Origin of the sequence: Corynebacterium sp. HMSC074C03, from assembly GCF_001838285.1 — a bacterium.
GTDB classification, from domain to species: Bacteria; Actinomycetota; Actinomycetes; order Mycobacteriales; family Mycobacteriaceae; genus Corynebacterium; species Corynebacterium amycolatum.
Window position 1 is genome coordinate 57,672 of sequence record NZ_KV836260.1, and the last position, 56,124, is coordinate 113,795.

Genomic DNA, 56,124 nt, shown 5'->3' on the forward strand with positions numbered 1-56,124 from the left:
TTTTCGCCGGTACCGAGTGGTTCCGCGGCCCCGACACACTCGATGAGGCGCTGTTTAAGCTCAACACGCAACTTGGGCTCGCTCAGGACACCTCGCTTTCCGACGAGTCCAAGGAGGCCCTACTTCGCCTGCGAGACCCGGTGACCATCGCGCGTCCAACCGCGGAACTGGCCCGCACGATCGTGTACAGCCCCGACATGGATGGCCAAGCCGACCCCGGCGAAGTGGTGTGGATTCCATTGCAACTCGAAGGCGAAGACGCCGCCTTGCGGGAGCGCGCAGTTGTCGTGGTTGGCCGCCATGACCAGTACCTCCTGGGCATGCTGATTTCCACTCGCACCGAGCACAGCGAGCAACCGGAGTGGCTCTTTATCGGCAGTGGGTTCTGGAATGAAGACCCCAAGCCGTCGTGGGTGCGGATGGACCGTATCTTGCTCATTCCGGAATCCGGGATTCGCCGCGCAGGTGCGATGATGCCCCGCAGGCGCTTTGAGCTCATCGCCGCCCGACTGCGCGGGGACTACGGCTGGAATTAGGCAGTGGCTGGAACTGGGACGTGGCTGGAATTACTCAGTAGCTGAAATTAGGCAGTGGCTGGTATTAGGCAGCGCTGTTTGCTAGAATTCTGCAAGTTGTTTACCGTTGCGTTCCTTTGCGGCGAGCGCGGGCAGGACCTTGGGTTCGCGTTTTCATCGTCGTACAAGCGCAGTGCGCGGTGTGATTTCGCTGGTTGATTAGTTTGACCGGCGATGATTGTACAGCACGATATGCACTGTGATCAGGACTTTTCTTGGTGGCGGGCGGTAACAATTCCAACTACTACGGATACAAGAGGTATTCACGATGGCAAATATCAAGTCCCAGATCAAGCGCAACAAGACCAACGAGAAGGCTCGCCTGCGTAACCAGGCAATCCGCTCTGCAGTCCGCACTGAGATCCGCAAGTTCAAGGCTGCTGTTGAGGCTGGCGACAAGGCTGCTGCTGAGGCTCAGCTGCGCGTTGCATCCCGCAAGCTGGACAAGGCTGTCACCAAGGGCGTCTTCCACCGCAACACTGCGGCTAACAAGAAGTCCGGTATGGCTAAGGCTTTCAACAAGCTGGAGGGCTAATCCCCTTTTGGCGCTGTGAGCTGTGCTGTTTCAGCGCTGCGCTTGCGTCGTGCGAGCACTGCTTTTACGCCGCGCTTGCACCGTGAAAGTTAACCGCTTCCTGCTATTTTCCGATTTGCAATTCGGAATGTGGCGGGAGGCGGTTTTTCTTATTTAATCCCAATGCGAGTTAGTGACCCCGTTTATGTTTGGTGACGGCGGGCCGATCCGAGTTACTGACTGCGTTTATGACAAAAATGGCCTGAAAAATGGCTTGAAAGTGCTATAAACTTACACAGTTTCACATTTGCAGCCCGTTGGGCTGGCCGTGGACCCCGCCTCCCACACTGTTGGTTGTTGATTTCCATCGCTTCGGTTCCAGCACACCAACCTGCGGCCCGCACATGCGGACAGCACAATTTCTACAGGAAGGAAACTCATGCCGAAGACAACTTTCACGACCGTTGCGCACGCCCCTACCAACCTCGAAACCACGGTGACCTCTCGCGACATGAGCTTCACCCTGGACGAGCCGACTGACCTCGGGGGAACCAACAAGGGCATGAACCCGGTCGAGGCGCTGCTCGGAGCCCTCGGCGCCTGCAAGTGCATCGTCGTCCGCTCATTCGCTGCTGCCCAGGGCATCAAGCTCAATGATGTCAAGGTTGAGTGCTCCGGTGTGCTCGATCCAGACGGATTCATGGGGAAGAACCCGGAGGCAAAGATCGGTTTCTCCGAGATCCACACCCGCTTCCACATTGATGCAGATAACACGAGGGAAGAACTGGTCGCCTTCCTCGACTTTGTCGAATCCCACTGCCCAGTCCAGGACACGCTGTCTAACCCGGCTACATCGTCCTTCGAGCTTGCATAGCTGAAAATCATCGGCGCTAGCGAAGCAGCCTGCTGAGCAGGACGGCCACACAATCATCGTGTTCTTCGCGGTGTTTCGCCTGTCACCACAGAACTGAAGCTCCCACGGGGACCCGAACTATTTAACGCCGATGGGACAAATGCGCCAGCTCCGCGATACGAAGCACCGACTGTTCCAGCGATAGTTCCGGCGTCGATGAGGCTCCCTTGGTGTCCGCATCCAGCTGTGCCGCAACAACCACAGCGCGAGCTACTGCGGGGGTTGACCAGGCCGAAGCCAACCGCTGTGTTTTCTCTAGTTTCCACGGCGGCATGCCATAGCGGTGGGCATCCCTGCGAGCATTAACGCCACGTGCGCCGTGGAGCCGAGCTACATCACCGACCATTCCCGTGATAGCAGCCGACAGCAGTGCCGGTGCCATGCCCAGCTGCAAGGCACGGCGCATCTTGGCCAACGCTTCCCCACCGCGACCGCGCAGTGCTAGCTCGGCAATCTCAAAGCCCGAGACCTCCGCCGAAGCACCGTAGTAGGTGCGCACTGCCTCCGAAGTGACCTTGCCCGCGGTGTCCGCACAGAGCTGGGAAATGGCAGTGGCCAACTCGCGGAGGTCCGAACCGACCGCATCCAGGACGGTATCAATGACGTCGCGACGCACCTTAACCCCGTGTGAGGCGAACTCTTCGCCAACGAAACCCGGCAAATCGTTCCTCTTGAGCGGTTGTGCTTCGAAAAAGCGGACGCCTAGCTTACGCAGGTCAGCCACCATCTTCTTCTGACGGCCCTCGCCACTGTGCAGGAGAATCAACGTGATGCCCGGCGCGGGATCTTTAACAGAATCCATCAACAGCTTGGCGGGTTCTTTACCCGCATCCTGGCAGTCGGTGACAACCACAATGCGGTCATCCCCAAACAACGAGGGGCTGAAAAGCTCCACTGCGTCAACAGTGGTCATGTCCCCTGCGCGGATGGTGGTCACAGGCACCGAGCGTCCGCCCGGATCGGACTCCGTTGCTGCCTGCGCGCGGACGGCAGCGACAATGGCGAGGCGGGCGCGGTCTTTCAGCAGCTCCTCTTTGCCCACAATCAAATTCACGGGTGCGACGGCGCTCAATCCCGACCTCTTTTCCGCGTTGATTCCTGCGACTGTTATTTCTAGCCTACGGGACAGCCCGGATTTCACCTCCCTCGCCAGACGTCACCATTCGAATAGAGAGCTTGTGGCCCATCTCGCTGTGGACACACCACAGGAATGTGCTCGGGGGTCATTACGATTTCTCGCACGCGCGGACCACACTCGCGGGCGACAAACCACTGCGGTGAGCTGCGTGTTTGGGGAACTCTGCCGCTCACGGATTCAGCGATATACGAAGGGGACTCCACCACCACCGTTTCTATCGTGGGATTATCAACGGCTGGATCGAGCCGCTGGGCATGCCATGTCATTTCCTCGGTGATTCTGAGGGCAATTCGGCACTGCCGGCTGAGCGGGGTTGGTGCAGAGCTGCTGTCCGAATCTCGCGCCGAGCGGCCAACAGAAGCGCCATGGCTGACGAGCCCTTCGACAGCGCCCGTGCGAATGAGAACAATCTGGTTTTTCTCAGCACAGGCGGCAAGCTTCCACCCCAGTGGGGCACGCGCAATGTCGAGACCGAACACCCAGATAAACGCGTAGCTACAGGCGGCCAGGACAACCGCAAAGCCACCAGCGCGAAGCGCAAGACGGGGCCACGCCCAGAGCGTCGTCAAGCATGTAAGTGTAAGCGTGCAGGAGACGACCAACGTGACCGTCCCAGTGGCGGGCGCGACGATGCCTGCAGTAAGGCGTGCGACCTGATAGATCCACCACGCGCATGGCGCAGCACACCAGAGCAGAGCGCTGACCAGCCAATTGAGATGCAATGCGGCGGCAACGGCAGCGAGCGAACCGGCGATAGTAACGGGTGCGACGGCGGGCGCGGCGAGCAGATTAGCAAGCAGTGAGATATGGCTGATTTCGCCGATGAGTAGCGCCAATACGGGCATGGTGACCACGTGTGCGGCAATCGATACGGCGATGGCGCGGACTACTGGGGCGGGCCAGGTCCCCATAACGGTGGTGGCGGACAGACGTCTGGCAAGGGGCTCGGCAAGAAGGACTAGCCCGGCGGTGGCTGCGACCGAGAGGGCGAAGCCCACTGATACCGATAGGTCTGGTGCCAGGAGAATCAACCCAATAATGCCAGCCGATAGCGCCGCGATGGCTTGGCCAGCTCGTCCTACGAGAATAGCCAACAGCCCAATGCAGCCGGTGACCACTGCGCGTAGCACTGAGGGTTCTGTGCCCACGATTGCTACAAACCCATACAGGGCAACCGCGGCGACTGCGACTCGCACTCGCGGTCCAGCCCAGGAGAAAACCGCTACGACAGCCCCGACAACAAGTGCAACGTTGGCTCCAGAGACGGCTGACAAATGTGAAAGCCCGGAAGCAGTCATCATGTCGCCGTCAGCGAGGGTGAAACCACGCTCATCGCCGATGGCCATGGCGGGTATGAGGCGGTCGGGGCCAAAGGGGAGATTCTGCGCCGAGTAAAAGAGCTGCTGCCTCACATCAGCGGCAAGCCCCTGTGGTGGCGCAATGACCTCAACATCTCCGCGTAGATTCAGCTGGATTCCGCTGATGCAGGGTTTGCTGGCCGCACGTATACCGGCTGTGGATTCAACTACGGTGTCTCTCGTGACCGACAACAGTGACTCGTCGCCAAAAACCGTCACTTGACCAGGAAGGCCCTCGATGCGTGCCTTCGCACTGGCCCCGAATTCGGTTGCTTTCGGCTCCGTGACCAGGCGCAACTGCACTTTCGTCATCCTGCCAATGTCGTGATGGAGCTCGTGGGCTCGGGCTCGCGCTATGCGGATTCGCGTGGCTACCGCAACGCTGGCCACCGACACAACTGGCACCAGGATAGTGGCGATCGCTCGCCAGCCGGATGTCACCGCGCCTCTTCCCCATCGCCACGACCAACGCTGCCACGCCCACGGCAACACCACCGAAGTCACGATTGTGCACGGTGCCACAACTATCGCCCATTCTGGGCGCATGATCACTGCCACCGCAGTCGCCCACGCCAACACCGCTGCTGGCACTAGCCGCACATCGAGCCCAGCACGAGCGCGCAGGTCAGACGGTGGCGACATCGCGCAGAGCCTCTACCTTCGCCGGGCCGATTCCCGGAACCTCCTCAAGTGCGTCGATACTCGCAAAAGGCCCGTTCTTTTCCCGAAAGTCGATGATTTTGGTCGCCGTTGCGGGTCCGATTCCGGGCAATTCCTCCAACTGAGTGGCGGTGGCGGTGTTGAGGTTGATCTTTCCACCCGCACCGGAAGTACCGCCAGAACCAGGCACACCGGATTTACCGCCAGAACCTCCAGAACCGCCAGAAGCATCGGCCCCACCCTCCGCCGTCCCTGCTGGCAACGCCTCTGTCCCGACCACAATCTGTTGACCATCAACCAACGGCGCCGCCAGGTTCACACTGGCAGGATTAGCCTCCGGCAAAAGCCCACCCGCACGCTCAATTGCCTCCACCACCCGCGCGCCCGCTGGCACCTCCACCACGCCTGGATTCACGACCAACCCCACCACCGACACAATCAACGGCCCCGCCTGTGCCTGAGCGTTAGTCTCCTTCCCCGGACCGCCCGGCGTCTCCGCTGAGGTTTCGGTCGTCTCCGGTGTCGTCCCCGCTTCAGCCGCGTCCTGCACCGCAGGCATCTCTACCTGCGGCGACGACGGCCATACCACCGCCGCAATTGCTCCCAGGGCCAACACCGCAATCACAATGCACGCGGCCATCGCCACCCGCGGCGTCACCACCGCCCGGCGCACGGAAAAGTCCACCGCCATGCGCTTGTCTTGATCAATCGGTTCCAGGTAGTCCGCCAGCCGATTCCGCAAATTCGTCACGATGCGCACACTAGCGCCCCGCCCCACACCGCACTCCCGCGAAAGCACCTGTCGAAGCGTCATCTGTGGATAAAAAATGACCTGTGGAGGTTATCCACAGGTCACATCATCTGCTCAGTTCAGCCGCTATTTCTTCTTCTCATCGCCGTCATCATCACGCTTGTCGCTTGACGACGACTCCTGCGATTTCTCCCCTTCGGTGCCAAATACAGCTCCCTCGGGATCAGACTTATCGCGCAGCGCCAAATCAGAGATAGCCTTCGCCAGACGCTCAGCTTTATCCAGGGCTGCTTGGCGGTTCTCACTCCACGTTGGCAATTTAGAAACCGCCGTGGTGAAAAGCGGAATTCCCTGTTCATTAGTCACGACTGTGCGACGGATACGCTTATTGCGGTTGCGACTAGCAGCCGGATTTTCAACTGCCTTCACCGCAGCCTGATCGGTGATCGGCTCACCTGAGTCCGTGGTGCCAGCGCTTTCAGCCAAACCATCCGTGTCAGCAGAGTCACCGGAATTGCCTATGCTCCCGGAATCATCTTCCACTGCGTCGGTGACCTCAGCTCCAACAGCAGCCGCGTCACTCTCCTCCACACTGTGGAGCAGCGCTGTCACACCCATCTCTGCTTCAAAATCCATGGCACCCGAATCAATCGAGCCACCGGAAACCATGCCAACTGCATAGGCTCCCTGCCCGACATGAGCAGCAAGCGACTCCGGCAAATCCAGGATTCTAAACCGGGTATCGTCGGGTAGCTCTTCGGCAAGCATGGCCTGGAGCTCGTGGACGTCGTCAAGCGCGTCGGAATGATGCAGCAATACTGCAGGCGGACGGTTCGCCGATGACGCAGACCGCACCATCTTCGTGGCAAAATCCACCATCCGCTGCTTGACCTTCGCTTCTGTACGGCACTTGGCGACCAGTGCCAGTGAGCCATCTTTGATGCCAACGATGGGTTTGATAGCGAGAGCCGTAGAGAGCATCGCTTGGCCCGCGGAGATGCGACCGCCACGGCGCAGTGAATCAAGCTTTGGTACGAACAACCAGAGTCGATAGCGCTGCAGCACATCACGGGCGACATCAGCAACCTCATCACGACTAGCCCCGGCTCTTGCGGCCTTGGCTGCAGCGATGGCAGCGGCACCGACTCCAGCTCCTACGGTGTCGGTGTCGATAACGGTCACGCGGTCCAGCGCACCGGCAGCCGTGACAGCGTTCGACCAGGTCGCGGACATTCCCTTGCCAAGATGCAGGGCAACAACGCCAGCGTCAGAGCCATCCTTGTTGGAGCGTTCCAGCGCACGCGCATATGCGGCGCACAGCTTCAGCGGGCTAACTGCCGACGTGGTGACGGCGTCTTCATTGATGTCATGGTCGATGGGAACCACGGTGATATCGAGCTTGCGGGCAACCTCGGGCATCAGACACGCGGTGTCATCGACAACAATGCGAACGCGACCGTCACCGGGCATGGCGGCCTCCTGAAGAGGCAGAAACCTGCGACTCCCGCACGCGAACCTTCGCATTAAAAGCATTCAGGTACCAAGAGGTCTCACCATTGACGCGCGTGCGTTGCTCCATTTCAACCCACGCAGTGTTGCCCAGGCCGTTAAACGTGCTGAAATAGTCGCGCGGCAGCTGCAGCAGGGCTGCGGTAGCGGCAGCAATGGCACCACCGTGGGACACGAGCACAAAGGTGTCCGACTCCCAATCGGGGTTAGCTGCTAGCTCAGCAATGACTGCCAGCACTCGGTTGGAGACCTCAAAGCGGGTCTCGCCGCCCTTGGGTGCCCAGTTGAGGTTATGACGCCAGTGGTCACGCATACCGGGAAACGCGGAGTCAATCTCGTCGTAGGTGCGCTCTTGCCATTCACCGAGGTTGGTCTCACGCAGGCGCTTATCAAAACTCAACTCTGCGCCGGTGGCCTCAGCTAGCGCGCGGGCGGTGTCAGCTGCCCGGGTCAGGTCGGAGGACACGATTTTTGTGATTCGCGGTTCAGCCTCCGCCAGGTACTGCGCCGCAGTACGGGCTTGCTCGCGGCCGACGTCGGAAAGCTGCGTGTCCAGCTGTCCCTGAATGCGGCCGGTAGCGTTATACGACGTCTGCCCGTGCCGCAGCATAATCAGGCGACGTCGAGCGGCAACATGTGCCTCGCGTGAGCCCGCCACAGTTAGAACTCGTCCGTGCCCGGGTTTTCGGCAGCCAGCGGAATCTCGTCGATGGAACGAGCATTGCGGGCGGAATCTTCGCCGTCCTCGTTGCTCGGCTGCTCGACGCCTTCGACCTCGATGCGCGGGCAATCGCGCCACAGTCGATCCAGGCCGTAGAAGTCGCGTTCTTCACTGCGGAAGACATGCACGACGATGTCACCGTAATCCAGCAGCGCCCAACGTCCCTCACGGACACCTTCGCGGCGAACCGGCTTTGCGCCGAGGTCACGCAGATCGTCCTCAATTTCGTCGACGATTGCGGCAACCAGACGCTCATTGTCAGCACTGACCAGGACGAATGCGTCCGTAATCACCACTGGGCCAGAGACATCGAGAACAACGACGTCCTCACCCTTTTTGCTATTGGCGGCCTTCGCCGCGGCGGTCGCCAGCTCAATGGCGCGTGGTTGTGCAGTCACGAAAGACTTCAGCTCCTTGTGATTAAAAAAGTCGTGAAAAACAGCGTTTGTACTTGTAACTTACCGCCTCAGCGGGATTTTGCTAACTTTCAGTCGTCGGTATCGGACTTCGCATCCACCGACGCCGCATCCTCGGAGGTCGAGTTCACCGACGCGGGCCCCACAGAACCAACTGTGCCCTCAGCAGACTGGTACAGACCACGCTTAGCGATGTACTGGACCACGCCATCCGGCACCAAGTACCAGACAGGGCGTCCTGCCTCCGCCCGCTTTCGACAGTCGGTGGAAGAAATGGCCATCGCGGGAATCTCGATGAGGTGTAACCGCGAGGCGTCTATTCCCTCCAGGTCCTCTGCACGCAGGTGAACTCCTGGGCGAGTGACACCGACGAACGTTGCTGCGTCGAACATCTCCTCCCAGTCCCGCCACGTCATAATCTTCTGCAGCGCATCGGCACCGGTAATGAAGAACAGATCCGCGTTAGGATAGATGACCTTCAAATCCCGCAGCGTATCGACGGTATAGGTCGCACCCGGCCGGTCAATATCAACCCGCGAGACCGAAAACTGCGGGTTCGACGCAGTGGCAATGACCGTCATCAGGTAGCGATCTTCGCTGTGAGAGACCTTCCGGCCGCGCTTTTGCCACGGTTCACCCGTGGGCACGAAAAGCACAAAGTCGAGGTCAAAACGGTCTGCCACCTCGCTGGCGGCAACCAGGTGACCATTGTGGATGGGGTCAAAAGTGCCACCCATTACGCCAATGCGCTGCCGGGGCGCTTCCGCCGACTTTGCTGTCAACGCGGCGTGTACCCGCGACCGCACACTTTTCCTGCGCTTAATCATGACTGGCACTTTACCTGGGCACTACGGACGGGTCTGTCCACGACCAGCCAGAACCCACTTGCTGCTGGTCAACTCCGGTAGCCCCATCGGGCCACGGGCGTGCAGCTTCTGAGTGGAAATACCAATCTCTGCGCCGAAACCATACTGCTCACCATCGGTGAACGCAGTGGAGGCATTGACGCTGACGGCGGCAGCATCAACACGGTCGACGAACTCCTGGCACACTCCCCAGTCACGTGCAGAGATAGCTTCCGTGTGTCCCGAGGAGTACTCAGTGATGTGATCAGTTGCGGCCACAACACCGTCGACGATGCGCGCGGCAATGTCTAGCGAGAGGTACTCATCCGACCAGTCGTCCGCCGTCGCAGGAATGACCTCACCAGTCCACCCAGAGGCCGCCAGATTATCGACATCGCCGTGGACCGCAACCCCCGCGTCGGCAAGCGCGTCCAAAATGCGGACCTGGTCCTGCGCGGACAGCGCCGAGTCGATGAGAACCGTTTCGGTGGCGTTACAGACGCTCGGACGGCGGGTCTTGCCGTTAATCATCAGCGCAATCGCCTCGTCGATATCGGCGGAGGCATCGATGTAGATGTGGCAGTTGCCAGTACCGGTCTCAATGGTCGGCACCGTTGCCTTCGTCACGACGGCCTCAATCAGACCGGCACCGCCGCGCGGAATCACCACGTCAACCAGGCCACGGGCAGTGATGAGGTCCTGCACTGAATCGTGGGTCTCACACGGCAGCAGCTGGACAAGGTCCTCCGGCGCATCGTGGTTGGCCAGCACCTCACGCAAAACCGCGACCAGCTGCGTGTTGGAGTGGACGGCGGACTTGGAGCCGCGCAGCAAGGCCACGTTGCCTGACTTCAGCGCCAGACCAAAGGCATCAACCGTAACGTTCGGGCGAGCCTCGTAGACCATGCCCATCACACCCAGCGGAACGCTGACCTGGGAAAGCTTAATGCCGTTGGGAAGAGTGCTTCCACGCAGCACCTCGCCTACCGGATCCGGCAGTGCCGCAACCTGACGAAGCCCACCGGCAATGCCCTCAACACGATCGGCGTCAAGACGCAGGCGATCCAGCAGGGAGTCACTAAAACCACGAGCCTTACCGGCCTCGATATCCTTGGCGTTGGCCGCCAGAATGTCTTCAGTACGGGCAACCAGCGCGTCTGCTGCGGCCAGCAGGAGCTCGTTCTTGCGTGCCGACGTAAAGCGCGACAGCTCTCCCGCGACAGCCTTGGCACGCTGTGCCTTTTCTAAAACCTCGGCGCGCTCAGCAGCACGCTCCGGGCTAAGAGCCGAATCCTCGGCAATACCCTGTTGATTGGTGTTAGCAGTTTCGTTCGTTTGAGCAGTCATGCCTACCAGCATAACTAGAGTGAGACATCATTTGAGGGAATTAGCTCAGCAACCCAAGGAAAGATGTAATTCATCAACAGCAGGAACACGATGACGGCAATCACGATGGTGATGATCGCTTTCACCCACCACGGCCCCGGTAGGGATCGCCAAAAAGCTGCGTACATCTAGTTGACCTCCTTGGTCTCAACACCGGCGAGAACCGCGTGAATAATGAGACGATGAGTGTTGTCCCACTGCGGATGGCAGGTAGTCAGCGTAAGTAGAGTGGCGTCACCGACCGGATTGAGGACATCGGACCGGTCCGGAGTAACGATGTGCTGGCCAGGAATCTCGGGGACGTTAATTCCTTCTGGCACACAGTCGAAGCTTTCCCCTGCGCCAGCCATACCATCGACCGGCAATACCTTGTAGCGATAAATAGCATCACGCGTCTCTACAGTGATGTCATCGCACGTCTGCAGACGGTCAATGTTGTCAAAGGGAGCTCCGTGACCGTCACGGTGAGCGGCGTAAGAGCTGTTGCCCACCTGCCCCGGAAGGGCTGTGCCCGGATAATGGCCGGGGCCACCGCGCAAAACTTCCTGGGAGACACCTTCAAATACGACAAAATCGCTAAAACCGGCCTTAGGAGCCGAAATCAGCGCCACCGCCGAGCCAGGCACCCAGGAGCCCTCAACAACTGGCTCCGTGCCTTCTGGCGCCGGAGCTGGGGCCGACGCCGGCGCGGACCATGCCTGCTGCAGCTCATCACGAGCCTGGTCCTGAGCTTTCCCGGTCTCAAGACCAGACCAGTACAGCAGATAAAAGGCGAAGAGCGCGACCAGCACTCCAGCTGTCAAGAGCAACTCGCCGATGACGCCAATAATCTTCGATAACACACTTAGGATTATGCCCGAAAGTTCCTCACCCAGGCAGTCTGCACTCAGCCAGTCCTCCCCCAGCCAGTCCGCACTCGGCCAGTCTTTGCCGAGGCACCTCTATCCGGGCGCGCCCAGGTGTGCGTCTTTAAGCGCTGCAGCTCTCAGCGCAACACCCTCCTAAGCGCGGGAAGCGAAATCCGACAGGTAGTCGGCATGAACGACAGGCTTCTGCATGTCATTCGGCAATTCCTCGGTGTGGTAGCCGATCATGCCCAGCAGTTCCTCGGAGTCATAATTGACCTCGCCGCGACCGATGACCTCACCACCAGGACCGATTAGATCGACGATGTCGCCGGCGGAGAACTCACCGTCAACCGAGGTAATACCGACCGGGAGCAGCGACTTACGCATGCGGGTTACGGCGTCGACCGCACCGGCGTCCAGGCGAAGCAGCCCCGAGCTGTCCGCTGCGTAGAGCATCCAGAACTTCCAGGCGCTCAGGCGGTTGTCCTTCGCGGCGAAAGCGGTTCCCACATCTGCTTGGTCCAGTGCTCGCTCAATGTTGGACGCCGAAGTCAGCAACACCGGCACCCCAGCACGCGAAGCCAGGCGTGCGGCAGAGACCTTCGACGCCATACCACCGGTGCCCAGCGCACCGCCGTCACCAGCGATAACACCACGCAAGTCGTTACCGCTGCGCACCTCCGGCACAAAGGTTGCACCTGGATCGGCCGGGTTGCGATCATAGAGGCCGTCGACGTCGGAAAGCAGAATCAATGCATCGCAGTACGCCAGGTGACTGACCAGCGCGGCGAGGCGGTCGTTGTCGCCGAAGCGGAACTCCGAGGTCGCGACCGTGTCATTTTCGTTGACAATTGGCACCGCGCCCAGCTGGCGCAGGCGGTCGATAGTGCGCTGGGCGTTGCGGGCACGCGAACGCACACCCGCATCGTCCGAGGTCAAAAGCACCTGTGCAGAAGTGCGACCATAGCGCAGGAAGGAGCGTCCCCACTCCTGTGCCAGGCGCACCTGCCCCACAGCCGCAGCCGCCTGCTTGGTTGCCAAATCAGTGGGACGCGAAGTCAGCCCCAGCGGCCCCATTCCGGATGCCACCGCGCCGGAGGACACAACGATGACATCGCTAATGCCCATACGCTTCTCCAAAGCATCGGCGATGAAGTCGATGCGCTCCGGATCGGTACGACCGTCAGATCCGGTCAACGAGGAAGAACCAATCTTCACCACGACACGCTTCGCGGTCCGAATTGCCTCACGAGTCTCGGAATCGAAACCGCCCTTGGTTCCCGGAGATAAATTCTCAGTCGCCTTTTCAATCTCAGCGACGGTGGACTCGGGATTGTCGTGAAGCAGCTCGTCGACCTCCTCACGGGAAATCGGCGCGTCCGATTCAGACTTCGGCGCGGTAGCTACCGGGGCATCTAATGCATCTGCTCCAGTGACGTCAACATCGTTGGCAACGGTGTCGGAAGGGATAACTGACTCACTCATTTCACTGATGGAAAACATGACGGTCTCATTTAATTCTGACCATATAATTGTTTAAACAATCAATGGCAAAATGCAAGTTTGAAGTCTTCGCTTGCCGACGACGCTGGCGCCCGCGCCTATGAATACCGGTCGCGAATAGCCTCTTCGCCATCCCCGAAGTCGTACTCGTCAATCAGACCACGGCGGGCCTGCGATGCACGCTTACGCTGCTCGGCGCTGGTGCGCTCGTTGACGTAGAGACGATCATCGGTACCACGGCCACTCGGCACGAAGTCATCGGTGCCCGCGACCTGCTGCGGGTACCACTCGAAGGTGAGATAGGAAATCGTCACCGGGCAGCCAACTGCTGCCCCAGCCTTTGCCAGGGCATCTTCTACACCAAGCTTGGCCAGGCGGTCAGCCAAGTAGCCGACTGCCTCGTCGTTTTCGAAGTCCGTCTGGTTAATCCAGCGCTCCGGCTTACGGCCACGCACAATGAATCCGTCTGGGGTATTTGGATCGCGCTCGATGGTGAAGTCGGCGCCTTCGCGCTTCTTGCCACGCACCCCTTCCGGACGGATGACCGCACGGGGCTCCTGCTCTGTTGGCAACGGATGCGCCTTGCGGTAGGCAGCGATCTGATCCTTCAGGCCGTAGGTCAGCTCCTTGAGCCCCTCGTGCGTCACCGTGGAGATCTCAAAAATTGGCCAGCCGAACTTCTCCAGTTCCTCGCGCTGCATGTCAATCATTTCGCGAGCATCGGGCAGGTCAATCTTGTTCAGCACGATGACGCGCGGACGCTCTGCGAGATCCCCAAGCCCCACGTCGGCCTTCAGCACCGACTGGTAGTTGGCGAGTTCCGTCTCCAACGCCTTGATGTCAGAGACCGGATCGCGGTCGCCCTCCAGAGCAGCAGCGTCAACCACATGCACGAGCACAGCGCAGCGCTCAATGTGACGCAGGAAGTCCAACCCAAGTCCACGGCCTTCAGAAGCCCCCGGGATAAGACCCGGCACATCTGCGATGGTGAAGGACTCGTAGCCAACGTTGACTACACCCAGGTTCGGCTGCAGCGTGGTAAACGGGTAGTCACCAATCTTCGGCTTAGCAGCGCTCAAGGTGCTGACCAGCGATGACTTTCCGGCCGACGGGAAGCCCACCAGTCCAACGTCGGCCATGGACTTGAGCTCCAAGACAAGATCCTTGGCCTCGCCCGGCTCACCGAGGAGAGCAAATCCCGGCGCACGGCGGTTCTTGTTTGCCAGCGCTGCGTTGCCCAGGCCACCGTAACCGCCCTCAGCGGCAATGAAGCGGGCGCCCTTACCGGTCATGTCCGCCAGCACTTCCCCATCCTCGGTCATCACAACCGTGCCCTCCGGCACTCCGAGAACCAGATCCTCACCACGAGCGCCGTTGCGGTGATCGCCCGCGCCCGGCTTACCGTTGGCAGCCTTGATATGGGGGTGGAAGTGAAAGTCCATCAGAGTATGGATCTGGGGGTCTACCACAAGCACAATGTCGCCACCGTGGCCACCGTTACCGCCGTCGGGGCCACCCAGTGGCTTGAACTTTTCACGCAGCACCGAGTTACAGCCGTGACCGCCGTCGCCGGCCTGCAAATGCAGCACGACACGATCTACAAAACGAGACATAAAATCACACACTTCCGAGCGGAGAGCCATCATCTAGTGCCTGGAGTAATGCCCTAATTTAAGCGAGCCGACGGGCAGAAGTCTAGGCGGTGACAAAACGGTGCCTCGCAACCAAACGTTGCGAAACAGTACATAAACAACAAAAGAGCCGATTGCCTTTCGCACTGGGAAAGGAATCGGCTCCTTTGTAAGGCAGCTAGTTCTGCCTCAAATTCAACGTTGCAGTAATCCTATGCGGACAACCAAGCGGTTGTTCTTAGGAGTTGTTCTCAACGATGTTGACAACGCGACGGTTGCGGCGGGTGCCGAACTCGACTGCGCCTGCCTTCAGAGCGAAGAGAGTGTCGTCGCCGCCACGGCCAACGTTCTCACCCGGGTGGAACGAGGTACCGCGCTGACGAACGAGAATCTCGCCTGCCTTAACCTGCTGGCCGCCGAAGCGCTTCACGCCGAGGCGCTTAGCTTCGGAGTCGCGGCCGTTGCTGGTGCTGGATGCACCCTTCTTAGTAGCCATGATTTTCTCCTAGGGAAAAGCTAATTGGAATTTCGGCGGTTTACTTGGAGACGCCGGTGATCTTCAGAACAGTGAGCGGCTGACGGTGGCCGTAGCGGCGCTTGTAGCCAGTCTTGTTCTTGTAGTGCATGCCGCGGATCTTCGGGCCCTTGACAGCCTCGACGATCTCAGCGTTAACGGTAACGTTGGCAAGCTTGTCGGCATCCGCAATGACATCTGCGCCATCGACGAGCAGAACCGGGGTGAGAGCCACGGACGAACCCGGCTCACCCTCGATCTTCTCGACCTTGACGAGGTCACCTTCGGCAACCTTGTACTGCTTGCCGCCGGTCTTGACGATCGCGTACATAGGAGGGCTACCCCTTTATCTGAGAAACTCGACTCAAGGAATCTTTGTAATTCCTTGACTGGACAATGGAATTGCGATTAGTTGCGCGTGCATCACACTTCAGGGACATACCCGAAAGACCCGAAAGCGAAATCCGAGTAGATTTCCCCGCTCCGGCCGTTTCCTTACCGCCAGCGCCTCAAGCACCAGCGGGCATGACCAGATACGCCTACTAATCAGCGACTGGTCAAGAGTAGCGAAGAATCCCCCTAAATTACAAACTGCCCGAGTAAGACCCTGTCCCCCATTGGTTTTCACGGTCTTCTCGGGCAGTTTCCGAAGCCACTTTCCACTCCCTGCTTTAGGGAACGAAAAACAGCCTCCTATCTGGCCTTATTCCAGATTTTTAATACCTAGTTCCGGCCGCTTCGGCGCACCGCACGACGCACTCGGCGGCGACGATTGGCCGGTTTCGTCTGCGGCGCCGCAGCACCGCGATTAGCCTGCTTCTGCTCTGGCTTAGTAGCGCGGTTTGAAGCGCCCTGTCGCTGCTTCGACGCAGTCGCTCCAGCATCGCTTTGCGACGAGACCCTGCGCACCGCCCGACGGCGATTACGGCGAGCTCCCGTGCCCTGGACCGCTACCACTTCAACCCGTGACTTGCCCGAGCGACGGCCACCGCCACTGCGGTTGGCGCTGCGGTTGCTGTCATCGTGGTTGTCTTTGGCACGATCTCCGCCCTTGCTGCCTTCTGCGTCCGCCTTTGACTTAGTGGACTCGAAGTCCTCGCGACGCGGTGCGCGATCCGAGCGGGAGTTACCGCGAGTCGGGCGACGACGGCGTGGGGAACGCTCGAACGCCTCCTTAGCCTCCTCATAGGTCTGGGACTCCGTGGCCACAGCCTTGGCGGTCTTGTTAGCGTTGCCACCCTTGTCATCCTCGGCTGGCTCCCGCACATCTGTGGTGGAAGCTGCCTGGGACTCGGTCTGAGGCGCAGTGGTCTCATCCACAGCCGTACGACGAACAGCGCGACGACGGCGACGTCGAGCACTGGCGCTGCTGGAGCGTTCAGCGTCGCCACGGCCTCCACGGCCGCCACCGTTATCGGTGCGCTCGGCACGCTTAGCACGGGTCGGGCGCTCCGAACGCTTGCTGCGATTGCCATGCTCTTCGTCGCGGTCATCAGCGTCGTGTGCAGCCGAATCAACGGCGACATGCTCCGCTACCCGGCGACGCGTAGCCCGACGGCGGCGGCGCTGTCCCTCCTGCGGCATGTAACGGTCATCCGATGGTTCTTCCGGATCCTTCTCACGGGCTTCCGCAACAGCTGCGGCAGCCAGAGCAGCCAGGTCATCGGAGCCCTCCAAACGCTCGTTGCGCTCATCACGCTCGCGGCGCTCCTGACGACCATTGCCGTCCTGTCGCTGCTCATCGTTTCGGCCCTGGCTCTTACGAACCCGGCGACGACGCGGTGGCTTCGGCTCATCGTTCCCAGAAGAGACAATGACCGCTTCGACAGCAGCTGCGACACGCTTGTCGGCTGCGTCTTTATCGCGCTGGTTGGTTTCCGTGTCGTCGTCAAGCGTTGCCTTGGAAGCTCCTGCCTGGTCGCCCTGATCGCGGTGCATGGCCAGCGCGGCCGGGTGGTTGGCCGGATTGTGCTCCGAGCGAGACTTGTTGCGGCGCTTGGACTTACCCTGCTCTTCGTTGCGACGACCGTTCTTGTGACCACGGCCCTGATTGTCCTGCTCGACCGGGTCGATGTGGATAATCAGACCACGGCCATTACAGCAGCTACACGGCGTGGAGAAGGTCTCCAGCAGGCCTGTGCCCAGACGCTTGCGCGTCATCTGGACGAGGCCGAGCGAGGTGACCTCGGAGACCTCGTGACGCGAGCGGTCGCGGCCGAGCGCCTCCTTCAGACGGCGCAGCACCAAGTCCTGGTTTTCCGGCAGCACCATGTCGATAAAGTCGACGACGATCATGCCGCCCAGATCGCGCAGACGCATCTGGCGGACGATTTCCTCAGCGGCCTCCAGGTTGTTGCGAGTGACCGTCTCTTCCAGGTTTCCGCCAGCACCTGTGAACTTCCCGGTGTTGACGTCGATGACCGTCATGGCCTCGGTGCGGTCGATGACCAGCGTGCCGCCCGAGGGCAGCCAGACCTTGCGGTCGAGTGCCTTGGCCAGCTGCTCATCGATGCGGAAGTGCTCGAAGACATCAGCGCCGCCGTGCTCCTTGGCGAAGTAGCGCTGCAGACGCGGCTCCAGCTCCGGTGCCAGGTCGCCGATGTAGTCCGTCACTGTGTTCCACGGACGGTCGCCCTCCACCACAAGACGCGAGAAATCCTCGTTGAAGACGTCGCGGACGACCTTGACCAGCATGTCCGGCTCTTCGTACAGCGCAATCGGCTTTGCCCCGCGCTTCGCCTTCGCCGCCTCGGAGGCTTCCCAGATTTCCTGCCACTGCGATTCCAGGCGCTTAATGTCGGCCTCGATGGCCTCCTTGGACACGCCCTCGGCCGCGGTGCGAATAATCGTGCCTGAGCCCTCCGGCGTAACCTCACTCAGAATCGACTTCAGGCGCTTGCGCTCCGGCTCCGGCAGCTTGCGGGAAATACCCGCGCTCCGGCCGCCCGGCACGTAGACCAGGAACCGACCAGCCATCGAAATGTGAGTGGTCAGACGCGCGCCCTTGTGACCAATCGGATCCTTGGACACCTGCACCAGAATCTGGTCGCCGGCCTTCAGCGCATGCTCAATCTTGCGCGAACGCGATTTCGTGCCCAGCAGCTTCCAGTTCAGGTCACCTACGTAAATGACACCGTTGCGGTCGGTTCCGATATCAATGAACGCCGCTTCCATGCTGGGTAGGACGTTCTGCACGCGGCCGAGGTAGATATTGCCGATCTGCGTGGTCTGCGTGTCAGAGGTAACGAAGTGCTCGACCAACAGGTCATCTTCCAGCACACCCACCTCAGTGACAATGCCCGCGTGGTCATGGCGCTTGCGCTCACGCACCACCATCGTGCGCTCCACCGACTCACGGCGAGCCAGGAACTCAGCCTCCGAGATCACGTGGCGCTTGCGCGACTCCTCACGACGCTCAATACGGCGACGGCGCTGCGCCTCCAGGCGAGTCGAGCCCTTGATCGCCTGCGGCTCTTCGACCGCCTCGCGGGTTTCCGCCTCCTCGCGCTCTGCCTTTTCGGTGGTCTTCTCCGCCTGCTGAGCATCATCATTACGACGCCCACGTCCACGACGGCGACGGCGCGGCCGCGGCTGACGCTCCGTTTCGCTTGACGACGAGCCGTCCTGCCCCTCCCCCGCGTTGTCATCGGAATCCTGGTTGGAGGCACCGCTGTCAGCCGAAGCTGCATCCTCGGTGGCCGAATTCTTGGCCGTGGCCGGCACAGCCTGCGGAGCCAGGAAGATAGGCGCAAACGCAGTCTGCTCTTCCGCAACCGGCGGCTCCGGGACTACCGGAGGCTCGATGTCCTGCAGGGCTTCGCCCTGAGTTGCCTTTGTATCCTGCGGTCCTTGCGCTTCCTGAGTTTCCCGAGTCTCCTCTGCCACTGGAGCGCTGGTCGTGCGGACCGCACGGCGAACTCGGCGACCACGACGTGTGGTCACTGCAGCGCTCTTTGCAGCAGGTGCTTCGGCGGACGCTTTCTCAGCGGAAGTTTTCTCAGCGGTCTCGGCTACGGTGTCGGCAGCCTTCTTATCTGCAGCCTTCTTATCTGCAGTCTTCTTCGATGACGACTGAACTACAGCCTCAACCGCTTCCTCGACGACCGAGTTCGAGTCCTTCTGCTCGTCCTTCGCTGCGGTTTCTTCCGGAGCTCCAGCGGTCTTCTTCACAGCCCGCTTACGCGTTGCCCGCTTCTTAGTCGAGCTCTTCTTTTCGTCGCTCTGCTTCTCTTCAGCCTGCTTCTCTGCGCTCTGCTTTGCCGAGGATTTTTTAGCCGAGGCCTTCTTGGTGTCCTTCTTCTCGGTCACTTCCTCAGCAGGCGCTGCGTCCGACTCCACTTCGCTCTGAGCTGCCTTCTGGTCGACCTTCTTTTCTGCCTTCGGCGCAGCCTTCTTTGTGGCCTTCTTTGTGGCCTTCTTCGCAGCCGACTTCTTGCTGCTCTTCTTAGCAGCTGATTTCTTCTCGGACTTAGCTGCGGTTTGCTCGTCCGACTTCTCATCCGCCGCGTTCGGCTTATCTGCCGACTGCTTTCCCTTCGCAGCCTTGGTATCAGCTGTTGGCTTTGCGGCGTCCTTCTTCGGAGCTGACTCTTCGCCGGTTGGCTTGGTCGCAGCGGATCCGTCGTTAAGCGAGGCATCCTCTGGATGCTCGCCGATGAAATTCAGCACCGCGTCGAGCTGATTTTGATTAATGGTGGACGCAGCGGACTTTACGACAATCCCCGCGTGCCCCAGTGCTTCGATGGTTTCCTTCGAGGTCAGCCCCAGGCTCTTGGCCAGGTGGTGGACTCGGGTTTTCAGAGCCGCCGACTCGCGATCAAATTCGCGTGCCTTAGCGACAACATCCTGGCTGAAATTTGCCACTGTATTTGTTTCTCCTTGACACCCCACCACGCAAAACTCGACAACAGGAAGCGCACTCTTTGTCATTCCATGTGCGCCTACATCCGTTGTGGCCTTGAAACCCAGGCGGAGCAACGATGTTGCGACAGCCACTTCATTTGCGCCATATGCGCAGATAGAGGGCCGAAAACGATGAACAATTATGAAAGTCTTATTGGCAGGCCTTCCGGCTGACTCGGGGATTCAGCGATCACATGCGGAATATTTCATCCACCGGAGCGAACTCCCGGGCACAACTGCTGCTGTCCATTGTCGCACATATCGAGCAGGTGGCGCGCACCGACATTGGCGGAGGCGGGCCAATGCGAGTTACTGACTGCGTTTATGACAAAAATGGCTCGAAAAATGGCCGGTAGAGTCATAAACTTGCACAGTTTCACATTTGCAGTCCGCGCCTGCATTCACATTTGCAACCCGCTGAAGAGCCGCCCCACGGTCGTCGACAAGCAAAAAGCGCCGAACCGGCAAACAATTTGCTTGCTCAGTTCGGCGCCAGTTCAACGCTTACGGGTCAATGCTGAACCGTCAACGTTTAGAGGTTCGGGAACCAAATACCAATCTCGCGCTCAGCGGACTCCGGGGAATCGGAACCGTGAACAACGTTGTTAGCAACCTCAAGTGCGAAGTCACCGCGGATGGAGCCCGGGGTTGCGGCCTCAACCGGGTTGGTGCCGCCAGCGAGCTGACGCCAAGCAGCGATTGCGTTCGGGCCCTCGATAACACCAGCGACCAGCGGTGCAGAGGTGATGAAATCAACCAGCTCACCAAAGAACGGCTTATCGACGTGCTCTGCGTAGTGCTCCTTCGCAGTTGCCTCGTCAGCAACACGGAGGTCAAGCGCGACCAGCTTCAGGCCCTTGCGCTCGATGCGGGAGATAACTTCGCCGACCAGACCGCGGGAAACGCCGTCCGGCTTGATCAGAATAAGAGTACGTTCAGTCATGGTGAGCATCATACTATGACAAACCCCGCTGCACCGGAGTGGTGGTGCAGCGGGGTGAAATGTGCAGCGTAACCCAGCGCGACTACGAGCGCGGGAGATCTACGAGTGCTGGGTGGTCAACAGACCGCGCTCCATACGCTGGATGAGGTTCTTCCGCAGGTGCAGAATGTAGGCCCACACTAGTGCGAAGAAGATACCCACCACGCCCATCGACACGTGTGTGAAAATAGCCAGCACACCAAAGACCTGCAGCACAATGTTGGCCTTCAGCGCCCAGGGCTGCTTCTGCAGGAAAGCCATCGCAATCAGAGCCAGGCCCAGGATGGTGATGTACGTAACCGAGAAGGTCTGGTTAATCTGACCGTCGGGAATGCGCGTGACCACAGTCAGACCAAGCAGCACCGAGATAGCCTGCATAATCAGCGTGCCGGACATAACACCGCGCAGACCCTTCAGCGGGTCCTTAGCCGGATCGTGTCCCGCACCGAGCGGGCCATACTTGCCGCCTTCACTCAGGTCACGCCCCTCGCGGTAGGCGCGCAGGGCCTCGCGGTCGGCAGCGGTGTAATCCTCCGCGCCATTGTCCTGTGGCTGGCTCGCCTGAGATTCACTCATTGCGGGTCCTTTCCAAATAGTGTCCGGGCCTCGCCCGCGGTAACAACCGATCCAGTGACGATCACACCGGAACCAGAGACAATACCGTCACCGGTGTCGGTTTCTTCAGCCAGCGCGACAGCTAGCTCAACGGCGGACGGCAGAGTTGGCACGCGATGCACGCGCTCCTCGCCGAAAATCTCCTCCGCAAGGTCAGCCAGGTCGTCGTAGTGCAGCGCACGCGGCGAGGTGTTCTGGGTGATTACCACTTCTTCGAAGTACGGCTCCAGCTCCACCAGCAGCCCACGAGCATCCTTCTCCCCCAACACCGACAGCACACCAATGACACGGCGGAAGTCGAACTCAGCGGAGAGCGCCGTGCGTAGCGCACGGGCACCGTGAGGATTGTGGGCGGCATCGATAAACACCGTCGGGGTCGAACGCACGCGCTCCAGGCGGCCGGGCGATGCGACCGTCGCAAAGCCTTCGCGAACCGCATCAATGTTGAGCGGACGTCCCGGACCTGCGCCGAAGAACGCCTCCACCGCGGCCAGCGCTGTGGCGGCGTTGCGCGCCTGATGCGGACCGTGCAGTGGCAGATGGAGGTCGTCATACTCGCCGGCCAGGCCCTTGAGCGTTAGGTTCTGCCCGCCGACCGCCAGCTGATGGCTGACGACGCCATACTCAACCCCAGCACGGGCGACCGAGGCATCCATTTCCACGGCACGGCGCAAAACGACGTCCATTGCTTCCGGTTCCTGCTCGCCAACAATGGCGACATTGTCCGGTGGTGTGAGCAGGTCGTCCTTGTTCCACCGCGACTTGATGATGCCGGCCTTCTCAGCAGCGATTTCAGCCAGGGTATCGCCGAGGTACTCCGTGTGATCGAGACCAATCGGGCAGATGACTGCCACGTCGGCCTCCACCACATTGGTCGCATCCCATGTGCCGCCCATGCCGACTTCCACCACGGCGACATCGACAGGAGCGTCGGCGAAGGCAGCGTAGGCCATGGCCGTGAGGACCTCGAACTTGCTCATCTGCGGGCCGCCCTTTTCGGCGGACTTGGCGTCAACCATTTCCACGTAGGGCTGAATCTCGCGCCAGATGCGCACGTAGTCGCGTGGATGGATGGGCTGGCCATCGATGGCGATGCGCTCAGTGACGAGCTGCAAATGCGGACTGGTGGTGCGTCCGGTGCGACGGCCGAGAGCGCGCACCAGCGACTCAATCATGCGCACCGTGGAGGTTTTGCCGTTCGTCCCGGCAACGTGAATAACCGGGGTTGCGCGCTCCGGATGGCCGAGGATGTCCATCAGCATCTCGATGCGCTCGAGCGATGGGTCGATCTTGGTCTCCGGCCAACGCTGATCCAGCTCGGCTTCGATCTCTGCGAGCTCACGCAGCTCCTCGGCGGTGGCCTCCAGCGGGGCCGGCTCATTGACCGGGCGGTCCACATCGACCGGCAGGCTCAGGCCTTCCTCGGACACGGAGACCTCACCGAGGCGCATGTCATCGGGCATGCGATCATCGGCCATCACACCGGCGATTTCGCGAGGCTCAAGGTCCTCGACGATCTGGGAGTCAGCCGGATCGAATTCGAACTCAGGCGCTGCGGTGGACTCTTCTCGCACCGCAGACTCTTCCTGCGCCACCGAATCGTCCTCGCCGCCAAGATTCAAACGAATCTCCCCTGCAATCTCATCGTGTGATTCAGCACCCCGAGGTTCGATATCCCGTGGTTCGGTCATGCCTGCGGAAGTCCCTCCAAACGAGCCTTAATGCGGTCAATCTCCTCCAGTGCGAACTGGTGGCGAGTCTTAATCTTCTCCACGACTTGCTCCGGAGCCTTGGACAGGAAGGCCTCGTTGCCGAGCTTCTTTTCGGTGCCGGCCAGTTCCTTCTCGGCCTTGGCCAGGTCTTTTTCCAGGCGCTTGCGTTCAGCGGCCACGTCGACGGTGCCGGAGGTATCCAGCTCGATCAGAACCGTGGCCTGAGACAGGCGCACCTCAATGGAAGCGGTAGCGGTGAATCCATCCTCCGGTGCCTCAGCACGAGCCAGCGAACGAATCATCTCTTCCTGAGCAGCCAGATCAGCATCCGCCAGGTTCATGCGTGCCGGCACGCGCTGCGACGGCTTCACACCCTGGTCATTGCGGAAACGACGCAGCTCGGTGACCAACTTCTGGGCATCGGCAATACGACGTGCGGCAACCTCGTCGACAGCAGCGCCGTCGGTGGTCATGGTGGCATCCGGCCAGGCGGAAATAACCAGAGAATCCTCGAAGCCCTCCGCGCCGTCGGTAAGCGCCTTCCACAGCGTCTCCGTGACGAACGGCATGGACGGGTGCAGCAGACGCAGCAGCGTATCCAGCACGCGGCCGAGAACCAGACGAGTGGAGGCAGCGCGGGCGGCCTGCTCCTCGGTCATGGTCTCGCCGTCGTTCAGGCGCGGGAAGTCAACCTTGGTCATCTCCAGGTACCAGTCACAGACCTCGTCCCATGCGAAGTGGTAGAGGGCCTCGTTAGCCTTGGAGAACTCGTACTTATCCAGCGCAGCGTCAACCTCGGCGCGGACCTGTTCCAGGCGGTCCAGGATCCAGCGGTCGGTGTCGGTGAGCTGGTCGCGGTCCGGCAGCTCGCCCACGTGGGCCCCGTTCATCAGCGCAAAGCGGGTGGCGTTGAACAGCTTGGTAGCGAAGTTACGGGAGCTCTGAGCGGCGTCATTACCGACCGGCAGGTCAGAGCCCGGGTTAGCGCCACGCGCCAGCGTGAAGCGAAGTGCGTCCGCACCGTAGTCGCGGACCCAGTCCAGCGGGTCAATGCCATTGCCGAGGGACTTCGACATCTTGCGACCCTGCTCATCGCGGACCAGACCGTGCAGGAAGACATCCTTAAACGGCACCTGCGGACGACCGTCGCGCCCCTTACCCAGCGGTGAATCAGCCAGGGTGGCAGCAAAGGTCGAGAACATCATCATGCGCGCGACCCAGAAGAACAGAATGTCATAGCCGGTGACCAGTACGGATGTCGGGTAGAACTTCTCCAGCTCTGGGGTGGCTTCCGGCCAACCCATCGTGGAAAACGGCCACAGCGCAGACGAGAACCAGGTATCCAGCACGTCCGGATCCTGCGTCCAGCCCTCGCCCGTCGGAACCTCATCATCCGGGCCGACACAGACGACCTCGCCATTCGGGCCGTACCAAATTGGGATGCGGTGGCCCCACCACAGCTGGCGGGAAATACACCAGTCGTGCATGTCATCGACCCAGTCGAACCAGCGCGGCTCCTGCGAAGCTGGGTGAATAACCGTGTCGCCCTCGCGAACAGCATCGCCGGACATCTTGGCCAGCTCATCGACCTTAACGAACCACTGCAGGCTCAGCAGCGGCTCAATCGGCTCACCCGAGCGCTCCGAGTGGCCGACCGAGTGAACGTACGGGCGGACCTCCTTGACAATGCGCCCCTGCTCACGCAGCGCCTCCGTCAGCGCAGTACGGGCTTCCGCACGATCCATGCCGTCGAAACGCGTGCCAGTGTTGAAGATACGGCCAGTGGTGTCAATGACCTCCGGCATATCCAGGTCGTGGCGCTGGCCCATGGCGAAGTCATTCGGATCGTGTGCCGGCGTGATCTTCACCGCACCGGTACCGAACTCGCGGTCCACATAGTCATCGGCGATGACCTGAATCTTCAGGTCCTCGCGGAACGGGTGGTCCAAAACCTTGCCCACCAGGTGCGTGTAGCGCTCATCCTCCGGGTGCACGGCAATTGCCACGTCGCCCAGCATCGTCTCCACACGAGTCGTCGCCACAACAATGGAGTCTTCCCCATCGCCGTAGCGGAAAGAGACGAGCTCGCCTTCAGCGTCCTCGTACTTGACCTCAATATCCGAGATCGCAGTCTGCAGCACCGGCGACCAGTTGACCATGCGCTTGGCGCGGTAGATTAGGCCGCGGTCAAACAGTTCCTTAAAAATCGTCTGAACCGCACGGGACAGGCCCTCGTCCAGAGTGAAGCGCTCACGGGACCAATCCAGGGAGTCACCAATCTGGCGCATCTGGTTGCCGATACGTCCGCCGTAATCGTGCTTCCACTCCCAGACCTTCTCCACGAACTCCTCGCGGCCATAATCGAAGCGGTCCTTGCCTTCGGACTCCTTCAGCATCGCCTCGACCTTGGTCTGCGTTGCGATACCCGCGTGGTCCATACCCGGCAGCCACAGCACCTCGTAGCCCTGCATGCGCTTACGGCGCACCAGCGCATCCATCAAAGTGTGGTCCAGTGCGTGGCCCATGTGCAGCTGACCCGTCACATTCGGCGGGGGCAGCACAATAGAGTAAGCCGGCTTGGAGCTAGACGGATCAGCCTCGAAATAGCCAGCGTCTACCCAGCCCTGGTACAGGTCCGACTCCACGTCAGCCGGGTTCCACGACTTGGGCAACTTATCTGCTCTGTTTAGGTCCACGTTGTTCTCAGTCACGCGTCACATCTTAGCGCCTTGCCCGGATTTGTTTTTCCAGGGGCTTTACGACGACCCTTGCGCCCCAACCCATATCTGCTATCGGCGACTTACGCACCGCCGAATTCAAGCTTTACTCACGTCCCGAGCCAACCGGCGATTACCGCACAAAATAAAAGCGCCCTCTTGTGAAACCATCACAAGAGGGCACCTTTAAACAGGCGTTAAGCGGCTCTTAGACCAGCAGGTCCTTAACTGCGTCGCGCTCTTCGCGCAGTGCCTTGACGTTGCGCTCGATGCCAGCGCGCTGCACCTCGGAGAGATCCAGGCCCTCAACGCGAACCCACTCGCCGTCCTTGGCGTAGCACGGAACACCAGCAACCAGGCCCTCGTCGATGCCGTAGGAGCCATCGGACGGAAGTGCGACAGAGACCCACTCGCCCTCTGGGGTACCCGTCACCCAGTCACGCATGTGGTCAACTGCGGCAGCTGCAGCGGAAGCTGCGGAGGAAGAACCGCGGACCTCGATGATTTCTGCGCCACGCTTGGCGACACGCGGGATGAAGTCCTGCTCGACCCATGAAGCGTCAACCTTGTCGGAGACCTTCTCGCCTGCAATGGTGGCGTAGGTGATGTCCGGGAACTGGTCTGCGGAGTGGTTACCCCAGACGATCATGTTCTTGATCTCAGTGGTCGGAACACCAATCTTTTGCGACAGCTGGGACAGGGAACGGTTGTGGTCCAGGCGCATCATGGCAGTGAAGCGCTCTGCCGGGATGTCCTTAGCGTGGGAAGCGGCAATCATGGTGTTGGTGTTAGCCGGGTTGCCGACAACCAGAACCTTGATGTCGTCTGCTGCGTGATCGTTAAGTGCCGCGCCCTGCGGGCCGAAGATCTTGCCGTTGGCGCCCAGCAGTGCGGAGCGCTCCTCACCCTTGCCACGCGGCTTTGCACCGACCAGGAATGCGGCGTTGGCACCGTCGAATGCCTTTGCCGGATCATCGGTGATGTTGATGCCAGTCAAAAGTGGGAAGGCGGAGTCAAACAGCTCCATGGCGACGCCTTCGGTGGCGTGCAGCGCCGGAGTGATCTCCAGCAGGTTCAACTCAACCGGGGTCTCAGGGCCGAAAACCGAACCGCTGGCAATGCGGAAGAGCAGGGAGTAAGCAATCTGTCCGGCGGCGCCGGTAACTGCAACCTTTACGGGAGTCTTGTTCACTACAGGCCTTTCTCGAGAGAGAATCAATTCGCTGCCCACTCTAATGCGACTGCAGAATTGGCGCAGACGGGGGCGACGGGCTCAGTACAATTCTGAAAAACGGATAGCATTAGGCATGACTTACGGTCGTGTACTCATTTCACTAGAAGGAAGTCCGCGACTGACCAATTTCACCCCCGTTAGATAGCCAAAACCCCGTAGTCGCTCTCTAGTCCAAGCAAAGGATTTTCATGAAGTCTCCAGGCTCCTCTGATGCAATCCCCCATGCAGTCTTGGTGGCAGCACTTCAAGAATTCACCGCAAAGGGGTATGCAGATGCCCGTTTGGATGCCATTGCTGCCGCCTCTGGTGTCTCCAAGCGTATGCTTCACTACCACTGTGGTGACAAGTTGGGACTCTACAGGGCGACGTGGGCACATGTGCTGGAGACCGTAAGGCCTGACGACGACGACCTGCGTCCGCACTCCAATGTGCCGGTGGAAGCCCTGCAGCATGTAGTCGGCGTTATCTACGACTATTTCTCGGCGAACCCACTCGCCGTGCGGTTCATCATCCAGGAAAACCTACACCCAGTCCTGCCGCTTGAAGGCGTGACTGGGCTTGGTGGTCAGAGCCCAATTGTTTTGGAGTTTGACCGCATCTTGCTGCTCGGCCGCGATTACGGTGCATTCCGCACTGACATTTCCGCACTTGATCTTTATATTCTCGTGCTGTCGCTGGCCACCTTCCCCACCCTGCACCAACGAACTTTTGAAAACCTCTACGGCATTGAAATGCAGTCGACGGTGCTGTCGGACAAGCTGCGTGAGTTCGCACAGGACACCGTGACCAGCCTGTTGACATCCTCGCCTCGCAACGAACCGGGCAGCTCGTACACTTCCCTGCTGGCCTCCCATGGCGCGAACTCGTCCGCGCTTGGCGCAGAGGTCTATGGCGATCAGCCCAACCCAGAGACTCAGGACTTGGCTGCTGATGATGCCCCGGATTACCGCGACATCTACGGCATGGACGACTAGGGCTCCATACAGACACCAAAACCCGGTTAGAGCAGCTACTCTAACCGGGTTTTCAGCTACCTCTACGCAGTCTTCTTGTTCTCGCTGCGTTCAACAAGTTCTGGCGCTGCACCGTCCGTGATGCATTCCTTGTGGACGATGACCTCCGCGACGTCGTCACGCTCTGGTACTTCGAACATCACGGGAACCAAGATTTCTTCCATGATGCCGCGCAGACCACGGGCGCCGGTATTGCGGCTAATCGCCTTGGCAGCAATGGCGCGCAGTGCCTCATCGTCGATGGTGAGGCGCACACCGTCCATGTCGAACAGGTGCTGGTACTGGCGGACCAGGGAGTTCTTGGGTTCGGTGAGTACGCGAACCAGCGCGTCCTCATCGAGGTTGGTGACCGATGCGATGACGGGCAGGCGACCAATGAACTCAGGAATCAGGCCGAATCGAACGAGGTCCTCCGGCAGCACGTCGCGGAATGGATCCTTCATGTCCGCGTCGTTAGCCGAGGTGACATCTGCGCCGAAGCCCAGACCCTTCTTGCCGACGCGCTCCTGCACGACCTTCTCCAGACCGGCAAACGCACCGGCGACGATGAACAGGACATTGGAGGTGTCGAACTGAATGAACTCCTGGTTCGGCAGCTTGCGCCCACCCTGCGGGGGCACGGCGGCTACGGTTCCCTCGAGAATCTTCAGCAGCGCCTGCTGCACACCTTCACCGGAGACATCGCGGGTGATGGAGGTGTTTTCAGACTTACGCGAGATCTTGTCAATTTCATCGACGTAAATGATGCCACGCTGCGCCTTCTCGACGTCGAAATCAGTAGCCTGCAGCAGCTTCAGCAGGATGTTCTCCACATCCTCACCGACATAGCCGGCCTCGGTCAGGCTGGTGGCGTCAGCGATTGCGAACGGCACATCCAGCTTGCGCGCCAGCGTCTGTGCCAGGTAGGTCTTGCCACAGCCTGTCGGCCCCAGCAGGAGGATGTTCGACTTTTGCAGCTCGACGTCGTTGTCCGACTTGGTCTCTGCAGCACGAAGGCGCTTGTAGTGGTTGTAGACTGCGACGGCCAGCGTGCGCTTTGCCATGTCCTGGCCGATGACGTACTCATCGAGGAAGTCGCGAATTTCCATCGGCCGCGGCAGGCGGTCGTCGTTGCCAGTTGCCTCGCCGCCGGTGTTGAGCTCCTCTTCAATAATCTCGTTGCAGAGCTCGATGCACTCATTACAGATGTACACACCAGGTCCGGCAATCAGCTTTTTGACCTGCTTCTGACTCTTTCCACAGAAAGAGCACTTCAGCAAATCCGCACTTTCTTGCATACGCGCCATGAGGCTCCCGCCGCCGCCTTTCCGCTTCGTTGCCAATAACTGCTTCAGACCAGCCTACCGTGAGTGTGCGCAAATACCGGCTTCCACGCCAGGGCGAGGTGAATTTCACGCGATCTCGCCCGGCGCTTTACGACGGCCAGTGCGCAGCACTCCAAAGAGACCATGTCTCCTTTTAGGCGTTGTGCTTGCGGTACTCGAAGACCTGGTCGATGATGCCGTACTCGACGGCCTCTTCAGCGGTCAGGATCTTGTCACGGTCGGTGTCCTTGCGGATCTGCTCTGCAGTGCGACCGGAGTGGCGAGCCAACGTCTCCTCCATCAGCTTGCGCATGCGCTCGATTTCGTTCGCCTGAATCTCCAGGTCGGAAACCTGACCCTGGATACCCTGGGTAGCCGGCTGGTGAATGAGCACGCGCGCATTCGGCAGAGCTGCACGCTTACCCGGTGCACCCGCAGCGAGCAGCACGGCTGCCGCGGAGGCAGCCTGGCCCAGGCACACGGTCTGCACGTCGGGACGCACATACTGCATCGTGTCGTAGATGGCCATCAGCGAGGTGAAGGAGCCGCCTGGGGAATTGATGTACATCGTGATGTCACGATCCGGGTCCAGGCCCTCAAGCACCAGCAACTGGGCCATGATGTCGTTAGCGGCGGTGTCATCGACCTGGGAGCCGAGGAAGATAATGCGCTCTTCGAAGAGCTTGTTGTATGGGTTGGATTCCTTAGCACCAAAGCTGGAGTGCTCCACGAAAGAAGGAAGCACGTAGCGCGACTGCGGCATCTGCATATTGTTCATCTCCATGTTGATTAAATCGCCTCTAATTATTCGCTACTGTCCGCTTTTAGCGTGCGGTGTCCTTGAGAGCGGTCACGACGTGGTCAACCAGGCCGTATTCCTTAGCCTCAGCTGCAGTAAACCAGCGGTCGCGGTCCGAGTCTTCCTCAATGCGCTCGACCGGCTGACCGGTGTGCTGCGCAATCAGACGAGCCATCTCCTTCTTGGTGGCAGCGAACTGCTCAGCCTGAATGGTGATGTCGGATGCGGTACCGCCAATACCTGCAGATGGCTGGTGCATCATAATGCGGGCGTGCGGCAGTGCGTAACGCTTGCCCTTAGCACCTGCGGCGAGCAGGAACTGGCCCATGGAAGCTGCCAAGCCCATGCCGTAGGTAGCCACGTCGCACGGAACAAACTGCATGGTGTCGTAAATGGCCATGCCGGCCGTGACGGAGCCACCCGGGGAGTTAATGTACAGCGAGATATCCGCCTCTGGGTCCTCAGCTGCCAGGAGCAGCATCTGACCGCAGAGCTTGTTGGCAATCTCGTCGTCGACCTGCTCACCCAGCCAAATAATGCGCTCCTTGAGCAGCTTGTCGAAAACCGTGTTCGTCGACATCTGGGCGTTATCGCTCATCTGTGTACTCCTTCTTCGTACGTGTGCGAGTTTGTCGTTCACTAGAGGGTAACGAAAAGGGCCGTCCCTTTGTTTCAGGAACGGCCCTTGTTCGCTATAAGCGTTGCAGCATAAGGAATGCGTCGCGCTAACGGCGGGGCTTACTCAGCCGAGTTGTCCTCAGCCTTGTCGGACTCAGCCTTCTCAGCCTCAGCTTCGACCTCACCGAAGTACTCGTTCAGATCGATTTCGTTGCCCTCAGTGTCCTTGGCGGAAGCCTTCAGGATCGAGGTGGCCAGAGCCTTGCCGCGGCGAACGTCTGCAAACAGGTTGCCGAGCTGGCCGGACTGCTGAATCTGCTGGATGAACTGGTTCGGGTCCATGCCGTAGGACTGAGCAGTGAACAGGATGTGGTCGGTGAGCTCCTGCTGGGAAACGTCCGGCTGGATCTCCTCAGCCAGTGCATCCAGGAACAGCTGGGTGCGAACAGCTTCCTCAGCGGACTTCTTGGAGTCCTCGTCGAACTGCTCACGAGTGGTGCCCTGGGCCTCCAGCATGGAGTTCAGAACCTTCTCGTCGCCGCCGAACTGACCCAGCAGCTGCTGCAGCTGGCCCTCGACCTGCTCCTTGACAACACCCTCCGGAAGAGCGATTGTGGTCTGCTCCATTGCGGCAGCCAGGACCTTGTCGCGGACCTGCTGAGCCTGTTCGCCCTTCTTGGTGTTCTCGACCTGGCGTGCCAGGTCTTCCTTCAGCTCCTCGATGGTGTCGAACTCGGAAGCCATCTGAGCGAAGTCGTCGTCAGCTTCCGGCAGCTCGCGGACCTTGACGGACTGAACGGTAACGGTGACCTGAGCGTCCTCGCCCTCGTGCTCGCCAGCAACCAGCTTGGTGGTGAATTCCTTGGACTCGCCCTGGGACAGGCCAACAACAGCCTCATCCAGGCCGTCAATCAGATCGTCGGAGCCAACCTGGTAGGACAGTCCCTCGGTGGAAGCCTCTTCCAGCTCTTCACCGTCGATAGTGGCGGACAGGTCGATGGAGACGAAGTCGTCCTTCTCAACTGCGCGCTCAACGCCGGTCAGGGTGCCGAAGCGAGCGAGCAGGTTCTGCAGCTCAGCCTCAACAGCTTCCTCGTCGGCGACCAGCGGGTCAACCTCAACTGCGATGTCCTCGAACTTCGGCAGCTCAATCTCCGGACGGACGTCGACCTCAGCGGTGAACTCGACGAGCTCGCCGTCTTCCAGCTTGGTGATGTCAACCTCAGGCTGACCGATAACCTTCAGCTCCTCCTCGCGAACGACCTCGTCGTAGCGGGACGGAACCATGTCGTTGAGCACCTGCTCCAGGATTGGGCCGCGGCCGAAGCGGGCCTCAATCAGCTTTGCCGGTGCCTTGCCCTTACGGAAGCCCGGAATCTGGACCTGCTGAGCCAGTGCCTTGTAGGCATTGTCGAACTCTGGCTTCAGCTCGTCAAACGGGACCTCGACGGTAATCTTCACTCGGGTCTCATTGAGCTTCTCAACGGAAGACTTCACTGGTGCACTCTCCTGCAACTCGATGATTAATTCATAGACCACGGGAGTGCCCGTGATACTGGTCGGGGTAGCGGGATTTGAACCCACGGCCTTCCGCTCCCAAAGCGGACGCGCTACCAAGCTGCGCCATACCCCGTATGCGTCATTCGAAACCTAGCAGAAACCCCTTTGGAGCATCTGCACCGGGGCCCTCATAGTCGCGAAATCGCGTTTCCACAACGGACCCGTATAGATTTACCTGACGATTAACGAAATCACAAAACCACGCGTTCAACCAGGCCATTACTCTGTCTGAAAACGCTTTACGACGCCATCGAGAGCCAACCTGCCAACTACTACTGGTTTCATGAAATCCATGCATATCACAGGGCGTTTGCATCACCTCGGCACTGCTTTTGGCGGCCTCGTTTACTGCAAACACTCCATTCGTCGGCCGACCCTCCAAAGAAGCCGCCTAAAACGACTGCCCCTTTGTTGAGTCGTGTGACAGTGTAATCAACGGCTATACGCCTGTTTCATATACCCCATATTGCTTTAGTTTCATTTTCTGTTTTTCCCGGCCACAGCCACTTTTCTTTAAATCCTTCGAGAAAAACCTGGCATCGATTTTTGTATGTGCGCTTTAACGAGTTAATATGCCTTGTACCAAGACACGGTCTGGTTGAGGCGAGTGCGCATCTAAACCGGATTTCTGTCTATGGGGATGTCGTATAGTGGCTAATACCTCAGCCTTCCAAGCTGAAGACGCGGGTTCGATTCCCGTCATCCCCTCCATGTGAAAGCACCCTCCGGCCAGCGTCGGAGGGTGTTCTTCTTTTTGACGGGATCCGTCCCGAAATCCGTCACAGGCATGTCACGACCGCGTGCGCGCGTCACGGTTTCATACAGCGTCGGTAACAAGTCGGTGGCACTGTCATGTCGGGTCTTTTGCCGTCGTCACGCACAACTAGTCCCGGCGGCATGAATCCTCGCATCATCGACAAGGACACCGGCGTCGAGCTGTGGACCGTCGCCGAATGCGCGGAGTTCACCGGTACCGCGCGCGGCACGTTCACCAGCTATGCGGGCCGTGGCAAAGCGCCGGTGCCGGCGGCGAAGCTCCACGGGCTGAACCCGCGGAACTCCGACGACGTGCGCGAGTGGCAGAAAGGCCACGAGGCGAAGGGCAAGTAGCCGGCCCAATCTCGGACCGGTCAGCCCGGCATGACCGGTCAGCCCAAGTAGTGGGCGGCGACGACGTTGGCGATCTCGTCGGCGTCGTTGTGGGCGACGAGCACGCCGTGGCCGTGGCCCGGCAGCTCGATGAGCTCGCCGCCCATGACCGCCTGCATCGCGCGGCCGCCCGTGCCGGTCACCGCCGCATCGCGGTCGTAGTGGAGCAGCAGCGGCTTCGACTCGAGGGCGTCGCCGCTGAGTTCCACGGCAGCGCCCTGCCCCGGCCAGCCGAGGCATAGCTGCCCCGACGACAGCGCATCGGCGTTGAGGCGGAAGATGTCGCCGCCGGTGAACTGGTCGAGGTACGTGCGGGGAATGCGGGACGGGTCGGCGGCGGTGACGTTGTCGTTGCAGATGATCGCCCGCTCGATGGTTCCCATCGCCTCGGTCTGCGCCATCATGTCTTCCGGGGTCACGCCCTCGGGTAGTTCGGGGGTCTCCACCTCGCCGGTGACCACGGCGTCGGCGATGTCGGGCCACATGCTCTCCGAGTACGTCGCCGCGAAGGTCTGCTGCAGCAGCACCGACTGATTGCCGGCGCCGGGGCGCATCAGGTTCGCCGCGAAGGAATGGCTGCGCCACGCGACGGGCAGAACGCCGTCGGCCAGCTGCATGAACGCCTCCGGGTCGTCGGCGAAGGCGGCGGGCACGTCGCCCACCTGCGTCGGCGGCGGGTAGACCTGACCCGGCGCGCCAACCTCCTCGTTGATGCGCTGCGACCAGCGCGCGTACACCTGCAGGGCGGTGGTGCCCAGGCCGTACTCGTCGTCACGGTCGGCAATCCACTGGAACATCGCGTTGAGAGCCTCGCGGCGCCACGGTTCGCGCGAGTCTCCGAGCCGAAAGTAACGGTCGGCAGGATCGACCGAGGAATCCAGCACCATCCGGCCCGTCTTGTCCGGGAACAGGGTCGCGTACGTGCTCATCAGATCCGTGCCGTAGGACAGGCCGTAGAGGTGCATGACGTCCTGGCCGAGCACGTCGCGGACATGGTTGAGATCGCGAGCGGTGTTCTCCGTGGTGATGGTCGCCGCGTATCCCGGTTCGTTGGCTTCGCAGGAGGCGTACATCGCGCCGACCTGCCCGGAGAGCAGACCCGTCATCGGGATGTCCGCCACGTTGCAGTTCAGCGGGGTGCCCCAGGCCAGGCCGCGCGGCTCGACGGCGATGAGGTCGAAGTGCTCCCGGACGGCGGTCGGCATCCTCACGGCCTCGTCGGAGAACATTCCCAACGCGTCGCCGCCGGGGCCGCCCGGATTGCCTGCGATGACGCCACGGCGCTCCCCCGTCGCCGGAACCCGGCTGACAGTGAGGGAAATCGTCGCGCCCTCCGGGTCGGAATAATCACGTGGCACGTCGATGTCCGCGCACACGGTGCCCGGCGCGGTCATCGCCGCGGTCGGGCACGCGCCCCAGTCCAACCCGCCGAGATCGGCCGGACCGGCGGAGCCGCCGGCCGACGCCTGCGGCACCGACAGCAACGTGCCCGCCAGCGCGAGCGCCGTGACCGGGGCCAACGCCCTGCGGACGAAGGACGTCCGGGACGACGGGGCCGCTGAGACTCGGCTCGCGGACCGGGCCTCGGCACCGGTCTCCACAGAGGAGACGGCGGGGGACGCTGCGCCGAATGCGGCGGGGGACAACTTCTTCGTGGGGCGCACGGGGATAAACACCTTTCATCGACTGCAACGAACGGTATCAAACCGTAACGCCGACCGCACGCCGTTCAAGGCACGAAGATTAGGGCACCGGCCGCACGCTGTTCAACGCACGGAGATCAGGGCACGGACCGCACCCGGTACACCAGCACCGCACCGACGGCGGTGAGCGCGCCCGCGAAAACGTACAGGCCGGGGTACCCGCCGAGGTTCGCCAACGCGAAGGCGGCGAGCACCGGGGCGGCCATGTTCGGGCCGGCGACGGCGAGGTTCATGACGCCCACGTCACGCCCGCGCTCATCGGCCTTGGGCAGCACCTGGTTGATCAGGGCCTGATCGACGGCCATGAACACGCCCCACGACAGACCCAACAGCACCGCCGCGCCGACGACCATGGCGAAGCTCCCGGCGAACGCCATGATCGCGCAGGCCCCGGCGACGCCCATCGACGACAACGCCACGAACACCCGGCGCTTGCCCATCTTGTCGGACACTTTGCCCGACAGGATCGCGGTGACGATGACGCACAGGGCATACGCGCCGGTGAGGACGAGCACGCCGGCATCCGGATCGGGGTGGCCGATGTGATCGCGCAGGTAATAGAACAGGTAGAACAACGCGACCGAGTTGCCCGTGGTCACCAGGAACCGGGCGATGAACACCCACGTGAAGTCGCGGTAGAGCCCTCCGGGCACCTCGGCGACGGCGGGCACCACGGCGTCAGCGTCCCCGCCGGCGTCGTCAAGCACCGGAGATGCGGCCGCCTGCGACCGCACCCGGGACACGTCGCGGAAGCCCGGCAGGAACTGGCCGATGAGCACCAGCAGCAGCGCCGCGGTGACGATGTACGCCAGCCCCAGGTCGAACACCGTGGCCACGACGGTGCCCAGCACCACGCCGAGGGTGTACGTCAGTCCCAGCACACCCGAGACCACGCCGTACTGATTGTCCGGCACCGTATCCGGCGCCACCGCCTGGGCCGCGTTGATTGACGCCGCGATGGCCAGCTGGAACACCGCCCACCCGATGGTCAACGCCATGAAGCCCGGCGCGGCGCCCAGGAACACCAGCGACCCGGCCGCCGCCAGCCCGCCGAAGAGGATCCACGGGGCGCGGCGGCCCCAGCGCGTGTCCGTGCGGTCCGACAACCACCCGGCCAGCGGATGCCCGATGATGGAGAAGAACCCGCCGACCGCCATGAGGAGCGCGAACTTCTCCTCCTTCTCCCCCGGATGCCAGATGAGGATCTGCTGCGCCAACAACAGCTGCGTCGGCGCTGCCCACGAGATGTTCTGCCCCAGGTACAGCAGGCCGTACCGCACGATCCAGCCGGTGGTCACCGGCGTGCGCTGGGCGGGGTCGGCGGTGAAACGCCCGACGTCGGAGATGGCGCGTTCGGAGGAGTCGGCGTGTTCGGAGGAGCTCATCCCTGCACCCCATCCGGCTCCGGCGGCTGCGCCCGCACGTTGGGGTCGGTGTGTTCGTCCGCGACGGGGTAACGACGGCCTGCGGTGTAGCGCCGGTGCAGCTCCGGGGTGATCCGCCCGGTGCGGGCCAGCTCGGCCAGCAGGCGGCCCGACGGCTTCATCGTCCGTTCCTGCGTCTCGTAGTCCAGGTGGACGATGCCGAATCGCGGCTCTTCGCCGTCGGCCCATTCCCAGTTGTCCACGAAGCACCAGTGGTACCAGCGCTCGATGGGCACGTCCGACTCGGCGATGGCCCGCAGGTGCTCCAGGATGAACCGCGGCCGGAACGACTCCAGCCTGCGGTCGGCAGCCCCGGCGTCCGGGTTGGCGTAGTCCCCGGCCGGATTCGGCTTTTCGACGCCCGCGTCCACGCCACCGACCGACAGCTCCAGATCGCCGAGATCGCAGGTGCCGTTTTCGGTGATCCAGACCGGTCCGCCGAAACGCTCGTTCAGGTCGCGGGCGCATTCGACCAGGCCCTCGGGGTGGATTTCCCACCCGAGGTCGTTGACCGGAGCCCCGACGAAGGTGCCGTCGTCGAACTTGTCGACGGCCGTGCGCGAGTAGTAGTTCTGGCCCAGGAAGTCGTGGTGGCGGCCCGACGGCAACCCGCGGCCGACCTTCGCCCCGCCCAGCAGCGGATGGAACTTCCCCGCCAGATGCGCGTCGGCGACGATGTCCTGGAACAGATGCCGATTGATCCGCGCCAGGCCGCGGTGGATGGGGTTGCGCGGATTGCGCGGCGCGAACGCCCGTGCGTGGTGGGCGATGCCGACCTTCGCCCGATCCCCCTGGATGCCGTGGATGACCTCGTAACCGCGGATGTGGGACACCGCCATGTTGCGCAGCACGGCCATCGTGTCGCCCCACGAGCGGTTGCCCGGCGGGCCCGAGCGGAACATGTGCGCCTGGGTGGCGTACACGTTCGGCTCGTTGACGGTGATCCACTCGTCGACGAGGTCGTCGAGCGCCCGCACGGTCGTCTCCGCATAGCGCAGGAAAGCCGCCGGCGATTCATCGGAGGTGAAGCCGCCGCGCCGAGCGAACCAGAGCGGATTGACGAAGTGATGGAGCGTCACCAGCGGACGAATCCCCTTGTCCCGCAGGTCGGCAATCTCCTCACGGTAGCGATCCAGCACCGCATGGTCGAACTCCCCCGGCCGCGGTTCGATACGCGCCCACTCCACGCCGATGCGAGCGATGGGCAGACCCAGCGACGCCATGAGCTCGTTGTCCTCCCGCCACCGGTTCCAGTGGTCGGTGGCGCGCAGCGGGGTCGAACCATCGGCGATGTTGCCGGGCTCGCGGGCCCAATCGAACCAGTCGTTGTTCTCGTCACCGCCCTCGATCTGCCCGGCGGCCGACGCCGTGCCGATCAGCAGACCCCGCAGATCGACGTCGTGATGCAACGGCTTCGCGAGCGGCGACGTGCGCGGCTGAGGATGGAGAGTTCGGTCATTGGCAGGCACATTGGTTGACATGCCGACATCCTATGTCACACATCACGCCTAGTTTTTGGTTTTCAAACAAAATGTTATGGGTTTCGCGCGTCGACGGGGTCGTCGTAAAGCAACCGAGTAGAGCAACCGGATCGTTCGCGAAAAATCCGCTCCCCCTGGAACGAATCGGAGCCCCGGCCCGTTGTTGACGATGTCCCCCCCCCCAAAAAAAAAATCAAAAATCACGTTAGGAACCCCACTGGTCAGCCTTCTAAGCTGAAGACGCGGGTTCGATTCCCGTCATCCCCTCCACGCAACCGGGCGCATTGCTCCCGGTTTTTACTTTCTGAGCCGACGTCCGGGGGCCAGAAATTCTTCTGACCTCTGTTCAGGATCCAGTGCTACGGGTACTCTGGGCACCATGAAGCCCACCATTATCGATGCCGATACTGGACACGAACTATGGACCGCGGTCGAATGCGCTGCTTTTTCCGGCACCGCACGTGGCACTTTCACCAGCTACGCTGGCCGCAAGAAGGCTCCTGAACCCGTCGCGAAGCTTCATGGGTTGACCCTGTGGGATTCCGAAGAAGTTCGCGCATGGCACGCCAATCGGAAGAGCCGCACCAAGAGCACCGACTCCGCCGAATCATAGATACCTACCCATACCCAATCATTTCCTGGTTCCCGAGCTACATCTGTCGGACAGATATGTCAGCTCGGGAACTTTTTTCGCTCTACATGCGTTATCTCAAGTAATTACAAGCAGTACCCGCAATTTCCTTTTTGGAGGCCTAGCCCATGGGGGCTTTAATTCTGATCGCGATCACCGTCGGCGGCGCAATTATCATCGCGTCGATGGCTCAAAACCGTTCAAACAGGGCCTTTGATGCTCGCCAGAACAATCAATTGGAAGACGCCGTCGCAGACGCCCGCCGATGGATTGAGCGACTGGGCTCACAGGTATTGAACCTGGCTGGCACCGATTCGGCTTCCACGCAGGCTCTTGCTGACGCATCCGAGCGCTACAATGCCGCTTCCTCGCAGATTTCTACTGCGCGCACCCCGGCACAGGCGCGAATGGCCCGCGAATCGGCGCTGGAGGGTCTGCACTACATCAATGCGGCTCGCGAAATTATGGGCCTGCCGGCGGGGCCGACACTGCCACCGCTGGAGGGTCAGAAGGCCGCTGGTTCTGTGACCGAAACTCGCACCATTGAGCACGAAGGCCACTCGGTTACCGCCTCTCCATACGCCACCCCGGAAACTCCGAACTACTACCCCGGTGGTCGTGTCGCTGGCCGTCCGGTTCCGGCCGGTTGGTACTCCGAGCCCTGGTGGAAGTCCGCGCTCCGCACCGGTGTCTGGACCGCAGGCTCGATGCTGCTGTTCTCTACTCTCTTCCACGGTATGGCCGGCGTTGCCTACGGCGCTGATGAGTTCGCCAGCGGCATGGGCACCGGCGCCGACGACTTCGGCGGCACCGAGGACTTTGGAGCCGAAGACTTCGGTGGCGACGATTTCGGTGGAGATGACCTTGGCGGCGACTTCGGTGGCGGCGGTGCAGATGCCGGTGGCGCAGGCGACGGCGGAGGTTTCTTCGACGGCCTCTTCGGTGGCGGCGACGGCGGCGGCGACGGCGGCGGATTTTTCGACGGCGGATTCGACGGTTTCGATATTTAGAAAAAGCCCGGCGCCGCTATTTCGCTAAATCCGCAAAAGGATCGACAGTGCCGTCTGTCTGAGGCCGATACTCAATTTTTCTGGCGGCGAATCGACCAGCTTCCTCGTCAAGGATGCTGCTAATTAAAGCAACAGCCATATCCATACCTGCTGCGACTCCTGATGAGCTCCACCGATCTCCGTCTTCAACCCATCGAGCCTCTTTCACCCACGTCACTTCGTTTCCGAACGAGGTAGCCCACTCAAAAGCCAACTTATTACTAGTTGCCCGCTTTCCTTCAAGAAGCCCAGCCGCAGCGAGCAGTGCCGAGCCCGTGCAAACCGATGCCACTAACCGCGCCCGGGATCCGATGTTCTGAAGCCAGTCCAAAAACTCTGCATCCTCAACTAGTGTTCTACTCCCGGCTCCGCCAGGAACTAGAAGAATATCGACCGTTTCGAGGTCAGCGGCACAACGTGTGGCAATAACCTGCGCCCCCTGAGCGCTGGTTATCGGACCAGAAATGTGGGCGACATATTCGACCTCAATCTCTGGGACATGGCCAAAAAGGCCAACCGGTCCAAATACATCCAAGAGCTCGAACCCGGGAAATAGCACAACAGTTACTCGGCGATGCGCTTCTGGAGTTGTCATACGACAATTCATACTCCGCCTATATATGAAAAGGGTCTGGTTCCAGAGTTTTCTGGAACCAGACCCTTTTATTCCTATCAACAGATAGCGAACAACAACCCTTTAAGCCTCCGGCAGCTCCGGGGCAACGCCAGTCTTTTCGTACTCTGCCAGGATGTCAATGCGGCGCTGGTGACGCTCCTCCTCGCTCCACGGCTGGGAGACGAAAGCATCGACGATGGCTAGAGCCTCTTCCTCAGAGTGCATACGACCGCCAAGGCCGATCAGCTGAGCGTTGTTGTGCTCGCGGGCGAGCTTTGCGGTCTCCACCGACCAAGCCAGCGCACAACGAGCGCCCTTGACCTTGTTAGCAGCGATCTGCTCGCCGTTGCCGGAACCGCCGAGCACGATGCCCAGGCTGCCCGGATCGGCGACGGTACGGGAAGCCGCCTCGATGCAGAATGCTGGGTAGTCATCTGCAGGGTCGTAGGTGTGAGCGCCGCAGTCAACGACGTCGTGGTCAGCCTTCTCCAGGTGGGCCTTAATCAGGTTCTTCATCTCAAAACCGGCGTGGTCTGCACCAAGGTAAATACGCATGGCAGCAAGTCTAGCGGTTCCCACGGATTAAACGGTGTCTGCACCCGTTTTAGGTATTGCTTGACGACGTCTCCTGCGCAGCCGAATAGGGTGAAAAGTGACTGTATTTGCGTCTCAGCTTGTCTTCGAAACCGGAAATTGGGTGCTTTTACCGTGTCTCCTGCGCCACAGGCTCACTTCCAAGTCGATCCGGAAGCTCATGGCTCCCATGGGAATCATCACGCACCGGTGGTGCGAACGGTTCGACATGACATCAACAAGAAGCCATTTATTGTCATTTGGGAGGTCACGCGGGCTTGTGGCCTAGTCTGCAAGCACTGCCGTGCGGATGCGCAACATGAACCGCACCCGCACCAGCTTTCGACCGCCGAGGGCAAGATGCTGCTGGAGACCTTGGCGTCGTATAGCAAACCGAAGCCTCTTGTGGTGCTCACCGGCGGCGATCCTTTTGAGCGTGATGACCTGGAAGAATTGGTGCGATTCGGCACAGAGCACGGTTTGAATATGTCGCTGTCTCCGTCGGTGACTCCGCGGTTGACGCCGGAGCGGATTCAGTCGCTGCGTGAGGCCGGAGGTAAGGCGATGTCGATGTCGCTCGATGGCGCGACCGCCCAGACCCATGATAAGTTCCGCGGGTTTTCGGGGACTTTTGAAAAGACGCTTGAAATGGCTCCGCACATCAACGAGGCCGGTTACCGGCTGCAGATCAATTCGACCCTGACCAAGGGAAATATTCATGAGGCGCCAGCGCTGCTGAAGACTGTCATGGAGATGCAAGCCAAGATGTGGTACGTCTTTTTCCTCGTTCCCACTGGTCGCGGCGCAGATTTGGGCGCATTGTCGCCGGAGGAACGCGAGGATGTTCTTCACTGGCTATCGGATGTGTCCAACCGAATTGCCATTAAGACGACGGAGGCGCCGCAGTATCGGCGCGTCGTCATGCAGCAGGAGGAAGCGAAAGAAAAAGGGCTGCCACCCTATGAGGGCGGCGAGCTCTACCGCTACTTGACCGAGGAAACGACAAAGCTGCTCGGCGCTGAACCGGAAAAGCCACGCCGACCGCGCTCCCCGATGGCCGTCAATTCCGGGTCAGGTTTTGCCTTCATTGACCATATCGGCGATGTCTACCCCAATGGTTTCCTGCCGCTTCACTGCGGCAATGTAAAGGCAACACCCTTCCAAGAGATTTATTCCAACTCGCCGGCTTTTAAGGCTCTCCGCGATCCTGATAATTGGCACGGCAAGTGCAGCGTCTGTGAATACCACAGCGTCTGCGGTGGATCCCGCTCGACTGCTTACGCTTTGACCGGGGATTACACGGCATCCGATCCGACATGCATCTACATCCCGCCACGGTGGGCTGCCATGAGCGAAGAAGAACGGCAGGCCTCTACCGGGCAGAATGCCGAAGCTGGGGCCGCTCAGGTTTCTTAGCCGCATGCCCCAGCTGCTACAGGTTTCTTAGTCGAAGCGCGGGTCCTCAGTGCGAGAGCGCTTAATTTCGAAGAAGTACGGGTAGCTGGCCACGGCAACCGAGCCGTCGAAAATCTTGCCGGCTTCTTCGCCGCATGGGATACGGGTAAGCACCGGGCCGAAGAAGGCAACGTCGTTGAGCTTGACCACCGGAGTGCCGACGTCGTTGCCGACCTCCTTCATGGCCTCTGCGTGGTTTTCACGCATGAGCTCATCAAACTCTGTGGTCAGGGCCTGTGCCAGACGCTCTTCCGGCAGTCCAACCTCTGCGAGGGCTTCCTTAATCAGTTCGTCGAATGCGTGCTCCGGCTCGTCGACATGCGCATGGCGATCGATGCGGTTTTCGTTGTGAATCTTCGTGCCCAGCGCGGTGTAGAGCTTGTCGACGGCCTCCTGACCATCCTGGGAGAACACTGCATTAAACAGGCGTGCCGGGGTCCAGTTGCACTGCATCATGAACTTGTACTCTTCCGGCAGCTCGTCGCGGCCTTCATTGAGTACCGACAGGCTCATCGGCTTCCACTCGACCGCGATGTCGCGGACCTTTTCGACTTCCTTAATCCAGCGCGACGTCACCCAGCAAAACGGGCAGGAAACGTCGAAGTAGAAAGTGACCTTGTCTCGATTGCTCATGTGAAAGTCCTCCTAAAGCATTGATTGACTTATCAACGACTATAGGGCGGAATTTTTCGGCTCGCATTCATGATTCTTCCGCCTATTTGCGGTTCGTTCCCTCCGGGACTTCCCAGTGGCCATGTGAGGATCCTAACCACGCGAGGGCAAGCCCGTGTCCTCCAGACAATCAGCGGTGGCCTCCAGGTAGGCAGGCCAGTCGGCGTAGTCCAGGAACTCCGGGCCCACCTCGTGGTCCATGGAAACCATCTTCCCCGAGCGCATGTCCAGGCAGTAGTTGTTTCCGCCGAAGTCCATAACCAGCGGAATCCATGCCTCGTGATACCACTTGCCATCCGAGTCGGCGCTGTCCATGCCTTCGGCTTCAAAATCATCAAAGTCGCCGTCTGCCTGCAGCTGAGTCCACAGCTTGTAGTCGTTCAGAATCGACTTCGGCGGCGCAATCCAGCCACCGTCCCACGGCTCACCGTCTACAGACGCGTGCCGCAGCCACGAAGCTCGCACGTAGTCTGGCAGTTTTACTCCGAGGTCAGCCTCAAGCTGATCCAGTTCCGCTTCTGTCGCCGGAGCCTCCAGGGCATCGTCGCCAAGCTTCGCCTCAATGCGATCCCACGCCGCGTTGACCCGTTCAACCTTGCTTGCATCATCACTTAGTTCGTACATGAAACGAAGTGTATTCACACTTGGCTTTGCTCGCATACTGAAGAAGCCAAAATCTCGCTCAACCGACCGCCAATGCGACCGCCCCCAATCGACGCGGAATGAGCGAGGAAGCCGAGGTCGCCCCGCTCACCCCGCTACCGCCCGATTCCCAATCCGGGGTCGTGGTTACACTTGTCGCATGACTTCCACGAACCTAACCAGGACCGAGGCCGCCGAGCGTGCGGCCATGCTCGAGGTGTCCCACTACGACATCTCTCTCGACCTCACTACCGCACCCGTCGGTGGGCCACACAGCGCACCAACATTCGCTTCCAAGACCACAATTTCTCTGACGGCGAAGCGCGCTGGTTCCACCTTTATTGATCTGCGTGATGCGGTTGTTAAGAGTGTGACCATCGACGGCGTCGATGCCACGGAGGCCGCTCGCTATGCCAGCGAGACCGGCATTAACGTGGACCTGACCGAAGGTGACCACACCGTCGTTATCGACGCGGACTGCCGTTACACCAACAACGGCCAGGGCATTCACCGCTTCCAGGATCCTGCCGACGGCGAAACATACCTGTACTCGCAGTTTGAAACTGCCGACGCCAAGCGCGTGTTCGCCTGCTTTGACCAGCCGGATTTGAAGGCGACGTATTCAATCCACGTCGTGGCACCGAAGGGTTGGAAGGTTATTTCCAACTCGGTGGCCAAGACCGGCGCCACCACCGATGTCCACGGCAATGAGGCCGACACCTTCGACTTCTCGGTGGATGTTCCGCTGTCGACGTATCTCATCGCAGTCTGTGCGGGCCCGTGGCACGAGGTCACTGACTCGTGGACCGGCACTGTCGCACCGCACCCGGAAACCCCTGCTGAGCACCAGCCGGATGGCGAACTGACCATTCCACTGGGACTCTACTGCCGCCAGTCCATCGCCGAATACCTCGATGCCGACACCTTGTTCAAGGAAACCAAGGAAGGCTTCGACTTCTACGCCAAGCATTTCGGTGAGCCGTACCCGTTCGGTAAATACGACCAGATCTTCTGCCCGGAGTACAACATGGGCGCGATGGAAAACGCCGGCTGCGTGACCATCCGCGACGAGTACGTGTTCCGTTCCAAGCCCACCCATTACCTCTACGAGCGCCGCAACGACACCATCCTGCATGAGATGGCTCACATGTGGTTCGGCGATCTGGTCACCATGCAGTGGTGGGATGACCTCTGGCTCAACGAGTCCTTCGCCACCTGGTCGGCCGCCGCCGCTCAGGTCGAGGTTTCCGATTACAGCCACGCCTGGACCACTTTCGCCAACGTCGAAAAGGCCTGGGCCTACAAGCAGGATCAGCTACCGTCGACGCACCCGATTGCCGCCGACGCCAGCGACATTGACACCGTCGAGCAGAACTTCGACGGCATCACCTACGCCAAGGGCGCGTCCACCCTCAAGCAGCTGGCCGCCTACGTTGGTCAGGATGCTTTCCTCGCCGGTGCCCGTATGCACTTTGCCCGTCACCGCTTTGGCAATGCCACCTTCGCGGACCTCTTGGACGCGCTCTCTGAGGCCTCGGGTCGCAATCTGTCTGGCTGGGCCGATCAGTGGCTGACCACTACTGGCATCACCACCCTGGCACCGGACTTCCGCCAGTCGGCCGGTAAGTACACCTCCTTCGCAGTCATACAGGAAGGTGCCGAGCCGGGTGCCGGAGAACTCCGCGATCACCGAATCGCCGTGGGTATCTACAACCTGCGCGGCACCGGATCGGATGCCGTACTCGAGCGCACCAAGCGCGTGGAAATCGACGTCCGTGGTGCCCGCACCGAAATCCCAGAACTGGTCGATACCCCAGTCGGCGATGTCGTGCTGGTTAACGACGACGATCTCACCTACAGCATGATCCGCTTGGACGAAGGCTCGCTTGCCACCGTCATCGACAACATCGGCGCCTTCACCGATTCAATGGCACGCACACTGTGCTGGTCCGCGACCTGGCAGATGGTTCGCGCAGGCCAGATGCGCGCTCGCGACTTCGCCAACTTGGTGCTCCGCGGCATCCCGGGCGAGGACAAGCTCTCCGTCCTGGAGCGCGTCATCGCTCAGGCGGTCAGCGCCGTCAACGTCTACGCCGATCCACAGTGGGCTGATTCCACCGGCCGCGACCTGCTGGCTCAGGGCCTGTTGGACTACGCGAAGAAGGAAACCGACGCCGACCGCGCCCTGGTTTTCGTTAACGCTTTGACCACCGTGGGCTCGTCGAATAGCGACGTCGTTGACGCACTGCGCGCCATCTACACTGGCGACGCAGACAAGGCTGGTTTCCCAGCTGTCACGGTAGACACCGACATGCAGTGGCGCGCCCTGAAGCCGCTGGTTTCCGCCGGTCTCGAGGGCGAGGAAGCCATCGCAAAGCTTGAAAAGACCGACAACTCGGCACTCGGTGCGCAGGCCGCCATCGCCTGCCGCGCCTCCGTGCCGACGCTCGCCAACAAGTCCCGCGTCTGGGCAGAGGCGACGGTCTCCGGCAACGATGCCCCGTCGAACCTTGTCATTCGCCACTTGCTGGCCGGCTTCAACGCGCCGGGCTCGGGTGAGGTGCTCGCACAGGCGCTTGACGACGACTCCCGCGCCACCATCAACGCGGAGCAGTCGGCGACTTCGCTGTCGGAGCACTTCTTCGCCGTTGCCAACAGCTGGTGGAAGCAGTTCTCCTCCGAGACGGCCCAGACTCTGCTCGAGGGCTTCTACCCCACCTGGGAGATCAGCGATGAGGCAATTGTGGCCGCTCAGCGCCTGCTCGACAGCGATGAGACTGCATCGCCGGTCAAGCGAATCATCTCTGAGCAGCAGTTCCTGGTGAAGCTTGCTCTTCGCGCCCGCGAGTTCGACGCGAAGTAGCAAGTGATTTCGGCCGGCACTTTGGTCGTTATCGTTTTCGTGGCATCAAGTCGATAGACTTGGTGCCATGACAACTTCTCAGACGCTCTTTGACTCCGTCGGCGGCGAGGATGTCTTCAATCGCATCGTCCATGGCTTTTACACGCGTATGCGTTCCGATGACCTCATCGGCCCGATGTACCCCAGCGATGACTGGGAGGGCGCCGAGGATCGACTCCGCATGTTCCTCGTCCAGTACTGGGGCGGGCCGCGTTCGTACAGCGAACAGCGTGGTCATCCGCGCCTGCGCATGCGCCACATGCCGTTTTCCATCGGCGAAGCCGAACGCGGCCGCTGGCTGGAGATCATGAGCGCCTCACTCGCAGACATTTCCGATGAAGAGCTCCCCCGCCCTCAACGCGAAGCCATGTGGAACCACATGGTGCAGGTCGCTGACATGCTCATCAACCGCTTCGACGCGCAGTAGGAATTAGGCCCCTGCCCGGCTAATTCAGCAGCCCCGCTAGTTCAGTAGCGGCAGCACGCCAAAGGACTCGAGCGTAAAGATCGAGCCAAACCGCCCATCCAGCCGGTGCCACCGTCCCTTCGTGGACACGCGCACCGGCTCTTTTTCATCCGGTTGCTCTGGAATGAAGCCCATCGCACACAGCGCAAACACATCCCGCATGGTCACGTCGACAACGCTTTTCGACGTCTCCTGCGACTGCCCCTCCCCTGAGTCAACGGCGGCTTCACCGGCCTCTCCGCTGACAGTGAGAACCTTCTGATCCAGCAGAGATGGCGGCATACCCATGGGGCCGGAAGATTCCACCGCGACCGCGCGCCCCTGCTTCTCGAGAGTCCGGAAAGCAGTGGCCGGAACATAGTCGACAACCTGCCATCCTTCCGGAACTGGCAAGAATCCCGGCCAGGAGGACGCCGACTGCGCATGCACCCGATACGGCAGCGCGGTGAGCGAAGCTTCCTTGTCCTCCGCATTGTCGGATGATTTTGCCTGCGCAAAGGCACGCACTGCGATGTCTTTAATCTCCGCGGCAGTGACGATGATGTCGTCGGGAAGCGCGTGTAGCGCAATTGTGCGCATGGCGAGCGGGCCGATCGGGGTCTTCACCCATACCTGTGACATTGCTGGCGCAGCGGTGGGCTCGGGCGAGGAACTGATACCGGCGGCGGTCTTTCGTGCGCGGATGCGAAGCAACGTGTTCTCGTCGAGGGCGTAGGCCTTATGGGCTAGGACGCCCAGGTTCTTCAGGGCATCGGGAGTGCCGAAGGTCAGCTCGGCAGCGGGATGAGAAGTGGTCACGGCGAATTACTTGTCCTGGTCTTCCTTGTTGTCTTCGATTGCGGGAGCTGCAAAACGCTCCAGTTCACGGCGGGCAGACGGGGAGAGCTCGACTGCCTTCGCAGTCTTGAGATCAAACATCACCATCACGGTTTCGAGCACAGCCACGATGTGACCATGCTGGTCGGAGATAGTCTGGCGGAGTGTGAAAGAGGTGCGACCGAAGTTGATGATCTCGGTCTCAACCACAACTTCCTGGGTGTCCGGCAAGATAGCGCGGACGTAGTCAATCTCCAGGCGACGCACCACTGCCGCAGGCATACCTGCCCCGCCGCCGAGGCCGCGCATCACAAAGTCCAGACGAGCCTGCTGGGCGTATTCCAGGAATGCGGTGTTGTTAGCGTGACCATACTGATCGAAATCAGACCAGCGGATAGCGACGTTGGTACGAAATGGTGCTGATTCAGTCATACCCAGAACTATAGGCGTTTTCTGGAGCTACGAACCTGCAAATAACGCGAAAGCCCGGGACCTGTGCACTGGTGCGAGCCAGTCCACACGGTTCCGGGCGTTGCCGTTGGCAAAGATCAGATTCGCGGGAAACTGATTAGCGGGTCAGGCGACGGTGAGTGACACGCGACGGGCGTGCAGCCTCCTCGCCGTAACGCTCAATCTTGTTCTTCTCGTAGCCCTCGAAGTTGCCCTCGAACCAGAACCACTTGCCCTCTTCGAAGTTGCCTTCCCATGCGAGGATGTGGGTACAGGTGCGGTCCAGGAACCAACGGTCGTGGGAAATGACCACGGCACAGCCCGGGAAGTTCTGCAGTGCGTTTTCCAGCGAAGACAGGGTTTCGACGTCAAGGTCGTTAGTCGGCTCATCCAGGAGGATAAGGTTTCCGCCCTGCTTGAGGGTCAGCGCGAGGTTCAGACGGTTGCGCTCACCACCGGAGAGAACCTTCGACGGCTTCTGCTGGTCCGCGCCCTTGAAACCAAAGGCAGACAGGTACGCACGAGACGGCATCTCGTTCTGGCCGACCACGATGTAGTCGAGACCATCAGAGACAACCTCCCAGACGGTCTTTTCCGGATCGATATTTTCACGGCCCTGGTCAACGTAGCTGAGCTGAACAGTCTGACCGACCTTGACCTCACCGGAATCCGGCTGCTCCAGCCCCACGATGGTCTTGAACAAGGTGGACTTACCAACACCGTTCGGGCCAATCACACCGACGATGCCGTTACGCGGCAGGGTGAACGACAGGTCCTTAATCAGGACGCGGCCATCAAAGCCCTTCTCCAGGTCCTTGACCTCAACAACCTGGTTACCCAGGCGCGGCGGGGTCGGAATCTGAATTTCTTCGAAGTCGAGCTTCTTGTACTGCTCGGCTTCCTCCACCATCTGCTCGTAGCGCTCCAGACGGGCCTTGTTCTTGGCCTGGCGAGCCTTCTGCCCCGAGCGGACCCACGCCAGCTCATCCTTCAGGCGCTTCTGCAGCTTGGCGTCCTTCTTACCTGCAACTTCAAGGCGCTCAGCCTTCTTCTCCAGGTAAGTCGAGTAATTGCCCTCGTACGGGTAGAGCTTGCCGCGGTCGACCTCACAAATCCAGCCAGCGACGTGATCCAGGAAGTAACGGTCGTGAGTCACGGCCAGGACAGCGCCCGGGTACTTAGCCAGGTGCTGCTCGAGCCACAGCACGGACTCGGCGTCCAGGTGGTTAGTGGGCTCGTCGAGAAGCAGCAGATCCGGCTCGGAGAGCAGCAGCTTAGCCAGTGCTACACGACGACGCTCACCACCGGAGAGGTGAGTAACCGGCTCGTCTGCCGGCGGGCAGCGAAGTGCATCCATTGCCTGCTCAATCTTGGAATCCAGCTCCCAAGCATCAGCGGCGTCGAGCTCCTCCTGGAGCTTGCCCATTTCTTCCATGAGCTCGTCGGTGTAATTGGTGGCCATCTCCTCGGCGATGGCTTCAAAACGAGCCTTCTTCTCGAAGATGTCGCCGAGGCCCTCCTCGACGTTGCCACGAACGGTCTTCTCCTCATTCAGCGGAGGCTCCTGCAGCAGGATGCCAACAGTGGCGCCCGGCTCCAGGAAAGCTTCACCGTTACTCGGCTGATCCAGGCCAGCCATAATCTTCAGAATCGACGACTTACCTGCGCCGTTCGGACCGACCACGCCGATCTTTGCGCCCGGGTAAAACGCCATGGTGACGTTGTCGAGAATAACCTTATCGCCGTGCGCCTTGCGCACGTTTTTCATCTGGTAGATGAACTCACCCATGGTGGAATTTCGTCCCCTCGTAAAAAGGAAATAAGCAATCCCTGTAGAGGTTACGCATAGGAACCAAAAGGCACAATCTACATGGGCGTACCCGCAATCCTTTCCCACCAACATCTCTGCCAGGCTGCTAGCAAAACTAGCTGCGAGATAACGCTGCTGAATCGTATGCGGTCCCTCCCCTTTCTCAGCAGCGTCATCTCACATGCAGCAAATACCCCTCCCCTCTTTTAGCGGCACTCCCTTTAATCCGCTCTAGAACGACCAACTAACTCCTTGCCTGGAACTGGCCAACTAACTCCGTCACTAAAACGGCGCACTAGCTCCTGCACCAGCCATTTCTTGCTGCTCAGCACGAGCTGCACTTGTGTTCCCAGCCTCACTAGCGTCGCCAGCACCAGCGCTGAATGTACGCACTGTCTCGGTAACCGAGGCGTCCGATTCCCCAGCAGAAGCCTCACCAAGACCCGTCGGCGACTCATGCGGCTTCTCAGTCATAGTCTTGACCGTTGCCAGGTGACGACGCAGATTCGGCCCCACCGCCTTAGCAATGATCTTCTGGCGCTGATGCTTCGTACCATCATCGCCCTCCCAACGATCCGTACGAACGTGACCGTGGACAATAACGGCTTGGCCCTTCCACACCGTGTTATTCACGTTCTCGGCTAGTTTGCCCCAGCATTCAACATCAAAATATGACGTCTCCGACTGCTCCCAACCATTCTCCCCCTTCCATGACTTGCTGGATGCCACAGAAAACTTGCAGACCTTTGCCCCAGAATTGGTATTTCGATTTTCCACATGATGGACCACATTGCCCACCACGGTAATAACTGCCTCAGACATCGGGCTCCTCCCCCAAAAGAAAGCGTTTACCTACTTCGGCCGAATAATCCGAAGATGTCTCATTCGTGCCGTGCCAATTACTTTTCCGGCTCCGGGAGGCAAGCGAAAGAGGCAAACAAAAAGCCTGTGGATAAGTTCGTCTAAAAGACAACTATCCACAGGCTTCATATGAAGGTAAGGGGCGAGGTCGCAGCAATCCTCGTCGTCAAGCGAACGAAATCTGCTTAACGACGCTACCTTCCACGCCTCTTCGAGGCATCAATCGGATTGTCCATGTGCACCGGATGCTGCGCGTCAACCTCTGAGGTGTAGTAGTCGCGCTCATCTTCGCCACCGACACCGACCTGCTGGCTCATACGCGCGAGCATTTCGTTGTATGCAGCCAACTCCTCATCGTTGTTGCGGTCTGCGACGCGGTCGTAGCGTGCTGCATCCTTCTCATCGGAACGTCGCCACTGCACAAACAGCGCAACGGTGACGATATAGAGCGGAACCTCACCGGCGGCCCACGCGACGGCACCACCGACGTTCTGATCCTCCAGGAGATTGACTGCCCAAGGGAGATCCAGGCTGGCGTAGTAGGTCTCGGCAAGCACCTTCTGCGACTGCATCAGCGAAATACCGAACCAAGCGTGGAACGGCAACGAACCCATCAGCGTGACCAGCTTGACCGACGGTTCAATCTGCTGTGGCGCAGCATCGACACCGATAATGACCCAGTAGAAGATGTAACCGGAGATCAAGAAGTGGATGTTCATGAACACGTGACCGGCGTGCTCGTCTGCCAGGAAGTCATAAATCGGCGTCATGTAGAGCAGATAGAACCCTGCAACGAACTGCACAGTTGCCACCACCGGGTGCGTGAGGAAACGCGACACCGGATTGTTGATGAAGACCACCAGCCACTCACGAATACCCGGCAAACCGTCGCGGCCGGCCGGCTTCAGCGCACGCAGCGCGAGCGTGACCGGCCCACCCAGCACCAGCATGACCGGGATACCCATGGAGTAAAGCATGTGGGCAATCATGTGAACCGAGAACAGAGCCGGCATGTACACGCCCAGGGCGCTGCACGAAGTAAACAGCAACGTGACGCAACCGCCGAGCCACCACAGGGTGTTGGACAGTGGCCAGGTTCCTCCACGCTTCTTCAGCAAGTAGAGCCAGTACAGGTAAATCCACGCGGCAATGATGGCGGCAGAGCCGAAGAAAATGTCAAAGCGCCACTGCGTGAACATGGCCTCCCAGCCGAATGGGATCTCCAGGTTGTAGCCGAGCTTGACCTGCATCTGCGTAATGGACGGTAGGCCCTCACCACCGGCCTGCTCAGAGAAATTCGGTGGCGGCGGAGTACGGCCGAGAGCCACGGCAACGCCGATCGTCAGCGCCATAATGATGACCTCAACAATGGCCAGTCGCCAGAACGGGCGATTCGACTGAGCGCGCTCAATCTCCGGGATGGTGATCTTGCGGTGCACATAGCCACACAGGCCCAGTAAGATGGTGAGCACCGCCTTGACCAGCACCATGATGCCGTAGTTATTGCTGACCAGGTCAGACCAGTCGATGTTGATGGCTGCGTTAATGAAGCCAGAGGCAGACATTGCAATGAATGCAACCAACGCCACGAAGGAGTAGCGCTTCACGACTTCTGGCATCCACTCACCACGACGACGCGCGTGGCCAACCAATGCCATCAAACCGCCGACCCAAAACACAGTGAAAGTCAAGTGCCAGATGTAGGAGTTGGTGCCGTAGTCATGCGCACCACCGGAGGCGTTGTGGCTCACAACAGCCAACGGCATCATCGACACCAAGCTGATGGCGAAGAACACCGGCTGCCAAATCCACTTACGAGTCAGCGATGAACCAAGCGCCACAATGCCCGCAAAAATAGCTACCCACAGCCACGCCAAGCCCTCCTTGGTCTGCTCCAAGGACACAGCCCAGTTACTCAGCTGGATCGTCGTCGACAGCGGCTGGCCCGACACATCGGAGAGAACCAGTGGAATCTCCATCAGCGCCATGAGACCCCAGCCGAGCATGGCCCACATACCCGTGCGGGATGCCGTGTAGCCGTCGAGGCCCAAAGTGCCGTCGGCACGCTGCTTCGTACCGAAAGCGGCGAGCATAAACGAGCCGACACCGAGGCAAGCGAGCAACTCACCGGCCGCCTTGGCGAATGGGAACCCGAAGGTAGTGATTGTGCCGGGATCAGGAATGCCCAACGTGGCGCGCGAATCCATGTTGAACGCCATCGAGAGCAAACCAGCTAGAACGCCGCCGATAAGCACAAAAACAACGTACCAACCAGCAGATTTACGGACTTTCTTATCCTTGCTAACAGGCGGAGAGGTCTCGGCCTTGGTTGTGGCAGTCATAGCCCTAAGCTTAGCGACCAAAGTCCCTAGAACAGAACCGGTAACAGCGCTGGGATGAGAACCGGTTGTGATTGGCTACATTAGAGACGCTACAATGCTTTTCTTAGCTAGCCTCCATAGCTCAGTGGACAGAGCAGTCGGCTTCTACCCGATTGGTCGAGGGTTCGAATCCTTCTGGGGGCGCAAAAATTACCCGCCTGGCCTGGTTTTATACCAGCATCAGGCGGGTTTTTTACTTCTTAGTTCTTCTTGTTATCCGCAGGATCCGGACGCAAGTAGCGGTCAACCATGTCGACGACCTCTTCGACAGATTTCTTGTCTAGCGTCGCGCCCTTGCCATCCGGACGCCACACCAACACCATCGTCTGAATCAGACGGTAAATGTTTCGCGCCAGCAGATATGGATCGTGCTCGCGAATAGTGCCGTCTTCCTGCCCGTGACGGACACCGGGGAGAATAAACTTCTCCACAATTTCCAGCTGAGTGTCGCTCATCTCCCCAGTGAGCGCTTCTAAGACGCGGTCGGGATCTGTCTTGACCAGGCCAGGGAAAAAGTCACTTTCAATGATGCGTTGAACGACGATTCGAATACGCAGCAACATACGAGCGCGTGAATCGCCCGGGACATAACGGAGCCCCTCAAGCATGTGCAGGATTTCGCGGTTGGTCACTTCCGCGAGAAGCTCGCCAATATCGGCGTAACGGCGATATACAGTCGGCCGCGAAACCCCTGCCTTGCGAGCAATTTCTGCAATCGAAGTCCTACGCAAGCCAACAGTCATTACGCTCTCACGCGCAGCGGCAATGATGACATCATCGACGGATGGTTTCTGTGCCGCGGTGTTGCTTTGAGCAGCGTCGCCAACACGACTCGTCTCATCCATGTAACTATTTCTCCCGTTGAAATCCGAATTCAGAAGTAATTTTATCAGGCAAATAGGTCGATTTAGTTCATGCCACGTTGTCCAATTCTAAAACCTCACTTTCCAGTTAATTTCGTTTCCCCGCAGTTCGCTCCACAAACCACGCGCCAAACCACGCGCCAATCCACGCGCCCAACCGCATCACAATCCACATCGCTAAGCTGGGCGTAGTCAACACGTGCCCCACAGCCCCGTCCGGGCACAAAATAGGGCGCACTGGAGAAACATGCCGAATCTCAGCGAAAGGTGAAATCATGGCTCAGCCCGATCCCGATCTCCAGCTCTCCACTGTGCTCGACCGAATTGTGTGGATTGACTGTGAGATGACAGGCCTCGAGCCCGAGCGCCACGTCATTGTCGAAATCGCGGCTCTCGTCACCGATGCCAACCTCAACGTGCTTGGAGAAGGCGTGGACATCGTCGTGCACGCGTCCGAGACCGAATTGGCACAGATGGACGATTTCGTCACCAAGATGCATGCAAAGTCCGGCCTGGATCAGGAGATTCGCGCAAGCAAGACAAATGTCGCCGACGCCGAACAAGCTGTTCTGGACTACATCCACCAGTGGGTTCCCGAGCCCCGCACCGCTCCGCTGGCAGGAAACTCGATTGCTTCCGACCGCAAGTTCATCCACCGCTACATGCCAGAGCTCGATCAGCACCTGCACTACCGCATGATTGATGTCTCTTCCTTCAAGGAACTGGCCCGCCGTTGGTACCCCCAGGTTCTCAAGGGCGCTCCAGAAAAGGGTCTCGCTCACCGAGCTCTCGCAGATATCAAGGAGTCGATCCGCGAGCTGGACTACTACCGCCGCGCCATGCTCCTACCCCACCCTGGCCCCGATGCCGACGCTGTTTCCGCCGCAAGCAAGGAATCCACAGAAAAGTACGGTGAAATTCGCGGCTAGCTCGCTTTACGACGGCCCCAAACCCTAACCCTTTCCAAATTTATCCGGGTTGACCTGCTGTTTTTGTTTCCAGCCCACTGTGGGCTACCATATAGTTCGCTGCAGAGATGAACTGAGAAAACAGTTCATTTAATGCGGTAATGGTGACTGTAGTTCAGTTGGTAGAGCACCAGGTTGTGATCCTGGGTGTCGCGGGTTCGAGTCCCGTCAGTCACCCCAAGTAGAACCCTCGGCCAGGAATTTTCCTGGCCGAGGGTTTTTGTGTTTCCACGACCCCTAGAATCCGCCGACTGCGTTTATGTTTAGCGGCAGCGGGCCAATGCGAGTTACTGACTACGTTTATGTCAAAAATGACCCAAAAAATGGCATGAAAGTGTCATAAACTCACACAGTTTCACATTTGCAGCCCATTGTTTCTGGAGTTCAAGGACAAAATGTGCGCCTTTCCCGGGCGTGGTTATTTTGCCCCAGCCTTTGGATGCCCGTTACCTTGTGAGTGTCCCCGATAATGGG

The 56,124-nt window shown here is 60.1% G+C and carries 49 protein-coding genes and 4 tRNA genes (1 of these 53 cut by a window edge); 15 read left to right on the plus strand and 38 right to left on the minus strand.

Annotated features, from left to right (window positions below; genetic code table 11):
* The 3 genes from HMPREF2847_RS10900 to HMPREF2847_RS10910 form a co-directional block, all read left to right on the plus strand.
* Positions 1-536, plus strand: partial view of a type II toxin-antitoxin system PemK/MazF family toxin gene (locus tag HMPREF2847_RS10900; protein ID WP_070852490.1) — the 3' portion only. Its footprint begins 79 nt before the window's first position; only the last 536 of its 615 coding nucleotides appear in the window; its start codon lies beyond the left edge, outside the window; the stop codon is at positions 534-536.
* Positions 537-843: 307 nt separating this feature from the next.
* The gene (rpsT, locus tag HMPREF2847_RS10905) at positions 844-1,110 is read left to right on the plus strand and encodes a 30S ribosomal protein S20 (protein ID WP_038628143.1); all 267 of its coding nucleotides are present in this window, start codon (positions 844-846) and stop codon (positions 1,108-1,110) included.
* Between the two features lie 418 nt (positions 1,111-1,528).
* Positions 1,529-1,963: an OsmC family protein gene (locus HMPREF2847_RS10910; RefSeq protein ID WP_048735095.1), complete on the plus strand. Its 435-nt coding sequence runs from the start codon at positions 1,529-1,531 to the stop codon at positions 1,961-1,963.
* 121 nt (positions 1,964-2,084) lie between these two features.
* Here the strand turns inward: HMPREF2847_RS10910 and holA are convergent, their stop codons facing one another.
* The 15 genes from holA to HMPREF2847_RS10980 all read right to left on the minus strand — a co-directional run bounded on the left by holA (position 2,085) and on the right by HMPREF2847_RS10980 (position 20,145).
* Entirely contained in the window at positions 2,085-3,143 is a 1,059-nt protein-coding gene (gene holA / locus HMPREF2847_RS10915) for a DNA polymerase III subunit delta (RefSeq protein ID WP_070852492.1), read from the minus strand.
* Positions 3,140-5,140: a ComEC/Rec2 family competence protein gene (locus HMPREF2847_RS10920; RefSeq protein WP_070852493.1), complete on the minus strand. Its 2,001-nt coding sequence runs from the start codon at positions 5,138-5,140 to the stop codon at positions 3,140-3,142. Before HMPREF2847_RS10920 ends, holA begins: the two co-directional genes overlap by 4 nt.
* Entirely contained in the window at positions 5,124-5,909 is a 786-nt protein-coding gene (locus HMPREF2847_RS10925) for a ComEA family DNA-binding protein (protein ID WP_246822019.1), read from the minus strand. The genes HMPREF2847_RS10920 and HMPREF2847_RS10925 overlap by 17 nt, the downstream gene beginning before the upstream one ends.
* A gap of 126 nt (positions 5,910-6,035) precedes the next feature.
* On the minus strand, positions 6,036-7,379 hold the full coding sequence (locus tag HMPREF2847_RS10930; RefSeq protein WP_070852497.1) for a DegV family protein: 1,344 nt from the start codon (positions 7,377-7,379) through the stop codon (positions 6,036-6,038).
* Positions 7,369-8,076: a histidine phosphatase family protein gene (locus tag HMPREF2847_RS10935; RefSeq protein WP_070833833.1), complete on the minus strand. Its 708-nt coding sequence runs from the start codon at positions 8,074-8,076 to the stop codon at positions 7,369-7,371. Before HMPREF2847_RS10935 ends, HMPREF2847_RS10930 begins: the two co-directional genes overlap by 11 nt.
* A gap of 2 nt (positions 8,077-8,078) precedes the next feature.
* Positions 8,079-8,537: a ribosome silencing factor gene (gene rsfS / locus HMPREF2847_RS10940; protein ID WP_070852499.1), complete on the minus strand. Its 459-nt coding sequence runs from the start codon at positions 8,535-8,537 to the stop codon at positions 8,079-8,081.
* Between the two features lie 89 nt (positions 8,538-8,626).
* A complete protein-coding gene (nadD, locus tag HMPREF2847_RS10945; RefSeq protein ID WP_070852501.1) occupies positions 8,627-9,382 on the minus strand; it encodes a nicotinate-nucleotide adenylyltransferase in 756 nt (251 codons plus the stop codon).
* 21 nt (positions 9,383-9,403) lie between these two features.
* Entirely contained in the window at positions 9,404-10,747 is a 1,344-nt protein-coding gene (locus HMPREF2847_RS10950) for a glutamate-5-semialdehyde dehydrogenase (RefSeq protein WP_246822020.1), read from the minus strand.
* Positions 10,748-10,761: 14 nt separating this feature from the next.
* The gene (locus HMPREF2847_RS11630; protein ID WP_016422316.1) at positions 10,762-10,914 is read right to left on the minus strand and encodes a hypothetical protein; all 153 of its coding nucleotides are present in this window, start codon (positions 10,912-10,914) and stop codon (positions 10,762-10,764) included.
* Positions 10,915-11,628, minus strand: a complete 714-nt coding sequence (locus tag HMPREF2847_RS10955) for a class E sortase (protein ID WP_070852506.1) — start codon at positions 11,626-11,628, stop codon at positions 10,915-10,917.
* 159 nt (positions 11,629-11,787) lie between these two features.
* Positions 11,788-13,137: a glutamate 5-kinase gene (proB, locus tag HMPREF2847_RS10960; protein ID WP_048735120.1), complete on the minus strand. Its 1,350-nt coding sequence runs from the start codon at positions 13,135-13,137 to the stop codon at positions 11,788-11,790.
* 98 nt (positions 13,138-13,235) lie between these two features.
* Positions 13,236-14,750: a GTPase ObgE gene (gene obgE / locus HMPREF2847_RS10965; RefSeq protein WP_070852508.1), complete on the minus strand. Its 1,515-nt coding sequence runs from the start codon at positions 14,748-14,750 to the stop codon at positions 13,236-13,238.
* A gap of 256 nt (positions 14,751-15,006) precedes the next feature.
* The gene (gene rpmA, locus HMPREF2847_RS10970) at positions 15,007-15,264 is read right to left on the minus strand and encodes a 50S ribosomal protein L27 (protein ID WP_048761258.1); all 258 of its coding nucleotides are present in this window, start codon (positions 15,262-15,264) and stop codon (positions 15,007-15,009) included.
* Positions 15,265-15,304: 40 nt separating this feature from the next.
* Complete coding sequence (gene rplU / locus HMPREF2847_RS10975) at positions 15,305-15,613, minus strand: 50S ribosomal protein L21 (protein ID WP_038628111.1); 309 nt, start codon at positions 15,611-15,613, stop codon at positions 15,305-15,307.
* 392 nt (positions 15,614-16,005) lie between these two features.
* Positions 16,006-20,145: a translation initiation factor IF-2 N-terminal domain-containing protein gene (locus HMPREF2847_RS10980; protein WP_070852510.1), complete on the minus strand. Its 4,140-nt coding sequence runs from the start codon at positions 20,143-20,145 to the stop codon at positions 16,006-16,008.
* A 233-nt stretch (positions 20,146-20,378) separates the two neighbouring features.
* On the opposite strand from HMPREF2847_RS10980, the gene HMPREF2847_RS11635 reads away from it, so the two are divergent.
* Positions 20,379-20,540, plus strand: a complete 162-nt coding sequence (locus HMPREF2847_RS11635) for a hypothetical protein (RefSeq protein ID WP_168168384.1) — start codon at positions 20,379-20,381, stop codon at positions 20,538-20,540.
* 176 nt (positions 20,541-20,716) lie between these two features.
* Here HMPREF2847_RS11635 and ndk read toward each other — a convergent pair whose 3' ends face one another.
* From ndk to HMPREF2847_RS11005, 5 genes are all read right to left on the minus strand, one after another.
* Positions 20,717-21,127: a nucleoside-diphosphate kinase gene (ndk, locus tag HMPREF2847_RS10985; protein ID WP_038629458.1), complete on the minus strand. Its 411-nt coding sequence runs from the start codon at positions 21,125-21,127 to the stop codon at positions 20,717-20,719.
* Between the two features lie 99 nt (positions 21,128-21,226).
* Positions 21,227-21,742 (minus strand): DUF4233 domain-containing protein, encoded by a 516-nt coding sequence (locus HMPREF2847_RS10990; protein ID WP_048735128.1) that lies wholly within the window; start codon positions 21,740-21,742, stop codon positions 21,227-21,229.
* Positions 21,739-23,244: a bifunctional tetrahydrofolate synthase/dihydrofolate synthase gene (locus HMPREF2847_RS10995; RefSeq protein ID WP_241482122.1), complete on the minus strand. Its 1,506-nt coding sequence runs from the start codon at positions 23,242-23,244 to the stop codon at positions 21,739-21,741. Before HMPREF2847_RS10995 ends, HMPREF2847_RS10990 begins: the two co-directional genes overlap by 4 nt.
* 224 nt (positions 23,245-23,468) lie before the next feature.
* Positions 23,469-26,204: a valine--tRNA ligase gene (locus HMPREF2847_RS11000; protein WP_070852512.1), complete on the minus strand. Its 2,736-nt coding sequence runs from the start codon at positions 26,202-26,204 to the stop codon at positions 23,469-23,471.
* A gap of 214 nt (positions 26,205-26,418) precedes the next feature.
* Entirely contained in the window at positions 26,419-27,402 is a 984-nt protein-coding gene (locus HMPREF2847_RS11005) for a malate dehydrogenase (RefSeq protein ID WP_069359629.1), read from the minus strand.
* Positions 27,403-27,632: 230 nt separating this feature from the next.
* Between HMPREF2847_RS11005 and HMPREF2847_RS11010 the strand changes: the two genes are divergently transcribed.
* Positions 27,633-28,418, plus strand: a complete 786-nt coding sequence (locus HMPREF2847_RS11010) for a TetR/AcrR family transcriptional regulator (protein ID WP_049190863.1) — start codon at positions 27,633-27,635, stop codon at positions 28,416-28,418.
* A gap of 62 nt (positions 28,419-28,480) precedes the next feature.
* On the opposite strand, the gene clpX is transcribed toward HMPREF2847_RS11010, so the two are convergent.
* From clpX to HMPREF2847_RS11035, 5 genes are all read right to left on the minus strand, one after another.
* Positions 28,481-29,743, minus strand: a complete 1,263-nt coding sequence (clpX, locus tag HMPREF2847_RS11015; RefSeq protein ID WP_070852514.1) for an ATP-dependent Clp protease ATP-binding subunit ClpX — start codon at positions 29,741-29,743, stop codon at positions 28,481-28,483.
* A 172-nt stretch (positions 29,744-29,915) separates the two neighbouring features.
* Positions 29,916-30,539: an ATP-dependent Clp protease proteolytic subunit gene (locus HMPREF2847_RS11020; protein ID WP_369707172.1), complete on the minus strand. Its 624-nt coding sequence runs from the start codon at positions 30,537-30,539 to the stop codon at positions 29,916-29,918.
* A 46-nt stretch (positions 30,540-30,585) separates the two neighbouring features.
* Positions 30,586-31,158 (minus strand): ATP-dependent Clp protease proteolytic subunit, encoded by a 573-nt coding sequence (locus tag HMPREF2847_RS11025; RefSeq protein WP_016422302.1) that lies wholly within the window; start codon positions 31,156-31,158, stop codon positions 30,586-30,588.
* 140 nt (positions 31,159-31,298) lie between these two features.
* Positions 31,299-32,762, minus strand: coding sequence for a trigger factor (tig, locus tag HMPREF2847_RS11030; RefSeq protein WP_141765093.1), 1,464 nt, complete (start codon positions 32,760-32,762; stop codon positions 31,299-31,301).
* Positions 32,735-32,811, minus strand: a tRNA-Pro gene (locus tag HMPREF2847_RS11035). The genes tig and HMPREF2847_RS11035 overlap by 28 nt, the downstream gene beginning before the upstream one ends.
* Before the next feature lie 563 nt (positions 32,812-33,374).
* Here HMPREF2847_RS11035 and HMPREF2847_RS11040 point away from each other — a divergent pair.
* Positions 33,375-33,449: transfer RNA gene (locus HMPREF2847_RS11040), tRNA-Gly, on the plus strand.
* 186 nt (positions 33,450-33,635) lie between these two features.
* A complete protein-coding gene (locus tag HMPREF2847_RS11045) occupies positions 33,636-33,848 on the plus strand; it encodes a hypothetical protein (RefSeq protein WP_048735147.1) in 213 nt (70 codons plus the stop codon).
* Positions 33,849-33,886: 38 nt separating this feature from the next.
* On the opposite strand, the gene HMPREF2847_RS11050 is transcribed toward HMPREF2847_RS11045, so the two are convergent.
* The 3 genes from HMPREF2847_RS11050 to HMPREF2847_RS11060 all read right to left on the minus strand — a co-directional run bounded on the left by HMPREF2847_RS11050 (position 33,887) and on the right by HMPREF2847_RS11060 (position 38,495).
* On the minus strand, positions 33,887-35,407 hold the full coding sequence (locus HMPREF2847_RS11050; protein ID WP_126107929.1) for an alpha/beta fold hydrolase: 1,521 nt from the start codon (positions 35,405-35,407) through the stop codon (positions 33,887-33,889).
* 260 nt (positions 35,408-35,667) lie between these two features.
* A complete protein-coding gene (locus tag HMPREF2847_RS11055) occupies positions 35,668-36,975 on the minus strand; it encodes an MFS transporter (protein WP_083327380.1) in 1,308 nt (435 codons plus the stop codon).
* A complete protein-coding gene (locus HMPREF2847_RS11060) occupies positions 36,972-38,495 on the minus strand; it encodes a glycoside hydrolase family 1 protein (RefSeq protein ID WP_070852518.1) in 1,524 nt (507 codons plus the stop codon). Before HMPREF2847_RS11060 ends, HMPREF2847_RS11055 begins: the two co-directional genes overlap by 4 nt.
* A gap of 379 nt (positions 38,496-38,874) precedes the next feature.
* Here HMPREF2847_RS11060 and HMPREF2847_RS11065 point away from each other — a divergent pair, with 379 nt between their 5' ends.
* Both HMPREF2847_RS11065 and HMPREF2847_RS11070 read left to right on the plus strand, forming a co-directional pair.
* Positions 38,875-39,108 (plus strand): hypothetical protein, encoded by a 234-nt coding sequence (locus HMPREF2847_RS11065; RefSeq protein WP_048734899.1) that lies wholly within the window; start codon positions 38,875-38,877, stop codon positions 39,106-39,108.
* A gap of 146 nt (positions 39,109-39,254) precedes the next feature.
* Complete coding sequence (locus tag HMPREF2847_RS11070; RefSeq protein ID WP_070852520.1) at positions 39,255-40,136, plus strand: hypothetical protein; 882 nt, start codon at positions 39,255-39,257, stop codon at positions 40,134-40,136.
* Between the two features lie 16 nt (positions 40,137-40,152).
* On the opposite strand, the gene HMPREF2847_RS11075 is transcribed toward HMPREF2847_RS11070, so the two are convergent.
* Both HMPREF2847_RS11075 and HMPREF2847_RS11080 read right to left on the minus strand, forming a co-directional pair.
* A complete protein-coding gene (locus HMPREF2847_RS11075) occupies positions 40,153-40,770 on the minus strand; it encodes a DJ-1/PfpI family protein (RefSeq protein WP_070852524.1) in 618 nt (205 codons plus the stop codon).
* 102 nt (positions 40,771-40,872) lie between these two features.
* Positions 40,873-41,346, minus strand: coding sequence for a ribose-5-phosphate isomerase (locus HMPREF2847_RS11080; protein ID WP_070852527.1), 474 nt, complete (start codon positions 41,344-41,346; stop codon positions 40,873-40,875).
* Positions 41,347-41,574: 228 nt separating this feature from the next.
* On the opposite strand from HMPREF2847_RS11080, the gene HMPREF2847_RS11085 reads away from it, so the two are divergent.
* A complete protein-coding gene (locus HMPREF2847_RS11085) occupies positions 41,575-42,780 on the plus strand; it encodes a TIGR04053 family radical SAM/SPASM domain-containing protein (protein WP_070852529.1) in 1,206 nt (401 codons plus the stop codon).
* A 27-nt stretch (positions 42,781-42,807) separates the two neighbouring features.
* On the opposite strand, the gene HMPREF2847_RS11090 is transcribed toward HMPREF2847_RS11085, so the two are convergent.
* Positions 42,808-43,452 (minus strand): mycothiol-dependent nitroreductase Rv2466c family protein, encoded by a 645-nt coding sequence (locus HMPREF2847_RS11090; RefSeq protein ID WP_070852532.1) that lies wholly within the window; start codon positions 43,450-43,452, stop codon positions 42,808-42,810.
* A gap of 132 nt (positions 43,453-43,584) precedes the next feature.
* On the minus strand, positions 43,585-44,115 hold the full coding sequence (locus HMPREF2847_RS11095) for an SMI1/KNR4 family protein (protein ID WP_246822021.1): 531 nt from the start codon (positions 44,113-44,115) through the stop codon (positions 43,585-43,587).
* 178 nt (positions 44,116-44,293) lie between these two features.
* Here HMPREF2847_RS11095 and pepN point away from each other — a divergent pair, with 178 nt between their 5' ends.
* Positions 44,294-46,996 carry an aminopeptidase N gene (pepN, locus tag HMPREF2847_RS11100; RefSeq protein WP_070852536.1) on the plus strand — a complete coding sequence of 901 codons (2,703 nt, stop codon included), beginning with the start codon at positions 44,294-44,296 and terminating at the stop codon, positions 46,994-46,996.
* A gap of 67 nt (positions 46,997-47,063) precedes the next feature.
* Complete coding sequence (locus HMPREF2847_RS11105; RefSeq protein WP_070852538.1) at positions 47,064-47,462, plus strand: globin; 399 nt, start codon at positions 47,064-47,066, stop codon at positions 47,460-47,462.
* Positions 47,463-47,498: 36 nt separating this feature from the next.
* Here the strand turns inward: HMPREF2847_RS11105 and HMPREF2847_RS11110 are convergent, their stop codons facing one another.
* From HMPREF2847_RS11110 to HMPREF2847_RS11130, 5 genes are all read right to left on the minus strand, one after another.
* Complete coding sequence (locus tag HMPREF2847_RS11110; protein ID WP_070852539.1) at positions 47,499-48,299, minus strand: DUF8185 domain-containing protein; 801 nt, start codon at positions 48,297-48,299, stop codon at positions 47,499-47,501.
* A 6-nt stretch (positions 48,300-48,305) separates the two neighbouring features.
* Positions 48,306-48,749: an acyl-CoA thioesterase gene (locus HMPREF2847_RS11115; protein WP_048734885.1), complete on the minus strand. Its 444-nt coding sequence runs from the start codon at positions 48,747-48,749 to the stop codon at positions 48,306-48,308.
* A gap of 136 nt (positions 48,750-48,885) precedes the next feature.
* The gene (gene ettA / locus HMPREF2847_RS11120; RefSeq protein WP_016422285.1) at positions 48,886-50,556 is read right to left on the minus strand and encodes an energy-dependent translational throttle protein EttA; all 1,671 of its coding nucleotides are present in this window, start codon (positions 50,554-50,556) and stop codon (positions 48,886-48,888) included.
* 303 nt (positions 50,557-50,859) lie between these two features.
* Entirely contained in the window at positions 50,860-51,399 is a 540-nt protein-coding gene (locus HMPREF2847_RS11125; protein ID WP_038628068.1) for a single-stranded DNA-binding protein, read from the minus strand.
* 233 nt (positions 51,400-51,632) lie between these two features.
* Positions 51,633-53,780 carry a bifunctional copper resistance protein CopD/cytochrome c oxidase assembly protein gene (locus HMPREF2847_RS11130; RefSeq protein ID WP_070852541.1) on the minus strand — a complete coding sequence of 716 codons (2,148 nt, stop codon included), beginning with the start codon at positions 53,778-53,780 and terminating at the stop codon, positions 51,633-51,635.
* Positions 53,781-53,890: 110 nt separating this feature from the next.
* Here HMPREF2847_RS11130 and HMPREF2847_RS11135 point away from each other — a divergent pair.
* A tRNA-Arg gene (locus tag HMPREF2847_RS11135) sits at positions 53,891-53,963 on the plus strand.
* A 56-nt stretch (positions 53,964-54,019) separates the two neighbouring features.
* Here HMPREF2847_RS11135 and HMPREF2847_RS11140 read toward each other — a convergent pair.
* On the minus strand, positions 54,020-54,664 hold the full coding sequence (locus HMPREF2847_RS11140; RefSeq protein WP_070852543.1) for a TetR/AcrR family transcriptional regulator: 645 nt from the start codon (positions 54,662-54,664) through the stop codon (positions 54,020-54,022).
* A gap of 293 nt (positions 54,665-54,957) precedes the next feature.
* Here HMPREF2847_RS11140 and orn point away from each other — a divergent pair, with 293 nt between their 5' ends.
* Together orn and HMPREF2847_RS11150 are read left to right on the plus strand one after the other, a co-directional pair.
* On the plus strand, positions 54,958-55,611 hold the full coding sequence (gene orn, locus HMPREF2847_RS11145; RefSeq protein WP_070852545.1) for an oligoribonuclease: 654 nt from the start codon (positions 54,958-54,960) through the stop codon (positions 55,609-55,611).
* Positions 55,612-55,754: 143 nt separating this feature from the next.
* Positions 55,755-55,830 (plus strand) — tRNA-His (locus HMPREF2847_RS11150).
* Positions 55,831-56,124: the final 294 nt, after the last annotated feature.

Excerpts from the sequence above, each read along its gene's own strand:
- rpmA (WP_048761258.1), bottom strand. The coding sequence starts at position 15,264 with ATGGCTACTAAGAAGGGTGCATCCAGCACCAGCAACGGCCGCGACTCC.
- HMPREF2847_RS11115 (WP_048734885.1), bottom strand. The coding sequence starts at position 48,749 with ATGACTGAATCAGCACCATTTCGTACCAACGTCGCTATCCGCTGGTCT.
- clpX (WP_070852514.1), bottom strand. The coding sequence starts at position 29,743 with ATGGCGCGTATGCAAGAAAGTGCGGATTTGCTGAAGTGCTCTTTCTGT.
- HMPREF2847_RS11075 (WP_070852524.1), bottom strand. The coding sequence starts at position 40,770 with ATGACAACTCCAGAAGCGCATCGCCGAGTAACTGTTGTGCTATTTCCC.
- HMPREF2847_RS10950 (WP_246822020.1), bottom strand. The coding sequence starts at position 10,747 with ATGACTGCTCAAACGAACGAAACTGCTAACACCAATCAACAGGGTATT.
- HMPREF2847_RS10930 (WP_070852497.1), bottom strand. The coding sequence starts at position 7,379 with ATGCCCGGTGACGGTCGCGTTCGCATTGTTGTCGATGACACCGCGTGT.
- HMPREF2847_RS10990 (WP_048735128.1), bottom strand. The coding sequence starts at position 21,742 with ATGAGTGAATCTCAGGCGAGCCAGCCACAGGACAATGGCGCGGAGGAT.
- HMPREF2847_RS11095 (WP_246822021.1), bottom strand. The coding sequence starts at position 44,115 with ATGTACGAACTAAGTGATGATGCAAGCAAGGTTGAACGGGTCAACGCG.
- HMPREF2847_RS11070 (WP_070852520.1), top strand. The coding sequence starts at position 39,255 with ATGGGGGCTTTAATTCTGATCGCGATCACCGTCGGCGGCGCAATTATC.
- ndk (WP_038629458.1), bottom strand. The coding sequence starts at position 21,127 with ATGACTGAACGTACTCTTATTCTGATCAAGCCGGACGGCGTTTCCCGC.
- HMPREF2847_RS10920 (WP_070852493.1), bottom strand. The coding sequence starts at position 5,140 with ATGTCGCCACCGTCTGACCTGCGCGCTCGTGCTGGGCTCGATGTGCGG.
- HMPREF2847_RS11055 (WP_083327380.1), bottom strand. The coding sequence starts at position 36,975 with ATGAGCTCCTCCGAACACGCCGACTCCTCCGAACGCGCCATCTCCGAC.
- HMPREF2847_RS11020 (WP_369707172.1), bottom strand. The coding sequence starts at position 30,539 with ATGAACAATATGCAGATGCCGCAGTCGCGCTACGTGCTTCCTTCTTTC.
- HMPREF2847_RS11080 (WP_070852527.1), bottom strand. The coding sequence starts at position 41,346 with ATGCGTATTTACCTTGGTGCAGACCACGCCGGTTTTGAGATGAAGAAC.
- ettA (WP_016422285.1), bottom strand. The coding sequence starts at position 50,556 with ATGGGTGAGTTCATCTACCAGATGAAAAACGTGCGCAAGGCGCACGGC.
- pepN (WP_070852536.1), top strand. The coding sequence starts at position 44,294 with ATGACTTCCACGAACCTAACCAGGACCGAGGCCGCCGAGCGTGCGGCC.
- HMPREF2847_RS10910 (WP_048735095.1), top strand. The coding sequence starts at position 1,529 with ATGCCGAAGACAACTTTCACGACCGTTGCGCACGCCCCTACCAACCTC.
- HMPREF2847_RS11060 (WP_070852518.1), bottom strand. The coding sequence starts at position 38,495 with ATGTCAACCAATGTGCCTGCCAATGACCGAACTCTCCATCCTCAGCCG.
- HMPREF2847_RS11010 (WP_049190863.1), top strand. The coding sequence starts at position 27,633 with ATGAAGTCTCCAGGCTCCTCTGATGCAATCCCCCATGCAGTCTTGGTG.
- HMPREF2847_RS11125 (WP_038628068.1), bottom strand. The coding sequence starts at position 51,399 with ATGTCTGAGGCAGTTATTACCGTGGTGGGCAATGTGGTCCATCATGTG.
- HMPREF2847_RS11065 (WP_048734899.1), top strand. The coding sequence starts at position 38,875 with ATGAAGCCCACCATTATCGATGCCGATACTGGACACGAACTATGGACC.
- HMPREF2847_RS11635 (WP_168168384.1), top strand. The coding sequence starts at position 20,379 with ATGCGGAATATTTCATCCACCGGAGCGAACTCCCGGGCACAACTGCTG.
- HMPREF2847_RS11045 (WP_048735147.1), top strand. The coding sequence starts at position 33,636 with ATGAATCCTCGCATCATCGACAAGGACACCGGCGTCGAGCTGTGGACC.
- HMPREF2847_RS11090 (WP_070852532.1), bottom strand. The coding sequence starts at position 43,452 with ATGAGCAATCGAGACAAGGTCACTTTCTACTTCGACGTTTCCTGCCCG.
- HMPREF2847_RS11025 (WP_016422302.1), bottom strand. The coding sequence starts at position 31,158 with ATGAGCGATAACGCCCAGATGTCGACGAACACGGTTTTCGACAAGCTG.
- obgE (WP_070852508.1), bottom strand. The coding sequence starts at position 14,750 with ATGTCTCGTTTTGTAGATCGTGTCGTGCTGCATTTGCAGGCCGGCGAC.
- nadD (WP_070852501.1), bottom strand. The coding sequence starts at position 9,382 with ATGATTAAGCGCAGGAAAAGTGTGCGGTCGCGGGTACACGCCGCGTTG.
- orn (WP_070852545.1), top strand. The coding sequence starts at position 54,958 with ATGGCTCAGCCCGATCCCGATCTCCAGCTCTCCACTGTGCTCGACCGA.
- proB (WP_048735120.1), bottom strand. The coding sequence starts at position 13,137 with ATGTTTTCCATCAGTGAAATGAGTGAGTCAGTTATCCCTTCCGACACC.
- HMPREF2847_RS11630 (WP_016422316.1), bottom strand. The coding sequence starts at position 10,914 with ATGTACGCAGCTTTTTGGCGATCCCTACCGGGGCCGTGGTGGGTGAAA.
- HMPREF2847_RS11130 (WP_070852541.1), bottom strand. The coding sequence starts at position 53,780 with ATGACTGCCACAACCAAGGCCGAGACCTCTCCGCCTGTTAGCAAGGAT.
- HMPREF2847_RS11140 (WP_070852543.1), bottom strand. The coding sequence starts at position 54,664 with ATGGATGAGACGAGTCGTGTTGGCGACGCTGCTCAAAGCAACACCGCG.
- HMPREF2847_RS11105 (WP_070852538.1), top strand. The coding sequence starts at position 47,064 with ATGACAACTTCTCAGACGCTCTTTGACTCCGTCGGCGGCGAGGATGTC.
- rpsT (WP_038628143.1), top strand. The coding sequence starts at position 844 with ATGGCAAATATCAAGTCCCAGATCAAGCGCAACAAGACCAACGAGAAG.
- HMPREF2847_RS10995 (WP_241482122.1), bottom strand. The coding sequence starts at position 23,244 with ATGCCCGATGACATGCGCCTCGGTGAGGTCTCCGTGTCCGAGGAAGGC.
- rplU (WP_038628111.1), bottom strand. The coding sequence starts at position 15,613 with ATGTACGCGATCGTCAAGACCGGCGGCAAGCAGTACAAGGTTGCCGAA.